Genomic DNA, 57,671 nt, shown 5'->3' with positions numbered 1-57,671 from the left:
ATCTGTTGATCGATATCGTCCAAATGGGGGAGTTTCATTGAAGCAGACTCCTTTCGCAAGCTGATCTCGTGTTAATAAACATAACATAATCATTCGACATTGAATAGTCATTTTTTGATTTCGAACAGCAAGCTTGCCCCACTGATTTGACGCTTTACGTAATTAAATCGCTGCAATTCCGCGGATATGAATACGGTGAATCCAGATTCTTTCCATTTAGGAATGAAATAAATGTTATATGCATGTTAGATTAAAAGCCGTTTTTGAATGCCGTCCTTGTTTCCGCTGCCGCTTGCCGCCTCTTCGCTCGCGGCAGCGGCTATTTTTGTTTCCTTTATTTAGTGCTTGCCTCCGTCTGCAGACGGAGAAGGGAATCAACCGTCAGACTCTACCTCCATGCAGTTCGGCACGTTATAATGAGGACACGAAAGCAGATGACAACGGCAAGGAGATGTCGATCGCATGAAACAAACCCATATATGCCGAGTCCTCGGAGGACTGGCCATAACGGCAGTCGGCGGCTTGTTCATCCTGCACCAGATGGGATTGCTCGGCTTCCAGCATCTGGACATCGGAGGGTTCATCAGCCGGTATTGGCCGCTTGTTCCGCTCTTAATGGGGCTGTCCACGCTGTTCTCGGGAGGATCGCTCTGGGCCGGCGCGGCGATGGTGCTGTTCGGACTCGTGATGCTGGGGCGCAACATGGGATTTTCGTATTGGTCGTTCGGCGACGCGGCGCAGTTTCTGCTCCCGGTCGTGGCCATCGTGTTCGGACTGAGGATGGTTTTCTCGCGCGGCGGCCGGCGGCAGCGTCCTGAAGAACCGGAAGACGACGGGGAATGGACCTCGTATACTTCCTATCAAGGCCCCGTTCCCCCGGCTCCTCCGCTGCATCCGGACCCGCTGCATCCGGATTCGCTGCATCCGGATCCGCTGCATCCGGAAGCAGGACCCGGAAGGCCGGGAGATGGCGGAAAGGACGGGAAGAAAGGACAGTCGGCATACGGCGGCGCTCAGCCCTCGGCCGGCAATGCCGGAGGCAGATACGATGAGCGGGAATCCGCGTGGACGCCCGAGCCGGGCCAGCCGATGGACTGGAAGCGGGCCAAGCATGAATTCAAACAGGCGAGGCGCGAATACCGGAATGCGCACCGGCGCCATCACGGGCATGGACGCAGCAGGCACAATCATGGCCGAACGGAATGGTGGAACACCGATCCCAACGCCCAGACACGCTCCAACTTCATCGGGGATATCCATCTGGGCCATGATTACTGGGATCTCGTTCCGCTCAACATCTCCCATTTCATCGGAGACACCGTGCTGGATCTGACTCGCGCGAACATTCCGATGGGAGAGACGAAAATTACGATCAGCTCTTTCATCGGAGATGTGAAAGTATTCCTTCCCGCCGATTCGGATGTCGGCATCCAGGTCGTATCCAGCGCCTTCATCGGCGATTCCAAGGTGCTTGGACGCAAGGAAGGCGGGATGTTCCAGCATTCGGATACGCAGAGCCCGAGCTTCCGCGAATCGGAACGCAAGATCAAGCTGGTGTGCAGCACATTTATCGGAGATGTCCGGGTGACGAAGGTTGGGTGAGGTCGGGACATGGTCGTAAAGCTGCTTAGAAGCGGCAGGCTGGAGCTGATATCGTTCTTCGTGCTCAGCACGGTCGTGCCATGGTGTGTCATGTACTGGATCAAGCATGGATGGATGCACGAAGCGTCTCCCGGACAGCTGTGGCTGACGGGGACGCTTCTGTGCCTGATTGTGAGCATCGGCCTCGGATATTGGATCGGCAAGCGTCAGCAGAACCGCATCGACGCCGTGCATCTGGCGCTCAAGCAGGCTGCGAGCGGCAATCTGGCGGCTCGTCTGCCGGAGGGGGAAGGATATTCGCTGGCGGGAGCTTACCACGAGTTCAACCTCATGGCCGAAACGCTGGAAAGGAAGCTCCAGGTCATGCAGCGGCAGAACGAGATCCGCGTGCTGCAGCAGGCGGCTTCCAATGAAGAAGCCGTTCTGGAGGAGCGCAAGCGGCTGGCGCGGGACCTGCATGATACCGTCAGCCAGCAGCTGTTCGCCATTCATATGTCGGCCTCTTCCCTGCCCAAGCTGCTCGAGATCAGTCCCGAGCGGGCCGGCGAAGTCATGAAACAGCTCATCACGATGTCCTCCCACGCTCAGAAGCAGATGAGAGGTTTTATCGCGCAGCTGCGGCCGCTGGAGCTGGAGGGCCGCTCGCTCGAGGATGCGCTGGCGCGCTGGTTCCCGGATTACTGCAGGCAGAACGGGCTGCAAGGCGTCCTCGACTGGAGGGTGGAGGAAGAGGTTTCCGAGGCCAAGGAGCATCAGCTGTTCCTGATCGTCCAGGAAGCGATGGCCAACGTCGTGAAGCACGCGGGGGCCGGCAGCGTCACGCTGTCGTTGTCGGATACGCCGAGCAGCCTGACCTTGGTGCTGCAGGACGACGGCCAGGGCTTCCGGGCGGACCAGGTCCGCCCGGGCTCCTACGGCCTCTCGACGATGCAGGAGCGAGCGATGCAGCTGGGCGGCGATGCGGCCATTATCAGCAAGCCGGGAGGAGGCACGCGGATCCGCGTGTCGCTGCCGAAATACGGAACAGAGGAGCGGGGAGAACAATGACGGGAACCGAATGCTGCCGGATCATGATCGTGGACGACCATGACATGGTCCGTACGGGCTTGAGGACTTATTTGATGCTGGAGCCCAAATTCGAGGTGGTCGCGGAAGCGGGCAGCGGCGAGGAAGCGCTGCGCCTGCTGGACGGAATGGAGGAGCTTCCTCATCTCGTCCTGATGGACTTGATGATGCCGGGCATAGACGGCGTAGAGGCGACGCGCCGCATCACGGAGAATTTTCCATCCGTAAAAGTCGTGCTTCTGACCAGCTTCCTGGAGGATGAGAAAGTCGTCGCGGCCGTCGAGGCCGGAGCGGTCAGCTACGTGCTCAAGACCGTCAGCTCCGAGGAGCTCATCTATGCGCTCAGCGGCGCGCTGCGGGGCATGCCCGTCATGACGGCGGATGTCTCGCAGGCGCTCACCCGCGGGCTTCGCCAGCGCTCCGCGCAGATCGTCGACGAGGGATTGACGGAGCGGGAGAAGGAAGTGCTGCTTCTCGTCGCGGAAGGCCAGGCCAACAAGGAAATCGCCGAAGAGCTTCATATCAGCATCAAAACGGTTAAGACACATGTAAGCAACCTGCTGATGAAATGCGAGGTCGAGGACCGGACGCAGCTGGCGGTCTATGCCCATCGCAAAGGGTGGGTCAAATCCTGATCGGCCAGCGGTTGGATTCGGACGGAAGCACGGCATGCGGAAGGGTTCGGGACGAAAACGCGGCCGTCCGGCCGTTTTCCGGCACATAACGCCCGATCCGGCAGGGAATGCTGACCATATCGAAGCTGACAAGGAGAGATATCCATGATTGAGATCGCATCCCCATTGGAATCGACCGAGCATGACTTCGTACAGATCAAGCGCGTGCTGGATAAGCAGGGCTTCGTGCTGGGAGGCAATTGGGATTACGGCAACGGATCCTTCGACTTGAATCTGGACGAAAAGAACAAGGTATGGCTGCGCTTGCCGTTCGACGTGCTGCGCGGCAACGTGGACGACCAGACCGAGGACAACGACGCCTCTATCAAGCTGACCACTCCGTACGTGCTTCGCCATCTGTACCGGGAAGGCAACGATCCGGAAGCGAAGATGCGCACGGTAGGCGCGCTGTTCGACCAGTTCCAGGCTCCCGTCGACCCGGATGCCGACGTCGCCCCGGAATGGGTGGAGAAAGCCAGGCAGGTGCTTGGCGACACCGAGGAGCAGCTCAACGTTCCCCGCTGAATCTATCTTTTGGGCAAGGCCTTTGACCCGTTCCGGCGGAATCAAAGGTTTTTTATTTTGTCTTATGCCCTTTTTCAGTTTCTTTTAAGGTAGATTGTGCAAGATAGACACATAACCATTCCACGCTGGTTCCACGGACGTGCATGGCCGCGGGCAAGCCACTTCCGCAGGCAGTCCGGCGCCTCCCGCGGGGAGGATGAGGGAGCTCATTTCATAGAATCGAGGAGGAATTTTCGATGGAAGACAATCGCAATGGCAACGGCCGGTTCGACGGATTCTGGGACGAAGAGAACAAGAAAAACGAGGAGCGCGCAAAACAGGATTCGCCGGACAACTCCGGCGGCGAGCGCCAGGAAGGCTCCTCGTACTACTATTCTTACGGCCCCTTCCGCCAAGGACAGCCGGATCGGCAGGAACCGCGCCGGGAAGGGCAGCCTTCCGGGAGCTACGGCGCTTCCGAGGAGCGCCCGCAGGAGGGTCATTCGCGCGAGGTCGTCGTGACGCCTCCCCGCCAGCTGCGCCCGTTCGTACCGGCCGCCCATGCAGGCAAGGGCGAATGGCAGACCGGCGGCGGAAGCGGCGGCAAGCGGCGCGGAGGAGGCTTCCGCACCGCGGCGGTTTCCTTCCTCGCCGGCGTAATCGCTGTCGGCGGCCTGATGTGGGCGTCGGATGAGAACGACTGGTTCACGAAGGGACAGGCGCTGACCTCTTCGGGCGTCGTATCGGGCCAAGGAGACAACACGGCGGCTGCCAGCAAGGTTTCCACGGCGGCCGACACGACCCGTCCGATGAACATCTCGCAAATATCGGAAAAAGCTTCGCCGGCGGTCGTCCTGATCACGACCTACAGCAACGCCAGCAGCTCTTACGGCGGCGGCCTCGACAGCGATCCGTTCTTCCGCCAGTTCTTCGGCGACCAGTTCGGAGGAGGCGGCAGCAGCCGCGGCCAGCAGGGCGGAGAGCTGCAGGAGACGGGGCTCGGCTCCGGATTCTTCTTCGAGAAGGACGGCTATATTCTGACGAACCAGCACGTCATCGACGGCGCGCAGCAGATCAAGGTCAAGGTGCAGGGCACGACCAAGGAGCTGGAAGCGAAGCTGCTCGGAGCCCGCAAGGATCTCGATCTCGCCGTGCTCAAGGTAGAGCCGCAGGACGGCAAGGACTTCCCGACGCTGCCGCTCGGCGATTCCGAAGCCAGCAGCATCGGCGACTGGCTCGTCGCTATCGGCAACCCGAACGGCTTCGATCATTCCGTTACGGTAGGCGTGCTCAGCGCCCGCGAGCGTACGATCCAGGTCGCTTCGGAATCCGGCGGCACCGCTCGGAACTACCAGCATCTGCTGCAGACGGACGCCTCCATCAACCCCGGCAACTCCGGCGGTCCGCTGATCAACATGAACGGCGAAGTCATCGGCATCAATACCGCCATCAGCGCGGACTCGCAGGGCATCGGCTTCGCGATTCCGACGAGCACGATCAAGGAAGTCGTGGATCAGCTGAAGGCCGGCCAAAGCTCGGCTCCAAGCCCGTTCATCGGCGCGACGCTGGCTGACATCACGGACCAGATGAAGCAGGAGCTCGGCCTCAGCAGCACGGAAGGCTCCATCGTCCGGGAAACGACGTTCAATGCTCCGGCCTACAAGGCGGGCCTGCAGCAGTATGACGTCATCACCGGCATGGACGGAACGAAGTACAAAACGAAGGAAGATCTGATCGCGGTCATCCAGAAGAAAAAAGTCGGCGACAAGGTGACGATGAACGTCATCCGCAACGGCAAGAAGATGGACATCACGATCGAGATCGGCGACAAGAGCAAGTACAACGTCGAATAACCGTACGGCGAATGTCCGGTTGTTCCGGAGCGCAGGCGTAGTCACGCCTGCGCTCCTGTTATGTCCGCCCCGCCGGGGAAGCGGGACGGACCGGCTGCGGTTTTCAATTCGCCGCCGGCTGAGGTAGGATAGAATCAACGAGCAAGCGAGGGGAGCTGGGCCATGAGACCGCATATCGTGGTGGTAGACGATGACGAGAAGATTACATCCATGCTGCGCCGCAGCCTGGCGTTCGAGGGATACGAGGTCACGACGGCCGGCAACGGGCTGGAAGGGCTGAAGGCGCTGCTCGGAGCCGATCCGCAGCTGCTGATCCTTGATGTCATGATGCCGCAGGTGGACGGCTGGGAAGTATGCAGGCGCGTCAGGGAAGGCGGCAGCGCCGTGCCGATCCTGATGCTGACCGCCAAGGACGATATCCATGACCGCGTGAAGGGGCTCGATCTCGGCGCGGACGATTATCTGGTGAAGCCGTTCGCGCTCGAGGAGCTGCTCGCGCGGGTGCGCGCGCTGCTGCGCCGCAAGCCGGACAAGCTGGAGGAGCCGGGCAACCGGCTGTCCTTCGAAAATCTCATTCTCGACCTGGATTCCCGCGAAGCGATGCGCGGCGGACGCCGCATCGAGCTGACCGCCAAGGAATTCGACCTGCTCCACCTGTTCATGCAGAATCCGAAGCGAGTCCTTACCCGCGACTCCATCATGGACAAGATCTGGGGCTACGATTACAGCGGGGAGTCGAACGTGCTGGAAGTCTATATCGCCATGCTGCGGCAGAAAACCGAGGATGCCGGTACGGACAGCCGCCTGATCCAGACGGTACGGGGCACCGGTTACGTCCTCCGCGGAGGAGTGAGCTAGAAGTGTCCATCCGATTCAAGCTTACGCTTACCTACAGCGCGATTCTTGCCGTCATCCTCATCGTCATGGGGGGGACGGTTTATGCTTTCCAGAGCTATAAGGCCTATTCCGACGTGAAGAACAAGCTGGAAGCCCAAGGGAAGGATTTGAGCAACCAGATTCAGCAATACAGCATCTTGGATCCCGGGCAGCTGCGGGTGAAGCCTTCCTCTCTGCAGCAGGAAAAGTCCTACATCCAAATTGTTGATTACCGTGCGGGAACCTACAGGCTTTCTGCGGAAATGGAACAGTACCATCTTCTTTTTCCCTTTGAGAAGGATCCTGCGCTTGTTGCCGAAAAAGCCCGGTTCGCCAAAACCAATGTCAATGGCTATCCCTTTTACGTCTACCAGTGGCCGATTGTGGACATGAGCTCCAAGGTCGTGGGACTGCTGCAAGTGGGGTATCTTATTAATGTCCAGGACAATTCGCTGCAGCAGCTCCGCACGATTCTCGTCTTCACCTCGCTGATCGGCCTCGTCGTCGCTTTCACCGTCGGGATGCTGATGGCCCGCCAGTCGCTGCGCCCGATCGAGATCGTCATCCAGGCTGCGGAGCAGATCGAGAAGGGCTCCGACCTCAGCATGCGCATCGCCTGGAATGGTCCGAACGACGAGCTTGGCAAGCTGACCGATACGCTGAACGGGATGTTAGGACGCATGGAGCTGGCCTACAACGAGCTGGACGAAGCTTACGACGCGCAGCGCCGATTCGTCTCCGACGCCTCCCATGAGCTGCGTACGCCGCTGACGACGATCCGCGGCAATATCGATCTGCTCGAAAAAATCTGGAAGCCGGCTCTCGAAGACGGTACGAACCGCATCCCCGAGGTTTCCGAGCATGAAGCGATGCGCCAGGAAATGTCCCGCGAGGCGATGAGGGATATCGGGGACGAGGCGCGGCGGATGAGCCGGCTCGTCAACGATCTGCTCGCCCTGGCGCGGGCCGACGCGGGCTTCGTCATGGAGAAGAAGCCGGTGGAGCTGACTGCGGTCGTCGAGGATGTCGTGCGGCGCGCTTCCATGCTGCCGCGCACGGCAAGCTGGAAGCCGGGGGATCTTTCTTCCCTGGAGGGAGTCGGCGTCCTCGGCAACGAGGATTATTTGCGCCAGCTGCTCTTCATCTTCATCGAGAACGCGTTCAAGTACACGCCGGAAGGCAGCGTCATGCTGAGGGCCGTCGTCAGCGGCGCCCAGGCAGGCATCATTATCCAGGATACCGGCCTCGGCATGGAGCCCGAGCAGGTTCCCCATATCTTCGAGCGGTTCTACCGCGCAGACGAATCGCGCGGAATTACAAGCGGCACCGGGCTCGGACTGTCCATCGCGAAGTGGATCATCGACGAGCATGAAGGCTCCGTCGAGGTGCGGACGATTCCGGGAGCGGGAACGACGTTTACGGTTTGGCTGCCTATCGCCTTTTCTGTGCATGTCGAATAGAGTATAATGAATACAGTGCGGCCGTACCGGATAGTTCAAGCCGGCCGGGAAAGCAGGTATTTCGATGGAAGTGGTCAAGATTTCGCCGCGCGGCTATTGCTACGGCGTCGTGGATGCCATGGTGCTGGCTCTTCAGACGGCTCGCAACCTGGATCTGCCGCGTCCTATATACATTCTGGGCATGATCGTTCACAACGGCCATGTGACGGAGGCATTCAAGGAAGAAGGCATCATTACGCTCGACGGGGAGAACCGCTTGGAAATTCTCGAGCAGGTGGAGAAGGGGACGGTCATCTTCACCGCGCACGGAGTGTCGCCGGAGGTGCGGCGCCGCGCCAAGGAGAAGGGGCTGACGGTCGTCGATGCGACCTGTCCGGACGTGACGAAGACGCATGATCTCATCTCCGAGAAGACCGCAGAGGGCTACCATATCATCTATATCGGCAAAAAGGGCCATCCGGAGCCGGAAGGCGCGGTCGGGGTCGCTCCCGATTTCGTGCATCTCATCGAGAGAGAAGCGGACATCGAGGTGCTGGATGTACCCGGAGACCGGATTCTCATCACGAATCAGACGACGATGTCCCAGTGGGATATCCGGCATCTCATCGCGAAGCTGCTGGAGAAGTACCCTGCGGCCGAGATCCACAACGAGATTTGCCTGGCTACACAGGTTCGCCAGGAGGCGGTGGCCGATCAGGCCGGGCAGGCCGAGCTGACGATCGTCGTCGGCGATCCGCGGAGCAACAACTCCAACCGTCTTGCCCAGGTATCGGAGGAGATATCCGGGGTGCCGGCTTATCGGATCGCCGACTTGTCGGAGCTCAAGCTGGAATGGCTGCAAGGCAAGCAGCGCGTATCGGTGACATCCGGCGCTTCCACGCCGACGCCGCTTACGCGCGAGGTCGTCGATTTTCTGGAACGTTACGACGAGAAGGATGCTTCCACCTGGGAATTGAAGCGTACGGTCGACATGAAGAAGCTGCTTCCCAAGATCAAGACCAAGTCGGGCGCATAAAGAGGGTAGGAAGATGGCTGGCAATATAGCAAAATCCAAACCGAGGCCGATGTCTGCTCGGATCGGACGCTGGATCCGGTACAAATTCATACAGCTGCTGAGGGCTCCTGGCGGTCCGTCCTTCGTGGCGATGGGCTTCTCGATCGGCTTGTTCTGTGAAATGTTCACGCTGCCCACGTACGGGCTGGCATTTTTCCTGATCTTCCCTCTGATCTATATGCTGCGCGGCAGCCTCGCGGGGGCTCTGATCGGATTCGTCATCGGGAAGGTCATCTATCTGCCGTTCGCTTATCTCCACAACAAGGTCGGCGGATGGGTGCTCCCGACACATCTCGTGTTCGACATTCCGTTTGTCGGGGCGGAGGTCAACCGGTTCCTGCTTCTCAACTTCAAGCTGATTGTAGGCGGCGTCATCGACGGCATTTGGCTGGGCGCCCTGCTGTTCTTCCCCGTCCGTGCCCTGCTGCGGTATTATGCGGCGCGGCGCAAGGAGAAGCGCAGGCTGCGCCGGGTTCTCCCGCCGACCCGTACGGTATCGGAATGATTCATTACCCCATACGGCAGATTTCAAGCGTTTCTTCTATTACATAGAAGAAGCGCTTTTTTCTGTCCGCCCAGTTTCGTTCTATTTCTACGATCGGGAAGGTCGTTCATTTAAGGTTCATTTTGGCGACTTACAATGAGCCCATGACCCGATAGAGGAGTGGAGATAGAGATGAAGATCAGGGAGAGGGCAGGATCCGGCAGGCGGCTGGATCTGGTGCTGGCCGCCGCCATGCTGGCGTCCGCTTTTTTGAACCTGTACGGGATAGGGAAGGAAACCTACGCCAATACGTATTACACGACTGCGGTAGGCAGCATGCTGCAGAGCTGGCATAACTTCTTCTACGGCTCGCTGGACTCCGCCGGCTCGGTGACGGTGGACAAACCCCCGCTTGCCTTCTGGATCCAGACGGCGTTCGCGTATGTATTCGGCTTGCATGGCTGGAGCGTCATTTTGCCGCAAGCGCTGGCTGGAATCGGCTCGGTGCTGCTCGTCTACCTGCTCGTGAAGCCTTCCTTCGGACTCGCCGCCGCGCGCATCGCAGCCTTCGGGATGGCGCTCGCGCCGGTCGGCGTCGCGGTGGCGAGAACGAACAATATCGACGCGATGCTCGTCTTCACGCTCCTGCTGGCGGCTTGGTTTCTGCTGCGAGGAGTACGAGGGCAGCGGACGGGCAGCCTGCTGGCTTCCTTCGCCCTGATCGGAGCGGCATTCAACATGAAGATGCTCCAGGCGTACATGGTCCTGCCGGCTTTTTATCTGCTCTATCTGCTGGCGGTACGCTTCCCTTGGAAAAAGAAGCTGACGGTGCTGGCTGGAGCGACGGTTCTCATGCTGGCCGTATCCGTATCCTGGGCGGCAATCGTAGATTCCGTGCCGGCCGACAAGCGGCCCTATATAGGGAGCAGCACAGACAATTCGGTGCTGCAGCTCGCTTTCGGCTACAACGGCGTTTCGCGGCTGACGGGAGACCGCAGCCCCGGAGGCCAGGGCGGAGCCGGAGGATTCCCGGGAGCAATGGCTCCGGACGGCGCGCTGCCTGAAGGCAGCCAGGGCCAGGGTGGAATGCTGCCGGGAAATGAAGGCGGCGCCGGGCAGGACGGACAAGCGCCAAACGGAACCGGAGTGACCGGACAGGACGGCCCGCCTCAAAGCGATCGCAACGGCGCGGACGGACAAAGCCAGCGGGACGGCTCCGGCCGTTTCGAGCGGGCCGGAGGAGCGGCGGGCATTCCCGGAGGCTTCGGCGGCAATGGAGGCCGGGCTGGCGGCATGTTCGGCACCGGGGAGAAGGGGCCGCTCCGCTTGTTCCAGCAGGCTCTCTCCGGCCAAGCGAGCTGGCTGCTGCCGTTTGCCCTGATTGCGGCAGTCGCGCTGCTCTCTACATGGAGACGGAAATCCATGACGGAAAAGCACAAGGAAACGCTGTTCTGGCTGGCCTGGCTTATTCCCGTCGGCGGATTTTTCAGCATCGCCGGCTTCTTCCACTCCTATTACCTCATCATGCTCGCTCCTCCGGCAGCGGCTTTGTTCGGGGCGGGCTGGAGCGAGATGTGGGCGAAATACCGCCAAGGAAGAGGCTGGCAGATCTATCTGCTGCCGGGTGCCGTCGCGGCGACCTCGATGTTCCAATGGTACATCCTGCGTCCTTACGAGAGCACGATCGGCGTAGGCTGGTCGCTCGCCGTCGCGGGGCTTGGACTGCTCGCCGCGCTCATCCTCGCCGTCCTGAATTCGCGCGACAACAGCGCTGCGGTCCGATGGACCGCCGCCGCGGCTGCCGCGGTGCTGCTGATCGGTCCCGCCTACTGGTCGGCGACTCCGATCGTGTACGGCCAGAACTCGATGATCCCCGCAGCCGGCCCCGACGGCAAGAACAGCATGGGAGGCGGAAGGGGCGGATTTGCCGCAGCCGGGTCCAGGACCGGCGGGCAATGGGAAGCGATGAACGGAGGACAGGGCGGATGGCCGAATGCATCGGAGCGAGGCGGACGGCCGAATGCTTCCGGGCAGCCGGGAATGCAAGGAGGCTTGCAAGGCCAGCCCGGTTCGGCGGGAGACGGCGGGAGCGAGGGCTTCTCCGGCTTCCAAGGAGCCGGAGGAGGATTCCCGGGTCAAACCGGGGGCTTCCAGGGCATGCCGGGAGGAGCCGGCGGCAAGGGAGGAAGCGAGAGCTTGAACGAAGGGCTGCTCGCTTATTTGAAGCAAAACCAGACGACCGATTATTTGCTCGCCGTGTCCGATTACGGGACAGCCGCTCCTTATATCGTGGAGGCCAAGCAGAAGGTCGTCATCCTGCACGGCTTCCAGAACTCGGATCCGGTCTATGACTCCGCCAAGCTGGAGCAGCTGGTGAAGTCGGGCAAACTGAAGTATTTCCTCGTCGGAGGATCGGGCGGAGCAGGCGGCCGTGATGGCGGCAGCGACCTCAATGCCTGGATCGAAGAGCATGGCAAGGCCGTTGACGCAAGCGAGTACGGCGGTTCCCCGGCGGCAAGTCCGGAGGGAGAGACATCCGGCAGCGCCGGACCTGGACGCGGAAGCGCCGTTCTATACGAAGTGACTCTGGATTAGGGAGGCATGGAACATGAGCCAGGTTCAAGTATCGGTTGTCATCCCCGTGTACAACGAAGAAGAGGTGCTGCCGGAAACCTATCTTCGTCTGAAAAGCGTGATGGAGGGCATCGGCTGCCGCTACGAGCTGATCTTCGTCAACGACGGCAGCCGCGACCTTTCCGGGGCGATGATCGAGGATTGGTCCCGCAAGGATTCCGCCGTGCGGCTGCTTGATTTCTCGCGCAACTTCGGCCATCAGATCGCGATCACGGCCGGCATGGACCATGCCGCCGGAGAGGCGGTCGTCATCATCGATGCGGATCTGCAGGATCCGCCCGAGCTGATTGTCCCGATGCTGGAGAAGTGGCGGGAAGGCTACGACGTCGTGTATGCCAAGCGCGTCAGCAGAAGCGGAGAGACCGCGTTCAAAAAGTGGTCCGCCAGTCTGTTCTACCGTGTTCTGCGGGCATCGACGGATATATCGATTCCGGTCGACACCGGAGATTTCCGACTGATGGACCGCCAGGTGCTGGAGCAGATGAAGCGCCTGCACGAGAGCAGCCGCTTCGTCCGAGGGCTTGTCAGCTGGGTCGGCTTCCGCCAGACTGCGCTGGAGTACGAGCGCGACGAGAGATTCGCCGGGGAGACGAAATATCCGCTGAAGCGGATGGTGAAGCTGTGCCTGGACGGGATTACTTCCTTCTCGACCAAGCCGCTGAAGATTGCGGGTTACGCGGGAGCGCTGCTGTCGGCGACGGGATTCTTCTATCTGCTCGTCGTTCTATGGCAGGCGTTGTTCACCTCCGGCACGATGAAGGGCTGGGCGTCGATGATGGCGGTCATGCTCCTGTTCAACGGCTTCGTGCTTGCCATGCTTGGCGTTCTCGGCGAGTATGTGGGGCGGATCTATGAGGAGGCCAAGGGGCGGCCGCTCTATATTCTGCGGGAAGCAAGAGCTCGCCCGGTCTTCGGCGAAGGCGGCGGAGGAGCATCCGGACCCAGGAGGCCCGAAGCCTTCTCCCACCCGGGTGCGCCGGCTGTCGGAATGAGCCGGAGAAGCTCAACGGGCCGCTGACGGCCGCTCAAGAGCAGAGCTGCGCTTCTGCGCAAACATGAAGGATGAAAGCTGCGACACCGGCTCCATATCTTGAGTTCGTCCTATCTTCGATTCATGGGAATGATAGGAAATAGGCTGGCCGGTCGATATCGGCCGGCCTTTTTATGCATCAAAGCATCTCGGGGAGCATATCTTGTGGAAACGGACCTTGACGTAGGCGGAGCAACCTTGTATAGTTACTTTATTGAATAAAAGCATAAAAGCTTAAAAGCGAACAAGCGCGAAAGCGGAACGGAGCGTGTTTATTGTGATCGTCATTACCCAATCATCCATTAACGAAGAGCGCATACAGGAAATCGTATCCCATATCGAGCGTGCGGGCGTGCAGGCCCATGTCTCCCGCGGTATCGACCGGACCGTCATCGGCATTATCGGCAAGGCGGAGCCGGCCCTGGCGGAGCATCTGCGCCAGATGAAGGGCGTGGAGAATGTCATCAAGATCTCCAAGTCCTACAAGCTGGCCAGCCGCGACTTCCACCCCGACGATACGATCATCGACATCAAGGGAGTCAAGATCGGCGGCAGCAATCTTGTCATCATGGGCGGTCCTTGCGCCGTTGAGACTCCGGAGCAGATCGACGAGATCGCCCGTCTCGTCAAGGCGGCCGGCGGCCAAGTGCTGCGCGGCGGCGCCTTCAAGCCGCGAACCGGCCCGTACAGCTTCCAGGGCGTCGGCGTGGAAGGACTGGAGATGATGGCGGATGCGGGACGGCGCCACGGCCTCCTCACGATTACGGAAGTGATGACTCCTGAATACGTCGACATCTGCGCGGAGCATGCCGATATTCTGCAGGTCGGCACCCGCAACATGCAGAACTTCGATCTTCTGCGCAAGCTCGGCACGATCCGGACGCCGGTGCTGCTCAAGCGCGGCTTCAGCTCCACATACGATGAATTCCTCAACGCGGCGGAATACATCCTGGCAGGGGGCAATCCCAATGTGATGCTTTGCGAGCGGGGAATCCGCACGTTCGAGACATACACCCGCAATACGCTCGATCTGTCGGCGATTCCGGTGCTGCAAGGGCTCAGCCATCTGCCGGTCATCTCGGATCCGAGCCATGGAACGGGACGCCGCGAGCTGGTGGAGCCGATGGCCAAAGCTTCCGTCGCAGCCGGCGCCAACGGGCTCATCATTGAAATGCATACGGATCCCGACAATTCCATGACGGGAGACGGCGTCCAGTCGCTGTTCCCGGATCAATTCGCCCGCCTGCTCAAGGATTTGGAGAAGCTCGCGCCGATCGTCGGCAAGAATTTTGACACGAGCAAGGCGGAAGCGGAGCAATTTGCGGTCTGGCAGAAGTAGAAACGGCTTCCGGGAAGAGAGATAAAGAAAGCGCTTCCGCATAAATATTCACGACGCTGAATTTCGACAGCTCCTGCTAATATCGATATTGTTCGTAATACATCCGTAAACCCTTTTACGTCAAGGGATTACGGATGTTTGCGTTGAGAGCGTCCGCAGAATGTGAATATTGTATAAATGTTGTGAGTATTGCTTACACTTGTTCCAAAAATACCTGACATACCTATTGACGCTTTAAAGCAACGGTTTTATAATTACTTCAAGGTTTAGAGCCAAAGTTGAACAATCTCGGTCTTAACTAATGCTAACGTTCGGAAATGGAGGAAATTTTACATGTCAGTTCAAAGCGTATTGGACAAAATCAAAGAAAATAACATCCAGTTTGTCGATTTCCGGTTCGTGGATCTTTCCGGCCGTGCTCACCACATCACTCTTCCTGCGACGGAAGTTGACGGTGACACGTTCGTGAACGGCGTCGCATTTGACGGTTCCTCGATCCCTGGCTTCCGCGGCATCGAAGAATCTGACATGGTCATGATGCCGGATACCGGTTCGGTGTTCCTGGATCCATTCACCGATCACCCGACTTTGAACGTTATGTGCAATATCTTCACACCGGATGGCGAACGCTACGACCGCGACCCGCGGAGCATCGCCCAGAAGGCAGAGGAATTCCTCCAATCCTCCGGCGTCGGCACGACAGCATTTTTTGCCCCTGAGTCCGAGTTCTTCGTCTTTGACGACGTGCGTTACGAAAGCTCGATGAACTCTTCCTCCTACTTCGTCGATTCCGAAGAAGCGGCCTGGAACACGAACCGCAAGGAAGAGGGCGGCAACCTGGCGTTCAAAGTAGGCGTCAAAGGCGGCTACGTGCCGGTTGCCCCTGTCGATTCCCAGCAAGACCTCCGCAGCGAGATGGTCCGCCTGATGCAGGAAGCGGGACTCCGCGTCGAGCGCCATCACCATGAGGTGGCTACGGCCGGCCAAGCGGAGATCAACTTCCGCTTCGATACGCTGACCAAGACGGCCGACAATCTCCTGCTCTACAAATACATCGTGCACAACACAGCCCGCCAGTACGGCAAAGTGGCTACGTTCATGCCGAAACCGCTCTTCGGAGACAACGGCAGCGGCATGCACGTCCACCAATCGATCTTCAACGGCGATTCGCCGCTGTTCTACGAAAAAGGCGGCTACGGCAACCTGAGCGAAATGGCGCTGCATTACATCGGCGGCATTCTGCATCACGCTCCGGCGCTGATCGCGCTGACCAACCCGAGCACGAACTCCTTCAAACGCCTCGTTCCAGGCTATGAAGCGCCGGTCAACCTGGTATTCTCCAAGGGCAACCGTTCCGCTGCCGTCCGTATTCCGGTTGCAGCCGTTACGCCTAAGGGCTGCCGCATCGAGTTCCGTACGCCGGATTCCACGGCGAACCCGTACCTGTCCTTCGCGGCGATGCTGCTTGCAGGACTGGACGGCGTGAAGCGCAAAATCGATCCGACCGCACTCGGATTCGGTCCTTACGACAAGAACATCTACGAGTTGTCCGACGAAGACAAAAAAGAAATCCGCAGCGTTCCAGGATCCCTGGAAGAAGCTCTGGATGCGCTGGAAGCCGATTCCGGGTTCCTTACCGAAAACGGCGTCTTCAGCCAGGACTTCATCGACAACTATGTCGCCTTCAAGCGTCAGGAAGCCAAAGCTGTCGCTATCCGCGTCCATCCGCATGAGTACGGCCTCTATTTCGACTGCTAATCCGGACTTATCCCTTTCAAGATCAGAAGCTCCCTTATCGGGAGCTTCTTTTTTTGCTCAAAGACGAATGATCTTACATGCTTCATCATGCAGCGTTCGTGAAATTATCACTTGAACGAGAGAGGTAATCTTGTTAAGATAGCCATAACTTTATTGGAGTGTATCTTTCCAGCGACAGAGACAGGGGTGCAAGGAACATGACGAAGAGGGCTTACAATTTCAACGCAGGACCTGCGGCATTGCCGCTTGAAGTGCTTCAGCAGGCGCAGGAGGAATTTGTCGATTACAAGGGTGCCGGCATGTCCTTGATGGAAATGTCGCATCGAAGCAAGCTGTTCGAGGGCGTCAACGACGAGGCGGAGCAGCTGCTGCGGGAGCTTCTCCAAATTCCGGATTCCTACAGCGTCATGCTGCTTCAAGGCGGCGCAAGCACGCAGTTCGCGATGGTGCCGCTCAACTTCCTTCATCAGGGATTGGTCGGAGCGTACGTGAACAGCGGCAGCTGGGCCAAAAAAGCGATCAAGGAAGCGAAGCTGATCGGCGAGACGGCGATCGCCGCCACCTCGGAGGGCTCCAGGTTCACCCGCATGCCGAGTCTGGAAGAGATTGTCCTGCCTGACAACGCGGCTTATCTGCATCTGACTTCCAATGAAACGATCGAGGGCACCCAGCTTCCGTTTTTCCCAGATACGGGGGAGGTTCCGCTCATCGCTGACATGTCCAGCGACATCATGTCGAGACCGCTCGACATGAGCCGCTTCGGCATGATCTACGCCGGCGCCCAGAAAAACCTGGGGCCATCCGGCGCGACGATCGTCATCGCCCGCAACGATCTGATCGCCGGCAGTCCTGCGGCGCTGCCGACGATGTTCCGCTACGATACGCATGCCAAGTCCAAATCCCTCTACAACACACCGCCATCCTTCGCGGTCTATATGATCGGGCTTGTGCTCAAATGGCTCAAGGGCAAGGGCGGCCTGGCCGCCGTCGAGCAGACGAACAGGGACAAAGCCGCTCTCATCTACGATGCCATCGATCAGAGCGGCGGGTTCTACAGCGGCGTGGCCGACACCGGCAGCCGATCGCTGATGAACATCACGTTCCGCCTGCAGTCCGATGAGCTGGACAAGGAATTTGTCCGCCAGTCGGAGGCGGAAGGATTCGTCGGGCTTAAGGGCCACAGAGACGTCGGCGGCCTGCGCGCCTCCGCCTACAACGCCGTGCCGCTGGAGAGCTGCAAGGCGCTCGCCGAGTTCATGACGGAGTTCCAGAGGAAGAACGGCTGAGCAGAGCGGACATAGGAAGAGCCCTTGCCTCTTGAGGCAAGGGCTCTTGCGTTAACTAACGGCAGGCGGTGATGAAGGAAATTCATGAAGGAAATTCATGAAGGGCGAATTCAGGCCATTGCCGCTGTCTGGTCCTTGGGGGAAGGGCCGGTAAGCTTGTATCCAACATTGCGGACCGTCATAATATACTCGGGAGACCGGGCGCTTTGTTCGATCTTGTCCCGGAGATGGCTGATATGGACGTCGACGATCCGAGTATCGCCGAGGAAGTGGTAATCCCATACCCCCTGCAGGAGCTGCTGCCGGCTCAGCACCTTGCCGCGATGGCGGCAGAGGAAGACGAGCAGCTCGAACTCCTTGGGCGTAAGCTCAACCTGCTCGCCGTTCAGATGGACCTCGCGCTTGGCGAGATCAACCTGCAGCGGTCCGACTTCGTAGCTGACTTCGGCATGGATGCCGGGATAACCTTGCATTCGTCTGAAAATCGCGCCGATCCGGGAGACGAGCTCCTGGGGGCTGAACGGTTTGGTCATATAATCGTCCGCGCCGTTGTCCAATCCCGCGATGCGGTCGGATACATCCTGCATGGCGGTAAGCATGACGATCGGAACGGCATTGCCGCGCCGGCGCAATTCCCGGCATACCTCGATGCCGTCCATCTTGGGAAGCATCAGGTCGAGCACGATGAGGTCCGGGCGGAAAGGCTTCAGCATGTCGAATACAGCCATTCCGTCGTGGACGGACCGCACTTCATAACCTGCAAGGTTGAGATTGAATTCTAGCAGCATCGAGATGGATGGTTCATCGTCAACGACCAGCACTTTTTTCTTCGTCACCTTGTTCGGCTCCTTTTACCAGATCTTGACCCCAGTATACTGCCCGAGCTTCAGATAGGAATTAAGGCTGCGTAAAAGGAATGTAAAGTCCACCCAGAAGTTTGACCGAAAGGAAGTCGCAAACCATGTCTTATCATATCGTCCTGGTGGAGCCGGAGATTCCGGCCAACACCGGCAATATCGCCAGAACCTGCGCGGCCACCGGAGCGCATCTGCATCTTGTCCGCCCGCTCGGCTTCAATACCGACGACCGGACGCTCAAGAGAGCCGGCCTGGACTATTGGCATGCCGTCCAGGTCCATTATTACGATTCCTTTCAGGAAGTGAAGGATGCTTTTCCGGAAGGCAGGTTTTTCTACGCCAGCACCAAGGCATCCAAACGCTACGATCAGATGGACTATCGGGACGGAGACTTGCTCGTATTTGGAAAGGAAACCAAAGGGCTGCCTCCCGAGCTTGTCGCAGCCAACCTGGATACGGCGATCCGCATGCCGATGACAGGCAGCGTCCGTTCGCTCAATCTGTCCAATTCTGCGGCGATCGTCCTGTACGAGGCGCTCAGGCAATCGGACTTTCCCGGCATGGCTTGAATATTTGGCGTTCTGTCCAAAAGTTGGAGAATATTAAGCAACTATGAACAGAGGAAGGATTTGCTTCCTCCCATGGAGAATGGTAGGAGAAAAGGACATCCATACGCCCTGTTGCATGATTTGCAAGCCGAAGGGTTGGTTGTGACTAGATAATTCAGACATAAGGAGCGGATACAACCGATGAAACCGGCTGGAGTCGTACGAAAGGTCGACCAATTGGGCCGCATAGTGCTGCCCAAATCCCTGCGCAAGCGTTACCAGATGAACGAAGGAGATCCTGTGGAAATCCTCGTTCAAGGGGATCACATCATTTTGGAGCGATATCGTCCGCGCTGCGTCTTCTGCGGATCGATGGAGCAAGTGACTGATTTCAAGGAACGTTATTTGTGCTCGGAATGCATGGGCCAGATGCAGCATCTGCGCCGCTGATCGTGAAATGATGGCAGAGAAGCCCGATATCGGGGCCGATCTGGTGCAGGCAGCTTCGGAAGCAAGGCCATAAGGCCATGCTCCGGGGCTTTTTTTGTTTTTGCGGTCTAGCCGTTCGTTCATTGGGTGCCGGAGGAAGGATGAATAATGGTTGAAATTTCCTGAATATTCAGTATGATAGGGACATTCCGGCAGCCTGCTTACAGGCCGGAGCGACAGGAGGAAGGTCCAAATGCAAATGGAATATACGAGGCTGGGCAAGACCGGACTGGAAGTATCCCGGTTATGTCTGGGATGCATGAGTTATGGAATTCCGGATCGAGGCTCCCACCCATGGACGCTGGACGAGCAGGCAAGCCGGCCGTTCATCCGGAGAGCGCTTGAGCTCGGCATCAATTTTTTTGACACCGCCAACAGCTATTCCGACGGCACGAGCGAAGAGATCGTAGGCAGAGCCCTCAAGGATCTTGCGCGCCGAGACGATGTCGTGATCGCGACCAAAGTGTATTTCCCCACGCGACCAGGCCCGAATGGCGGCGGCTTGTCCCGCAAGGCGATCCTGTCGGAGATCGACAACAGCCTGCGCAGGCTGGGCACCGACTATGTCGACCTGTACCAGATTCACCGCTGGGATCCGGGAACCCCGATCGAAGAAACGATGGAAGCACTCCATGATGTCGTGAAAGCGGGGAAAGCGCGGTACATCGGCGCTTCATCCATGTATGCCTGGCAGTTCCTGCAAGCCCAGCATGCGGCGGAGCGGGGAGGATGGACGAAGTTCGTCAGCATGCAGAACCACCTGAACCTGCTCTACCGGGAAGAAGAACGCGAGATGCTGCCTCTGTGCGAGGAGCTTGGCGTCGGCGTCATCCCCTGGAGCCCGCTGGCCCGGGGACGCCTCACCCGCGGCTGGGACCAATCCAGCGATCGCTTTGAAAGCGACCTGCTCATTCCGCGGCTGTATGCCTCCTCGGAGAATTCGGACCGGGTCATCGTCGAGAGGGTCGGGCAAGTCGCGGCGTCGCGCAGCGTGCCGCGGGCGCAGGCTGCGCTGGCGTGGGTGCTCGGCAAATCCGCCGTGACGGCGCCGATCATCGGAGCGACCAAGCCGCATCATCTGGAGGACGCCGTCGCAGCGCTGCAGCTGAAGCTGACGCCGGAGGAGACGGCCCAGCTCGAGGAGCCTTACATTCCCCATCCCGTACTCGGCCACTGAACGGAAACGACGAATAAGCCCCGGCATGATAACATGCCGGGGCTTGTCTGACGATCAGCGTCATCGGATGGGATTATAGTCCCTTGGTTTTGTCGTCGTTGTAGGCGGCTGTGAACATGGCCGTCAGGAACAGCAGGGACACGACAAGAACCACGATGAATGGAACGGACATATGTAGCACCTCCGAACGAATTGATTTCATTATACCCAACCTGCTGGAAAAAGAAAACGGTTCTATTTGTGAACAACCTGTGTCAATCCTCTTTGCGGTATTGACCTGGAGAGCAGCCCGAATGCTTCTTGAATACCTTGCTGAAATATTTCTCGTCGGAGTATCCGACTTGGCTCGAGATCTCCGCAATCTTGAGGGAAGATCCCAGCAGCAGCCGGCCGGCCTTGTCCATCCGCAGCTTCTCCACATAATCGCTGAGCGTCTGCCCCGTTTCCTGGCGGAAGCGGCGGCTTACATGCTCGCGGCTGAGAAAGAAGCGGGAAGCCAGCGTCTGCAAGGACAAGTCTTCCTCCAAATGGCCGTCGATATACGAGATCATCTCGGCGATGATGCTGCGGTCCTGGCGGACTCTTTTGAGCAGGCTTTCCATCCAGTCCAGCAGCAGCAGCCGAAACTCCTTCTCCGTCTCGTCGAGCAGCAGCCGTCCGTCTTCGGCGAAACGGAACGGCAGGGGAGCTGTACGGGACTTGGCCTGCTCGTCTTCGGCATCTTCCGGCAGGAATTCCTTAAGCAGGCGGGTAGACACCATTTCGCTCTGCCGTTCCCATAGGGCGAGGTCTCCAGGCGCGACGATGCCGGAGCGGCGGACTTTGCCGAACCATTCCGTCAAGGCGGCGGTCGCTTCCGCGGGATTGCGGATCCGCAGAGCGAGGCGGAGCGGCTCCTCCAGATCGGTCAAATGCGGAGCGTTGGAAGGCTGCACGGTTCCCGCATGGGAAATCCTCACGCCGGCGGCAAGGAGATTGCGGCGCTGAAGCGTCTGTCTGGCGGATTGGACGGACAATCCGGTCTGCTCGGCTTCCGGCACGAGCCTGCCGATGCCCGCATACAAATCGGCCTTAAGCGTCATTCGCACGGCTTCGAGAAGCCTGGCCGTCCTGTCCGCGATGAAATCATGACCTTCCCAGAACAGGGCAATCACTTCATCGGCCGCATTGGGGGACCGGAAAGCATATCCGCACTGCCATTCGCTGCGCATCAGATCGTTGAATACGTTGATGATGGCGAATTCGAGCAGCTCCTTGTCGCCGCGAAACCGCTTGAGCAGCTTCTCCTGAACCGGAAACAGGCTGAAGACGGCCGTCTGGAAAGCCCCTTGCTGCGGAAAGCCCTGGAATTCGGAGCGGAGCTGCGCGGCAGCCGGCTCGGATTCGTTCGACACCGAGGCCAGCTTGCCGAACAAGTGGCTCCAGTAGACGGGCTTGTACTGGTTCATGGCGATTCCGCTCTCGACTTGGCGCTGCCTTTCCTTCGTTTCCTGGCACCAGGATCCGATCGCGCGCCTGGAAGCTTCCATCAGCTGATCTGGATCGATCGGCTTGAGAATATAGTCGATTCCGCCGTACTTCATCGTTTTGCGTACATAATCGAAGTCGTTGTAGCCGCTTATGGCGATGATCTTCGTCTGGGGATAATGGTCGCTCAGCCATTCCATGAAGCGCAGCCCGTTCGTGATGGGCATATGCACGTCCGTCAGGACAAGCGCGGGCATATGCTCGGCGACGAGCAGCTTGGCCGCTTCGCCGTTGTCGGCTTCAAGAATGAGGTCAACGCCAAGCTCCTTCCATTCCACAAGCAGCTTGACGGCTTCCCGGGCATGGGTTTCGTCGTCGACGATCAATATATTCATGATGATATTCTCTCCTGTCTCTATATAAAGGGGCAACGCGGAAGCCCGCTGTTCAATCCGCGGCCGGAATGACCAGCGCGACCATCAGCCCGCCAAGCGGCGCCGCTCCGGATTCGAGCTCCATGCGGGCTCTTCCGCCGGAGTGGAGCCTCAGCCTCGCAGCGACGTTGGCCAGTCCGATATGGCTGCCCGACTCGTCTCCGATCTCGCCGTCCCGGCTGATCCGCTGCCTGACGGAGGCCAGCTTGCCTTCATTCATTCCGGGACCGTTGTCGGCGATTTCGATGGTGATCCAGTTGTCCTTCAGCGTCGTGCTGATCGAGACATGGACCATGCCTCCGGCGGGATCGAAAGCATGCTTGAAAATATTCTCCACCACTGGCTGGATAATCATCCGCGGCACGGAAGCCTGCTGCGCGTCGGGATCGCCGGCAATCTCGTAGGTCAGCTTGTCGCCGAACCGGTGCCGCTGCAGCTCCAGGTAAGACCGGGTATGATCGATTTCCTGGGAAATAGAGACAAACTCCTCCGCCGTATTCATCGAGTAGCGCATCATTTTGCCGAGCTGCATGATCAGCTTGTACAGATCAGGGACTCCGCGCTGCAGCGCCGTCGTGCCGATCGATTGCAGGGCATTGTACAGGAAATGAGGATGAACCTGTGCCTGGAGCGCCTTGAGCTGATTCGTCTTGTTCGCCAGCTCGAGCCGATATTCGCGAAGGACGAGATTGTTGATCGTCTCCATCATCATCCGGAAGCGCCTGGCCAGCTGTCCGATCTCATCCGACTGGCGCAAATGGATATCGGTCTCGAGGCGGCCGGACTGGATCTGGTTGACGTAGCCCGTAAGCTGCTTGATCGGCCTGGTGATCCAGAAGGAAACGAACAGCGCCGTCAGCGTCACGAGAAGCAGGGAGCCGAGCAGCACCCATGTATTGGCCTGCGTAATCTGACGGGTCGCTCCATGCAGGACGGAAGGAGGGATGCGTTTGACGAGCACCCAATCATGATCGCCGGCTTCAAGCGATTCATAAATGAACACGCTTTTGGAGTGGGAGTCCTTCAGCTCCACGTTGCCGCTCTCCCCGGCGGAGGCCAGCTTCAGGATCGGTTCGGCCCATGGCTCCTTCAGCTTCAGGCCCTTGCCGTATTGGCCGGGGCCATAGATGATGGTTCCGTCGTGCGCGAGCAGGAACACCTCCTCGCCGCCGCCGGCGCTGTACAGCTGGGCGCAGATGGAATCGATGACTTCGGTTGTGATGTCCAGCGCAAGCGTTCCCATCTGCTTGCTGCTCGGAATTTGATAGACCGGGCGGATCAAGGTGATGACGGGCCGGGACAGGATGAGCGGCGTGGAGTTGATTCCGTAGCTGCTGCTCATATGAAGAGGCTTTATCGTGTAAGAGATGTCGGCAGGCAGCGTCGTTCCCGGCGCAGTTACGATCTGATCCGTCCTCTTGTACTGGCCCCGGGAGAAGAGATACCCGCGTTCCGCTCGGCCCGAGTGGAGGTAGACCTGATAAATCTCCTTGACCGACGAGGACATGAGCTGCAGGCTGACGAAGATCTGATTGTCGACCAGGTAATCGCTGCGTCCTGTTTCAAGCGTCCTGTACAGGGTAGTGTCCGAGTAAGGAGCGAGAGATGTTTGGAAAAAAGACTGAAAATAGTTGGCCAGATTCGTCTTGCCCTGATAAAGGAGGCTCGAGTTCTGCCGAACCGTGTCGTTGGCGACGAAATCCGCTGTCCGTGTATTGGTGATGATGAGCGATGCCAGCATCGGAACCGCGATCGCCAGCAGCAGGAAAACGGCCAGCTTGGTTCGGATGCTTCGCTTGATCCAGTAGAATTTCAAGCTCTCGATGCTCCTTTATGGGCCTATTTAACTACGCCCTTATCGTATTATAGCGGTCCCCAATGGCGGCATCAATATTTTACCCCTATTGCGTCATCATCCTCTGTGGGAGCCGTGAAAGCGAAAGCGTATACTTGAGGAAAATCGACAAGCTGTCCGGATAAGGGCGCTTGGCAGTGGAAAGACTTACTATGATTCCTTCTAGAGAAAGGGGAGAAACGGGATGAAAAGCAAAGGATGGTCGAGCCAGTGGCTGCAGCAGATCGTATTCACGGGCCCTGCGACACTTGCGTTCGCGATAATCGTCGCACTTCCCTTCTTCATGGGCATGTTTTACTCCATTACGGACTGGAATGGGGTAGGAGGCTATAATTTTGTCGGATTCGACAACTTCTCCAGGCTGTTCCATGACCAGACATTCATCAACTCCTTCAAGTTCACCGTGAAATTCACGATCGCAGCCGTCATCTTGTCGAACCTGGTCGGCTTCGTTCTGGCGCTGCTGCTGACGCAGCCGGTCAAGTCCCGCAACGTGCTTCGGACGATTTTCTTCATGCCGAACGTCATCGGCGGCCTGCTGCTCGGCTTCATCTGGCAGTTCATTTTTGTAAAAGGCTTTACGGCCGTAGGCGACAAAACGGGCTGGGCGTTCTTCAACCTGCCTTGGCTCGGCGACGAGCCGACCGCGTTCTGGGGCATCGTCATCGTGACGATCTGGAGCACGGCGGGCTACTTGATGGTCATCTACATTTCCGCGCTCATCAATGTGCCCCGCGATCTGATTGAAGCGGCTTCCATCGACGGAGCGACCGCCTGGCAGCGCCTGCGCCATATCACGGTGCCGCTGATCATGCCTGCCGTTACGATCGCGCTGTTCCTCGCGCTGTCGTGGTCGTTCAAGTCCTTCGACATCATCCTGTCGCTGACCAAGGGCGGACCGTACAACTCGACGCAATCCGTCGCGCTCAACATCTACAACGAGGCGTTCCAGAACAACAACTTCGGTTACGGCACGGCGAAGGCGCTCGTATTCTTCATCGTCGTCGCGCTGCTGACCTCGCTCCAGGTGTACCTGACTAAACGCCGGGAGGTGCAGGCTTAATGGAAACGTCCCGATACCGGACCAGCACGTTCGTGCTGGAAATTATCGCTCTCCTGGTCGCGCTGGTATTCCTGGTGCCGTTCTACTTCCTGGTAAGCAACTCGCTGAAGAAGTACGGCGATATCCTGCTCGACTCCGCTGCCTTGCCGAGTCCTGCGACGTTCGACAACTTCACGAGAGCATGGGAGATCATGAAATTCCCGGCTTCGTTCGCGAACTCGCTCGTCATTACGCTGACAAGCATCGTCGGACTAACGGTCATCTGCTCGATGGCCGCTTACCGGATGGTGCGCCGTCCGACGAAGTACAACAACTTCCTGTTCATGATCTTCGTCGCAGCGATGGTCATTCCGTTCCAATCGATCATGATTCCGCTCGTCAAGACGGCCAGCTGGTTCCACCTGACGAGAAGCCTTCCAGGCTTGTGGGTCTGCTACATGGGCTTCGGCTCATCGCTCACGATCTTCCTTTACCACGGCTTCGTGAAGTCGATTCCGGCGGAGATCGAGGAATCGGCGACCGTGGACGGCTGCTCGCCTTACGGGGTGTTCTGGAGAATCGTCTTCCCGCTCCTCAAGCCGATGACGGCGACGATCATCATCCTGAACAGCCTCTGGATCTGGAACGACTTCCTGCTGCCGAACCTGATTCTCGGCGAAGGCCAGCGGACGATTCCTCTGTCCACGTACAGCTTCTTCGGCCAATACACGAAGCAGTGGGATCTGGCTCTTGCCGGTCTGGTCATGGGCATCCTGCCGATCCTGATCTTCTTCCTGACGCTTCAGCGTCATATCATTTCCGGCATTACGGCCGGATCGGTAAAAGGCTGATCAACGAAAATTCCGGAAAGGAAGCTGGCGATCGCCTCCGTGCGTTCGTCAGCTTCTTTTCTATTTCGATTTATTTCTATGAATATATTGATTTGCCGATGAGGGATCAATATATTCCCCCTATATTCGCAATATGTTCTGTGGGAACGTTTGCGCAGTTTGATTTATACTTAAAAAGCTCCAATATAAGCGTTAAATGCAACCAGTTGGACATACTATCGTGGAGCACGATTTCAAGGGGGTAAAAAAGCAATGTTGAAAAAAGGATTGCTTACGGCCGTCTCTGCAGGCCTGGCTATTTCGATTCTGGCAGGCTGCAGCACGACGAACAACGGCGGCAACACGGAAGGAAACGCCAATGCCAATACCGGCTCCGGCGCTAGCGGAGAGCAAGTAACGCTGAATATTTTCCAATTCAAGGTTGAGATCGCCGATGCGATGAACCGCATGAAAGCCGATTACGAAAAAGAGCATCCGAACGTCAAGCTGAACCTCGAAACGATGGGCGGCGGAGCCGATTACGGCGCGGGCCTGAAAGCGAAATTCGCTTCCGGCCAAGAACCCGACATCTTCAATAACGGCGGCAACTCCGACCTGAACACGTGGGTCGACAAGCTGGAGGATCTCTCGGACCAGCCTTGGCAGGGCGATGTCGTCGAGACGGCGAAGGAAGCCATTACCCGCGACGGCAAAAACTACGGCCTTCCGATGGGCATCGAAGGCTACGGCTTCATCTACAACAAGGATCTGTTCGCCAAAGCCGGCATCACGGAGCCTCCGGCTACGATGACGCAGCTCAAAGCAGCAGTGGAAAAGCTTAAAGCCGCCGGCATCACGCCTTTCTCCAACGGCTATCAGGAATGGTGGGTTCTCGGCAACCATACGTTCAACGTAGGTCTGGCCGATCAGGAGGATCCAGCCGCGTTCGTGAAGACGATGAACGAAGGCAAAGGCGGAATCGAAGGCAACAAGGTGTTCCAGAACTGGTTCAACCTGCTCGACCTGACGATTCAGAACAGCAACAAAAACCCGCTCACAACCGACTACAATACGCAAGTAACGCTGTTCGCCAGCGGCAAAGCAGCGATGATGCAGCAAGGCAACTGGACGCAGGTGCAAATCGACGGCATTACGCCGAACATGAACATCGGCCTGCTGCCGATGCCTATCGACGACAGCGAGAAGAGCGGCAACATTTTCGTCGGCGTGCCTAACTACTGGGTCGTGAACAAGAACTCCAAGAACAAGGAAGCCGCCAAGGAATTCCTGAACTGGCTGGCTACGTCCGAGACCGGCAAGAAATACACGGTCAACGAGTTCAAGTTCATCCCGGCTCTGAAAAACGTTGAAGTGACCGACGAATCGATTCTCGGACCGATTGCGACGGACATCATGAAGTACAGCAAGGAAGGCAAGACGAACGGCTGGTACTTCAACCAAATGCCGGAAGGCGTGCCTCAGGAGGTCGGCGCGGAAATGCAGGCCTATGTGGCAGGCAAATCCGACAAGGCGCAGCTGCTGAAAAACATCCAGAAGAAATGGAACGACATGATCAAGAAGTAAGCGGCTTGATCCAGCAGAGTGAGCTTCCCCGGCAGCCAGCGGCTGCCGGGGTTTTTCATGGCCTGGCGGCAGGGCTGGCGGAGACGGGCTGCCGCCTCGTGCGCAAACGTGTGCGTGCAGAGGGATCAAGACGGCCGCAGGAGGAGGGCGTTTCTTTCGTTCGACAAAGGTAACCGATCTATCTTTACTCTTGTTTCGACAGCCGATTTCGACAAAAAGGTGTAGAATATTGACAGTCCTCCCGGAAGTCAATATTCTACACCTTTTTGTTCAACATTTTCTGTGGTAACGCTTGCATGTCAAAGGGTATACTTCATTTGCAAGAACAAGTAAACACTTCAATTGTAAAAAGAGGGTCAACATACCAAGGAGGAATTTCCTATGAAAAAGGGATTGCTTACCGTCATGTCCGCGGGTCTCGCGCTTAGCGTAATGGCTGGTTGCAGCACATCGGGCGGCAACAGCGGCAGCTCCGCAGACCAGAACACGAGCCCTGCGACAAACGCGGCTTCCAATACGAATGCAAGCGGCGGCGACAGCGGCAAAAAAGTGACGCTGAATATTTTTCAATTCAAGGTCGAAATCGCCGACGCGATGAACCGGCTCAAGGCCGATTACGAGAAAGAGCATCCCAACGTCACGCTCAATGTCGAGACAATGGGCGGAGGCGCAGACTACAGCGCAGGCCTGAAGGCGAAGTTCGCCGCCGGCCAGGAGCCCGACATTTTCAACAACGCGGGCAACTCGGAGCTGACGACATGGATCGACAAGCTGGAGGATCTGTCCGACCAGCCTTGGGCGGGCGATATCATCGATTCGGCCAAGGATCAGATTTCCCGGGACGGCAAGCTGTACGGAATGCCGGTCGGCGTAGAAGGCTACGGCTTCATTTACAACAAGGACCTGTTCGCAAAAGCAGGCATCACGACTCCGCCGAAGACGCTCTCCGAGCTCGAAGAAGCGTGCAAAAAGCTGGAAGCTGCAGGAATCACGCCGTTCTCCGACGGCTACCAGGAGTGGTGGGTGCTGGGCAACCATCTGTTCAACGTAGGCTTGGCCAACCAGGATGACCCTACGGCATTCGTCAATAGCGTGAACGAAGGCAAAGGCGGACTTGTCGGCAACCCTGTGTTCCAAAACTGGTTCAAACTGTTCGACCTCACATTGAAATACAGCAACAAAAACCCGCTGACGACGGACTACAACACGCAAGTGACACTGTTCGCAAGCGGCAAGACGGCCATGATGCAGCAAGGCAACTGGACGCAGGTGCAAATCGACGGCATTACGCCGAACATGAACATCGGCCTGCTGCCGATGCCTATCGACGACAGCGAGAAGAGCGGCAACATTTTCGTCGGCGTGCCTAACAACTGGGCTATCAACAAAAACTCCAAAAATAAAGAGGCCGCGAAGGAATTCCTGAACTGGCTGGCAACGTCCGAGACGGGCAAGAAATATATCGTGAACGAATTCAAATTCATTCCGGCTCTGAAATCCATCGAAGTCACCGACAGCAAAGTGCTCGGCGCCATCGCCAACGACATCGTTGCCTACAACAAAGAAGGCAAGTCCTCCGGCTGGTTCTTCAGCCAAATGCCTGAAGGCTTCCCGCAGGAAGTCGGTTCCGAAATGCAGGCTTATGTCGCCAAGAAAGTCGACCAAAATCAGCTGATGCAAAACATTCAAGACAAGTGGAACAGCATGAACAAGAAGTAAGACCGTTCTGAAAAGCGCCTCTGGAGCATATATGCTTCAGGGGCGCTTTTTTGCATGGAAGCGTAAGCAGACGTTGGACGGACTGTCTGGGCCTCTAGCGGATCGAGATGGCGAAAGCTCGAGTAGGGGCATGAGGCGCAGGAGCGCATCGATTTTCTTGCTCGGCATGAATGCGAACATAGATATAGGCCGGCATCTCTGCCGTCCGCCAGGAGGGATGGCCATGTCTGGACAGGAAATCATGCTGAACTTGAGCGAACCAGGCGCCGAGCGGTTTCATTTGTTCGGCAGGGAGGAGGTCGAGCAGGCGATGAAGCGGGCGCTGGAGCCTCGGCGCGGGAACGAGCGGCTGCCGGAGACGCTGCGGAAGCTGGCCGGCAAGTCGATCCCGGATTCCTGGGAGTGCCTTTCCGTGCCGACGCCGCTTGCGGCGCTGGATCTGCTGCTCAGAGACAAGCAGTGGACGGGAGATGCGGCGGGAGCGGTGCCAGCCGAGCCGAAGGCGCTGGAGCTGATGCGGCTGCATGGTCTGGATGCGGAGAGCTTCGGCGATGTCGGAAGCGTCAGGGACAAGAGCGTCTTACGGCTGGAAGCGGTGCGCATGCTCTATTGGGAGCAAGCCGGGTGGGAGACGTCTGAAGGCGCTGAGGCCCGGGACGCAGCGGCTGCCTTGACCGTGCCGGGCGGCTGCCGGGTCGCTGTCGTCCGGCTGCCCGACTGCCGGTGGGGAGCGGCCCAAGGAGAGGCTTGGACGGATAGCGCGGAAGCTTTGCGGCTGCTCGGAGCCGACGGACCGAAGCTTGCAATTGGAGCCGGACCGGATCGAACCGAGATTGCCGCGATCGGCTCGCTCACGACTGGAATGCCGAATTTGGAGACGGCGTGGATCGCAGCCGAGCCGCAGATCATCCGCCGTCTGGCGGGATTGCAGCGGGCTGCGGGGACGGCCGGCTTGTTGGGCGGCCGCATCATGGAGGAGCTGCTGGAGATCGGCTCGCTGTCCGATCGCATCGATGAGGCTGCTGCCGGTTGGGATGAGGCGCTGCAGCGTCTGGAGGCGATGCTCCGCACGACGATGCCGCCATCGGTCGGCTGGCGAAGGGCTGCGCGAGCCGGCGAGCTGTCGCTGCTGCTGCCGGAAGGGCTAGGGCTTGCGGCGCTGGCGAAAGTGGCCCGCCTGAAAGGAATCGGCTTTTCCGGCGGCAGCATTCAGGGCCGCGGGCGGCCGCGCGCCGTCGTAACGATCAGCTGCGAAGCAGGATCGGGCGGAGCCCGGCTGGAGCATGGAGTCACGCTGCTCGGGGAGACGATCGGCGAGTTCCAGGCCAGGTCGTAGTCGCAGTAGTTTGGATGCCAAGGCTGACTGGGCTGCAACGGCTGCGCAGCAGTGCAAGGGAGGTGCGGATGGTTGGCGGCATGGTGCGGTGCGAGGGAAGGTAACGGATGGTTGGCGGCATGGTGCGGTGCGAGGGAAGGTAACGGATGGTTGGCGGCATGGTGCGGTGCGAGGGAAGGTAACGGATGGTGGTCGGCATGGTACGGTGCGAGAGAAGATAACAGATGGTTGGCGGCGTGGTGCGGTGCGAGGGAAGGTAACGGATGGTGGTCGGGACGCCTCGCGAGGGCGGGATATATGGATAGTTGTAGGGCAGAGATATGCGAATAGTTGGCGGCGTGGGGCGGTCCGAGAGAAGGTAACGATGGTTGGCGGCGTGGGGCGGTGCGAGAGAAGGCAACGGATGGTTGGCGGCGTGGGGCGGTCCGAGAGAAGGCAACGGATGGTTGGCGGCGTGGGGCGGTCCGAGAGAAGGTAACGATATTTGGCGGCGTGGGGCGGTGCGAGAGAAGGTAACAGATGGTTGGCGGCGTGGGGCGGTGCGAGAGAAGGTAACAGATGGTTGGCGGCGTGGGGCGGTGCGAGAGAAGGTAACAGATGGTTGGCGGCGTGGCGTGGTGCGAGGGAAGGTGCGGGTAATTGGCGGGTGGTGCGTTGCGGGGATATTGATAGCTAGCGGGCAGAGATGTGCGGATGGTTGGCGGTCCGATGTAGAGTAGGGAGTCCAATGGTTGGTACGGCCAAGCGCCGGGGTGGCTTTTGCAGCAGGCCGACAAGCTGTCTGTCTCCCTGCCCCATATTGGAGCGGTGTGCACTGTTTACTGCTGCCGCGAGGAGCTGCTCCCGACAATCACACAGTATTGGAGCAGCTATCGGACATAGGATCCGTTAGTTGGAGCCATATGCCTTCACTTGAGGATTATCGGACATAGGATCCGTTATTTGTGCCGGCTCTATCTTGAACTCGATAAAAATTAGAAAATAGCGGATCGTATGTCCGATAGAGCAGTGATTTCGGTCTTTTTGGGAAAATAGCGGAACGTATGTCCAATAGAGCAGAAATCGCGAGCTTTTTGGGGAAATAGCGGAACGTATGTCCGATCGGATGCGAGATGTCGGGCTAAGAAAAACAGCCGAGGCCCAGAACAGCAGCCAGCGGCGGATGTCCGAATGAAGCACCCGCATGGTGCCCATTCGGACACCAGCTGCCGTTTGGACACCAAACGAAAAAAAACACGGGCTCATCGCTTAGGCCCATGTTTTTTTCGTTCGGTTTTCTCCTCCGAGAGCCGGGCTTCCTGCCCGTGCTGAACCAAGCCCGCCGCCTGCTCCCGCCAGGCGGCGATGACAACGGCATGCTGCTCCAGCGCGGCTTCGCCTGCCGGCAGCAGCTGGTAGACGCCGCGCTCGATCTTGGCGAACCAGCCATAGTAGTTGCTGCGCAGCAGCTCGCCGGCGCGGGCGACGCCGGTCAGGTCGCGCAGCCGGGCCGGAGACAGCGGGCCGCCGGCCTTGAGGCCCCATGCCAGGCGCAGCGCCTTCTCCCGGTAGGCGGTCATCATGACGCGCCCGGACGCGCGCCCGCTGCCGCCGACGTTGTAGTCGCCGCTGCGCTCCCGGAATTCCTGCAGCAGCCGCTTCTCCCGCGATGGCCTGCGCCCGCGCATGGGAGCGTCGCCAGGCTCGCAGAGCATTTCCAGCACCGGAGCCTTCGTCTTGTAGAAGGTGACGGTGAGCAGCCCCATGCCGAGCATGCGGCACAGCTCGGCCAGCTCTCCGAAGCGCTGGTTCACCGCGCCGCGCTTCGAGCGGTTGCGCTCGACCGCGAGCACGACGCCGTCGGCGATCCGCATCCGCTGCAGGCCCTGCAGCAGCAGCGCCAGCGTGAACGTCTTCTTGAGCTCCACGATCAGCGTCTCGCCGCCGTCCGGGCGGATTGCGACGAGGTCGCAGTGAAGCACCTCGCCTTTGACCTCGTAGCCGAGTTTTTCATAGTAAGCCTTGACGGGGCCATAGAGCTCCGCTTCTTCCCGAACCGCCATCGTACACGCCTCCTTTCCGAGCTGTTCCGGAACAAGGGCGCCGCCCGCTGCTGCGCCATGCCAAAAGCCGCCGGCGCACGCCTGTTCCCATCGTCCGTTCATTATAGGAGATGCGCGGAGCAATGGCAATTCCTTTAAAGCGGCGAAATTTTCGGTCAAGTTATGAGAGGGGTCCGCATAGGCTTTAATACTTCGAATAGCTGCTATTCGGAAGCGGAAGCAGAGAGAAGCCTGGGCGAAGAGGGACTCAAGGGAAGCTTTAGCGGAAGCGATGGGAGGAGGCGCAGCATGGATATTTTCAAACGGATTGCGGAGTACAAGTCGGAGAGCGACCGCCTGGCCTGGTCAGGCACATTCAAAGAGTACATCGACCTGCTCAGGAGCGATCCGTCACCGGCGATGACGGCGCATTCGCGGGTGTATGAGATGATCAAGTCGCATGGCATCGAGGAGAAAAACGGCCAGAAAACCTATAAGTTCTTCCAGCAGGAAATCTTCGGCCTGGACCGCGCCGTTGAAAAGCTGATGGAGGAGTATTTCCACTCCGCCGCGAGAAGGCTGGATGTGCGCAAGCGGATTCTGCTGCTGATGGGACCGGTCAGCGGCGGCAAGTCGACCATCGTCACGATGCTGAAAAAAGGGCTGGAGAAGTTTTCGCGCACCGAGCAGGGAGCGGTATTCGCGATCAAGGGCTGCCCGATGCACGAGGATCCGCTGCATCTCATTCCCCACGACCTGCGTCCCGAGCTCGAGAAGGAGATCGGCGTCCGGATCGAAGGCAATCTGTGCCCTTCCTGCCAGCTCCGGCTGAAGACGGAGTTCGAGGACGACATCGAAAACGTGCTCGTCGAGAGGGTGTTCCTGTCCGAAGACAACCGGGTCGGCATCGGCACGTTCAGCCCTTCGGACCCCAAGTCGCAGGATATCGCGGATCTGACGGGCAGCATCGACTTTTCGACGATCACCGAATACGGCTCGGAATCGGATCCGCGGGCCTACCGCTTCGACGGCGAGCTGAACAAGGCGAACCGCGGCCTGATGGAGTTTCAGGAGATGCTCAAATGCGATGAAAAGTTTCTCTGGAACCTGCTGTCGCTGACGCAGGAGGGCCAGTTCAAGGCAGGCAGGTTCGCCTTGATCAGCGCGGATGAATTGATCGTCGCCCATACGAACGAATCCGAGTACAAGGCTTTCATATCCAACAAAAAAAACGAGGCGCTGCAGTCGCGCATGATCGTCATGCCGATTCCGTACAACCTCAAGGTGTCGGATGAGGAGAAGATCTACGCCAAGCTGATCGCCCAGAGCGATCTGCGCCATGTCCATATCGCCCCTCACGCGCTCCGTACAGCGGCCATCTTCTCCATCCTGACCCGGCTCAAGGAATCCAAGAAGCAGGGCATGGATCTCGTGAAGAAAATGCGGATGTACGACGGGGAGGAGGTCGAAGGGTACAAGGATGCCGATCTCAAGGAAATGCAGAATGAATTTCTGGAGGAAGGCATGTCGGGCATCGACCCCCGTTATGTCATCAACCGCATCTCCAGCGCCCTCATCAAGGGTGAAATGGACCATATCAACGCGCTCGACGTGCTGCGGGCGCTCAAGGACGGGCTCGACCAGCATCCTTCCATCACCAAGGATGAGCGCGAGCGTTACTTAAACTTCATCTCGGTAGCGCGCAAGGAATACGACGGCCTGGCCAAAAACGAGGTGCAAAAGGCGTTCGTCTATTCCTTCGAGGAGTCGGCCCGCACGCTGTTTGAAAATTATCTCGACAACATCGAGGCCTACTGCAACTGGTCCAAAATCAAGGATCCCCTCACGGGAGAGGCGATGGACCCCGATGAGCGGCTGATGCGCTCCATCGAGGAGCAGATCGGCGTATCCGAAAATGCGAAAAAGGCTTTCCGCGAAGAAATTCTGATCCGCATCTCCTCCTACTCCCGCAAGGCGCGCAAATTCGACTATACGAGCCACGAGCGGCTGCGCGAAGCGGTGGAGAAGAAGCTGTTCGCCGATCTGAAGGATATCGTGAAAATCACGACATCCACGAAGACGCCGGATGAGAATCAGCTCAAGCGGATGAACGAGGTGACCAAGCGGCTCGTCGACGAGCATGGCTACACGCCGGCGAGCGCCAACGAGCTGCTGCGTTATGTCGGCAGCCTGCTCAACCGCTGAAGCAGCCCGGCAGCGCCAACGAGCGCTGCGTTATGTCGGCAGCCTGCTCAACCGCTGAAGCAGCCCGGGCAGCCCAACGAGCGCTGCGTTATGTCGGCAGCCTGCTCAATCGCTGAAGCAGCCCGGGCAGCGCCAACGAGCTGCTGCGTTATGCAGGCAGCCTGCGGGCTTTAAGCTGCGCATGCAAGAGCCGTTTCCAGGTCCAGCGGACCCGGAGACGGCTTTTTTTCGTGCGGAGCCAGCTCCATGCGGGAGCAGGGGCGGTTCCGGAGACGGCTTTTATCCTCATGATGCGCATTGGACCTGAAGAGGAAGCCGCCGCCGGCCGCGGCTAGCCCCTTTGCCCCGCTCATTGGTCTTGAAGACGGTCTCCCCGCATAAACTTCCATGATTCGAGCGCAAACGCGCTTGGTTAAGATATGTTAGCTATATTGACATCTATTGGCAGGATCTTGTATGATCGGGGTAAAAAACTCCAGCCATATCTTCATTCGACCGTTACGGCCGGCATCCCGTCCCCGCTGAAGCCCGTACCGGAGGGAGGTCTACGCCCATGTCCAAGGCAGAGCCGCATCGCGCGGCTGCTTACGAATCCCGTTCTTTCTATGATGAAATGTACGATGAGCGGGGCGTTGTCCGGCCCCACTACGAGCATGTGCACCGCCATTTCTCCGCCATGAACAAGCCGGAGCAGGAGCGCCGCCGCCAAGCGGTCGGAGACCGGATGCTCCATGAAGGCATCACGTTCACCCTCTATGCGCCGGGAACTGCCGATCCGCTGGAACGGACGATTCCGTTCGACTGCATCCCGCGCATCATCCCGCCGGACGAATGGCATCATCTGGAGCTGGGACTGCAGCAGCGGGTCAAGGCTCTCAATCTGTTCCTCCAGGATATCTATCATGGGCAGCGCATCATCCGGGACGGACTCATCCCGAGGCGCATGATCGTCGGCAACCGCTACTTCCGTCCCGAGATGGCCGGCCTGCATGTTCCCGGCGGCGTCTATGTGACCGCCTCGGGCATCGACCTCATCCGCGACGAGCAAGGTTATTACGTGCTGGAGGACAATCTGCGCAGCCCTTCCGGATTTTCCTATATGTTCAAAGGCAGGACCCTGATGAACGAGCTGTTCCACGAGCTGTACCTGTCCAGCTCGGCGGCGGACACCGACCGCAGCCTCAATATGTTCCTGCGCAGCCTGAGATCGCTGGCGCCTTCGGGGCGAAAGGATCCGCTCATCGTCCTCCTCACCCCGGGCTCCTACAACTCCGCCTATTACGAGCATACCTTCCTCGCTCAGCAGCTCGGGATCCATCTCGTGGAAGGGCGCGACCTCGTCTGCAAGGACCAGAAAATCTATCTCAGGGATCTGCGGGGCCTCCGCCAGGTGGATGTCATCTACCGGCGCATCGACGATGAGTTCCTTGATCCGCTCGCCTTTCAGCCGGACTCCATGCTGGGTGTGCCTGGACTGATGAACGCCTATCGGGCCGGCAATGTCGCCATCGCCAACGCTCCCGGAACAGGCGTGGCCGACGACAAGGCCGTGTACGCCTATGTCCCGGAGATGATCCGCTATTATATGGGGCAGGAGCCGATTCTGGGCAATGTGCCGACCTATATCCTTTCGCGAAAGGAGGAGAGGGACTATGTGCTCGAGCATCTCGAAGAGCTGGTCGTGAAGGAGACCTCGCTATCCGGCGGATACGGGATGCTGATCGGGCCGCAGGCTTCCCCGGCGGAGCTGGACGTCTTCCGGGATTCCATCCGCCGCCATCCGGAGCGGTACATCGCCCAGCGGACGATGAAGCTGTCGACCGCTCCCGTCATGAGCGCCCAGGGGATGGCGCCCCGCCACATCGACCTGCGGGGCTTCGTGCTCAGCAGCGGCTCGGGAGAGACCCATGTCGTGCCCGGCGGCTTGACCCGGGTGGCGCTGCAGGAAGGCTCGCTCGTCGTCAACTCCTCCCAAGGCGGAGGGGTTAAGGATACTTGGGTGCTCCGGAAGCCATGAGCGGCAATCCGGAAACAATAGAGTTCGGAAAGGATGATGCGGCATGCTGAACCGCAATGCGGAGGCGCTGTTCTGGATCGGACGTTATATGGAGCGCACGGAAAATCACGCCCGTCTCGTCGATGTGCTGTATCATCTCCAGGGCAGTCCGGAGAACAAGGGCGGGGATGAGCTGAGGGCGGAGGTCGAATCGGCCGGCAAGTGGGCGCTCGTCGTCAGCTCCATCGGCAGCCGGGAAGCTTATGAGGAGCGTTACGCGGCTTACCGGGAGGAAAATGTGCTTCAATACGTCACGATGGACCGGGACAACTCCAATTCCATCCTGAGCTGCGTCAGCAGCGCCAGGGCCAACCTGCGGACGCTGCGGGAGAAGATGCCGGGCGAGCTGTGGGACACCGTGAACGGCATGTACTTGTGGCTGCGGGAGCGGCAGGAGGCGGGCTGGAGAGAGGAGGCGCCGCATCTCTTTTTCCGCCGGATGAAGGATTGGGCGAGCCTGTTCCAAGGGTACAGCCATTCCGTCATGCCGCGCGAGAACGAGTGGCGATTCATGGAATGCGGACGCCATCTGGAGCGGATGGAAAATACGCTGCGCATCCTGCAGGCTGTGCGGGGCTGGGTGCCCGGCGGAGGCTGGAACGGCCCGGAAGCCTATCCATACCTGCAGGCGGTGCTGCGTTCCATCAGCGGCTACGACGCCTTCCGCCGCTACCATGCGGACGGGTTCGGCGTGGAGAGCATCGTGGAGTTCGTCATGCTCAACCCGGCTTTTCCCCGCTCCGTCCATTACGCCCTGCATAAGATGGATGAGCATCTGTGCAGCCTGGAGCTTCAGGACAAGCAGCTTCGGATTTTGCATGGGCGGATCGCTCGAAGCTCGGGCCGGGCGAAAGCCGATCTGGCCTGCCTGGAGCGGGAGGATCTGCTGCTCGACGGCGAAGGGCGGATTCCGGCCCATCTGCTCGAACAATGCAGGCAGCTGGGCTCCGCCATGGAATCGGCGTTTTTTCGGATCGGGGAGGCCAGCGCGTGAAGCTTCATATTTCCCACATTACCCGCTACCGCTATGCCGATCCGGTTACGGACAGTGTCAATGAAATCAGGCTTACGCCGGCTACCGACGAGCGCCAGTCCTGCCATCAGCACAGCATTTCGGTCGAGCCCAACGCGCCGATGTTCGCCTATGAGGACTATTTCGGCAATAAAGTGCACGCCTTCACCGTCAACGCGCCCCATACGATGCTGACGGTGAGGACGGCCACGGTCGTGACGACGAAGGAGCCGCCCGCGGCCGGAGCGGCGGCCGCCATGCCGTCGGAGAAGGAATGGGCTTGGCTGCAAGGAGACGAAGCGCTGGACCGATTCGCGGAGTACCTGCTGCCGACGGGATACACCGAGCTGTCCCCGGCCATCTCGGCCTTCACCGATGCCCGCGGTCCGCAGGATATCGGAGTGCTGGGCTGGCTGGAGAGATTGTCCGCCGACATCCAGGCGGAATTCATCTATGATCCCGAGGCGACCAACGTATATACGAAGGCTGCCGACCTGCTGGAGTTCCGGCGCGGCGTCTGCCAGGATTTCGCCCATCTGATGCTGGCCTGCTGCAGGCTCAAAGGCATACCGGCCCGTTATGTGAGCGGCTATCATTTCGTCGGGGATCTGAGAGGCGGCAACGCCGACTTCGAGCAGGCTTCGCATGCATGGGTCGAAGCTTATGTTCCGTCGGCGGGATGGCGCGGCTTCGACCCGACCAACGCCTCTCCGATCGGGGAGCGTTACGTCAAGCTGGGACATGGCCTCGATTACCGGGACATCGTTCCCTTCAAGGGCGTGTATATCGGCAGCGGCGCGCAGGAGCTGGACGTGCATGTCGATGTCAGCCGCCTGGAGGACTGAAGCCGCACGGACAAGCATGTCTCGCCGAAACGGGTCGGGCAGCAAAGAGGGATCGCCACTCGGTGTTGCTGCCTCCCGGCGGGATTCTGGCCTCGACCGGGAGGCGCTGTGGAGTCGCCAAAGATTTCCCCTTCCGGCGAGCCGATCGCGGCAGCCGGGAGCCCCTATTCATTCAGCCGCTCCCCGCAGCTTCGATTTTGGAGCGGGCCCATAGGACGCCATAGAGCAGCAGAGGCAGATAGATCAGGAAGATCGAGGCGAAGGGACTCCAGTTTTTGGCGAGAAAATCCTGGATGAACACGGTGTTGGGATAGGACATCTGGGCGAGGACGACCATCCCCAGCCCGAGAGGGATGACGAAGGAGGCCTGCTGCTTGATGCCGAACACCTGGGCGAAGCCCATGACGGCCGCATCGAACGTCAGGACAATCTTGATCAGGATGGACAAGACCCAGATCAGAATCATGACCGCCTCGATCCGCTCCAGGAAATGGCCGATGCTGATGTTCTTGGCCAAGGTGTAGGCGGGAAAGAGCTGGTTGGACGTCACCGCATAACCGAGCACGCCGATGCTGCTGACAGTCGTCAGAACCAGGACGGCGCCTCCTACGAGAGCTCCGCCCACATACGCTTTTGTCTTGCTGCCCGATTTCCGGATGTGGGGGTAGAGCATCGTCAGCACGACCATCTCCTGCAGTCCATACAAGGAAACCCCGCCTTTGATGGAGGGCATCAGTCCGTACTCCAGGACGGGCTCGAAATTATGGAAATCCATTTTGGGAATGGTAGATAGAAACAAGAGGGCGAACAAGAGCATCAGCCACGGGAAAAAGATTTCGGCCGCGCGGGAATAGGCGCTTTTTCCGAGGCGGACGGCGTACACGACGATGCCGACGAACAGCAGCTGCAAAATCTCGATCGGCGTTTCCGGCAAGTTCTGCGTCGTCATGAAGTATCCCAGGTCCCCTACCATGAGGGAGGCGAGCAGGTAGAAGAAAGCCGCAAACGCCAAGCCGAGCAGGGCGCCCGTCCATTTGCCGAGCGCGCTCCGGCACATCTGGACCAGCGATTCGTCCTTGCGCAGCCTCCCCAGCGCCGCATAGAGCGCGACCGTCGCCAGATTGATGCCGACGCCGATCATGGATGCCAGCCATGCGTCCTGCTTCGCGTCCAGCGCCAGGCCGGCGGGGGCGATCAGAATGGAAGTTCCGATCATGAAAAAGACGGTCAGAATGGTGAACGCGCGTACGGATATCGTTTGCTCTTGCGGCATCGTCTCATTCCTCTCAGGTGAACAGGGAGTAAAAGGCTTTGGAATAGCCGGATATGACCGCTGCGATTCCGGCCAGCGGATTGGGCGGGACGGGCATGAGAATGCATGCCAGGCTGCCCGCCGTAGCCGCGGCCAATACGGCCGCAACTCCTGCGGCTTCCTTCTTCTTCCCTTTTTTCCACAAGGCGGGAAGATCTAGCAGCCCCGTCAGCAGCCACGCTCCTGCAACTCCAATCCACAGCCACATTTCTCCATCCTCCTACTTCTTGATTTCGTCCTCCATGGACTTGATCGTCGTGCCGATCCGGCGGATCGTGCTGACGGACTTTACTTTCACCTTCGCCGTCTCGAACTCCCGATTCCAGTCCTTGATTTTGTGCCATTCCTTCGGATTTTGCCGGTGTAGAGCGTCCCCGAAGCCGAACACGTCGACCTTCAGCTGCTTCTGCAGCTTGCGGATCGTTTTATTCATCATGGCCTCCAGCTTCTCGTCGGCCGCTTTGGTCAGCGCGGACAAGGTGGAAGGGTCGGTTATGTCCAGCCTACAGCCGATGTCCGCGATGTCCTGCTGCGTGTGCAGCACGACCTCGAACTCGTCCGGGGCAAGGGAGCGGATCTTTGCTTTGGAGCGCAGCACCTGATAGGAGACGAGTCCTTTGCTTCCCGGGCAAGGGGCGGTCAGAGTGGTCATGTACGTGGAATTCTGGATGAAGTTGAGCACGCGGGCATCGTTCTCGTCCATCCATCCGGCCATCCGATCGTATTTGAAGGCGGCCATGCCGTCGTATTTCAGCACGACAGCCGGATTTATATTCTGAGCGCTCGAAATTTTTTCTCCGGCTTGAGGCTTGCCGATGAGCTCGATCGTCGTCAGGGCCGGACCTTTGCCTTCCTTGGACAAATCCTGGATCAACCGGTCCAGCGTGACCTTTCCCGTAGCCGACCAGGTATTGTCGGACGTTTCCAGCTTCGTAAACAAGCTGTTCGATGGAATCGGATCGATCGGGCTGTACATGTCCAGAATTTCCGACGCCGAGGCGTTTTTGGCCACGATGAGAAAGAAGTCGGTCCGCAGCTCCCGGTTGCGGGAAATGAAGTCGAGCGGCTTGCTGATGCCGCCGCGGGCGATTTCCTCCCCGAGGATGAGAATCCGCAGATGGGAAAGGTACAGATCTCTCGCCGCCTTGACCGTCATCCGCGCCAGAGCGTCCGGAATGGTGAGCCCGCTGGCCTGATAGGTGACGACGGGGCTGAAGCTTCCGCCGCCGTTTTTTTTCTGGGTCACCTGCCCCGGATTCACGATTTGGGCCGATACCTGGTAGCGGCCGTTCTTCTTGTCGATGCCCATGCCGACGACGATGCTGATATCGTTGAGCTCATGGCGGCTCCAGCAGCCGGCGAGAGGCAGGAGAAGCAGCAGGCAGAGCAAGGCAGGCGCAAGCCTGGAGATACGCGGCTTCCGCATCATTTCTGCCTCCTCAGCTTTTTCGGGTGGAGGCTGCGGGGCCTGTTTTTCATCCGCGGAATCGCAATCCGGAACAGCGTGTCCTTTTGATCGCCCATGATGAAAGGAGCCATCGGGGACATGTAGGGCACTCCGAAGGAGCGGAGGCTGCATAGATGCAGCACGATGGCGATAATGCCGAGGAAGACGCCGTACAGTCCGAACGATGCGGCCAGCAGCATCAGCCCGAAGCGGATGATGCGGGCGGCGATGCCCATGTTGAAGGCGGGCAGGACAAAGTTGGCGATCGCGGTGATCGACACGACGATGACCATCGCCGCGCTGACAAGTCCGGCATCGACGGCGGCCTGGCCGACGACGAGCGTGCCGACGATGGAGATCGACTGTCCGATCGTCTTGGGCATGCGCACGCTCGCTTCCCGCAGAATCTCGAAGGTCACTTCCATGATGAGCGCTTCGATGAACGCCGGGAAGGGCACCCCTTCCCTTTGGCTGGCCAGGTTGTACAGCAGCGTCGTCGGCAGCATTTCCTGATGGAACGTCGAGATCGCGATGTAGAACGATGGAGTCAGCGTCGCCAGGAAAAAAGCCGCGAACCGGAGCAGGCGGATCAGCGTGCTGAAATCCGCCCGCTGATAGTAATCCTCGCTGGACTGAAAAAACTGGGTGAAGAGAGCCGGGACGAGCAGCACGAAGGGGGTGCCGTCCACCATGATCGCCACCCGGCCTTCCAGCAGCGCGGCGGCGACCACATCGGGCCTCTCCGTATTGAAGACGGTAGGGAACGGAGTGAAGGTTTTATCCTGGATGTATTCCTCGATGTAGTTGCTTTCCAGAACGCCGTCGATGTCGATCTGAGCAAGCCTTTCCCTGACCTGGTCCAGAACGGCGGGAGCGACAAGGTCTTTCACGTAAGCGACAGCCACCGTCGTCTTGGTGACGGTGCCGAGCGTCGTCGATTCGAACCACAGGGTCGGATTGGCGATTTTCCGCCTCAGCATCGCCGTATTCCAGCCGAGCACCTCCGTGAAGCCCTCGCGCGGGCCGCGTACGACGGACTGAACGTTCGGCTCCTCGACGGAGCGGGCCTTCACTTCCTTCGTCGCAACCGACAGGGCGGAGGAGGAGCCCTCCAGCATGAGGATGCTGTGGCCGTCCAGGAGCTTGTCGTACAGCTCGTCGAACGTATGGAGCATTTTGACGGAGCCTTCCGTGATGACCCGGGTTTTGTAATAAAGGATCCATTCCTCTACGGTCGAGCAGTCGGAATGGCTGCCGCCGCGCGAGAACAGCGACTGCATCATGAAGGTGGAATTGGACATCCCCTCGATGTACCAGACGGCGCCTTCAACGGAAGTGCCGTTGCTTAGGCTGGCCTGGAAGTCCCGATGGATCAGGTCGGGGCTGCTGCCGAATGCGGCATGGATGATTCCGGCGTTGATATTCAGGGCGGAGCTGAGCGCACCGGAGGTCCCTGCAAGCGTCTGATTCGTCATCCCGTCACCTGATTTCCTATATGGATTGGTACAGGTAGGATGAGCAATATTCCGGTTCCGTATCCTTAAATTAACATTTGGCAGTGAAAAAAAGGGCAGCATCCCTCCGGCCGGAGCCGAACGGGATGCTGCCCTTTGCTGTTTTTCTCCTGAACGGAGCCGAGCGCGCTTGCTGCCCGGCAACCGCGGTAAGGAAACCGGCGATTCTACCGATGTCAATCAGAACGGCGACCTGTGCGCCGCGCACCGAGCGCCGTCATGCCGAGCGCCGTCATGCCGAGCGCCGAGCGCCGCCATGCCGGTCAGTCGGCCGAACGGCGCTGCACGGAATCGGCCTCGATCAGAGAAACGTAGATCCGCTCATGCTCGACTTCTTCGCCGCCTATGATTCGGAGCAGCTGCTCCGAAGCCATCGCTCCCCAGCGGTACTTGGAGTAGTCGATGGTGGCGAGGCGCGGCTCGAGATACTGGGTCAGGTCGATGTTGTCGAAGCCGACGAGCGAGATTTCCTCGCCGATCCGGACGCCCTTGCTGGCAGCGTAGTTGTACAGGCCGATGGCCATTTCGTCGTTGAGGCAGAACACGCCCGCCGGGCCTTCGTTCCGCTCCAGAATGATGCGTCCGGCTTCCTCGCCGGAGCCTTTGTTGAAGTCGCCTTCGATGATGACGGCTTCCAGCTCCGGATGGCGGTCGAGCGTCTGCCGGACGGCGATCATCCTCTGGCGCGAGTCGAAGGTGTCGGCCGGCCCCGACACGACGTACAGCTTGCGGTGCCCCGTGCCGATGAGATAGTCCATGGCGAGATTCGCGCCGGCCTTGTTGTCGAGCAGCACCTGGTTCACGGCGGGATGATTGAGCTCCCGGTCGAGCACGACCAGCTTGTGCCCGCGGTCGGCATAATCGAGCAGCTCCTCGTCCGAGAAGGTGGAGTCGAGAATGATGGCTCCGTCGATCATCCGCTCCGGCAGCAGGCGATGCGACTGCATGCCGCTGCAGACGATCAGGTCATAGCCCTTGCGGTTGAGCACTTCCTTCATTCCTTGCAGCAGATCGCCGTAGAATGCGCCCGTGAAGTCGGTCAGGAACGCCCCGATGATCCGGGATTCCTGCTTCTTGAGCTGGCGGGCCGCCGCATTGGGAATATAGTTCAGCTCCTTGGCGATGGCCAGAATCTTGGCGCTGGTTTCGGATGTGACCTTCGGACTGCCGTTCAGCGCATAAGAGACCGTCGAAATCGACACTCCGGCCTGCTTGGCGATATCCTTGATGCTGACCACCGAGATTCCTCCTGGAGAAGGTTTTTTTTTCAACTATACCACAACTTTCCTATTCGTAAGCGTTCACTATCGGCACGCCTCAGGCTTCGATGACAATCTCGTTCACGGCCTCGGCGTCGGACAGCCACAGCCGCTCCAGCTCCGTAAGCGGCAGCTCCGCCCCGGTGCTGCGGTAGGACCCTGCAATACGGCCGAATGGCGCTTCCTCGCCATTGACGGCGACGCGCCGGATTTCTCCGCCGCTGCGGGAAAGAGAGTAGAGAATTCGCACGGAGCGGCCTGCGACCGCAAAGCGGAAGCTCATGCCGTCCAGCTCGGCAGGAAGAACGGGATCCAGCTGCAGGACGTCTGCCGCCACGCGGATGCCGAGCACATTCGAGATGAGCTGGTTCATATAGATTCCCGGCCCGCTGGAGTAGATGCGCCAGCCGCCCTTGACGGCGGCGGTTCCCTGCCGCAGCTCCTCGAAGCGTGCGGCGGCCTCGTACCGGGTCGCGAAGCGTCCGTCCGAGCTGCTGAAGTAGGCGTTGCTCTGACGAAGCTCCGCATTTGGAACCGAATGGGCGATTCCGATCGGGTTGACGACCTGCAGCGCCTGCCAGGCTTCGTCAGGCTTGCCCAGCTTGGCCATCGCCTCGATGAAGCGGATATGGGCGTGGACGTACTGAAGGCCGATCTCGCGGCCGAAGTTGGCCGCCTGCTCCGCCCGCTTGAAGCGGGTGCTTACCCCGCCCTCATAAGCGGCGGGCCGGTTCATCAGGCGCACGCCGTCGGGGAAGCTCAGCTCCCGCTTGATCAGCGCGTAATGCGCTTCCGCCTGCTCCGGGGTGATCAGGCCGGCAATCATGCTGCGCGTCATCGGCAGGAGGCGGTACTGGATGCCGGTGCGCTCATCCGTCGGGTGCAGCCACTTGTCGGGATGCCTGGCGTCCTCCATGTAGAGGAATCCGGGGATGACCTCGTCCGGATTCATGTACCGGTGGAAGTCCTCGCGGATGGCCCCCGCCAGCTTCAGCAGTTCCGCCCCGAAGGCGGCATGCTGTGAGGAGCGTGCTCCGCCGTCAGCCGCGGCCAGCAAGCCCCCGAGCTGCCGGACGGCCTGATAGGTCAGCGCGACGGTCCAGCTGCTGACCATATAGGCGCGCAGCTCCGCGCTCGCCGGCTGCAGCGTATCGTCCCAGTCGCCGTCTCCGTAGGAGGAGAGCGACGTGCCGTGCAGGAAGCGGGAGCGGATGTAGTCCATCTGCTTGAGGACGTGATCGTACAGGGAATGCTTTTGCCTCGTAGGCTCGAACGTGTCCTCATCGGTATAGGGAAGCTCGGTATCCAAAATAGAGAGGTCTCCGGTCGCGGCCATATAGTCGCCGATCAGCTTCAGCGGCCAGACGATGATGTCGCCGTGGCTTTCCTCCTGCTGGACGCGGTAATAGCGGTCGAACATGAACCATTGCGGCCAGCCTCCGCTTGCCTCGTACTGATGGGCGTAGACGGTTCGGATAATATCCTTCACGGCCTCGTAATGCTGCACCGCCAGGAAGTATTCCGCCGGTCCCTGGCAGACGTCCCGCGTTCCCCAGGCGGCGCCTCCATATTGCTCCAGCCCGTGCGGAACGGCGAAATGAACCCGCATGTTGTGCGTGTACCACCAGGCCAGCATGTCGAGGCGCCGCACGGAGGCGACGTCCTGCGGATGCTCCAGCCGGAAGTGGTTCATAAGCTTCGCCATGCCGGCGCGGTAGCCGTTTTTTTCGGATTCGAAGACCAGAGGCTCGGCAGGGTCCGGCTCGGAGCCTCTCCAGCCGTCCAGCCGGCCTCCGATGCGGAGGCTCCAGGCTGCCGAAGGGGACGTCTCCAGCACGAGCAGAGGGGCAGCGCTCGGAGCGAGGCCGGGCATGAGCCTCCGCTCATCCTTGAGGACCATTTCGGTGCCCTGTGCGTTGATGCGGTAGGAGAGCTCCGGGTAAGCTTCCCGGATCGGCGATCCCTCGGAAGCGGAGACGATGAGGCTGCCGTCCTGCTGCCGGAGCTCGTACGGAAGCTCGTAGTCGCGGTCGCTCATCGTGATCTGCGCCGTGACCAGATAACGGCGGGGCAGATGGCTGGCGGATTTGATCTCCAGCACGGCATCCGGCGCGGAAGAGCTTGTGAAGCTCGTGATTTCCAGCGTGTCGTCATCGAGAACATAGAGCCAGCGGGCATAGTTGAAGCCGATCTCGAACAGGCTAGGCATGGCAAGCAGGCGGTATTGTCCGTCGACCTCGGCGTACAGGCGCAAGCCGGAAGCATGAGCGGCGTTGAGAGCGCTGCGGGCATGGCCAATCAGCTTGTTGAAGGAAGTGTTCCCGACGACCAGCTGGGAGTGGAACACTCCGTACATGTAAGCGGTCGAGGTGAGCATCTCGGCTGCTGCCCGGTCCGGAGCTCCGCTCATCAGGATATGGCCATGCGGCCGCTCCATGGAGAGCTCCTTGGCCTTCAGCACGACATGCTCGTAATCCGGGGTGAAGAAGGACAGCAGCTCGCCACGTGAGTATTCCTCCTCCAGCCGGACCGGGTACCGCTGCGCCAGCTCGGCTGGCGCCAGCGGCCGGGAGGGAAGCGGATCGCCGAGGTCGGCGGAGCGGAGCGGCACCGGCACGGCAGGGCCGTCTGCCGCGGGCAGGCGGCTGGCCTCCCGCCATGCTTCCTCCAGCCGATCGGAATAGGCCGCTTCCGTGACGGCTTCCGGATGATGCTCCAGGAACAGCCCGTAGAAGACGGCCTCGGCGCCATTCGCCGGATCGAGCGTCTTCGACTGCAATGCGGTGTAGGCGAATTCGTATTGGTAGACCTCGGAGGGCAGCCGCTCCAGGCTCAGCGCCTCGGGCCGGTGGCTGTCCTTGAAGGAGAGGCCGAAAAATTGGAAGCCGTCGGTCGAGTACGATTCGGCTCCCGTGAGGCAGCCCTGCTGCACGTAAGGGAACAATCCGCCTTGCGGCTGATTCTGACGGGAGCAGACCCTCCAGCCGTAACGCTCGTCGCGGTAGGCCGAATGGTCGATGTACTGCGAGCAGTAGGCTTCATTGCTGCGGACTGCCGCCGGAGCGGCGAGGCCGATATCCTGGCCGTAAATGACATCGGTCTGCAGGGAAACGCCGGCGGAGTCGAGCTTGACCTCCCAGAACCAGCTGTCGCTGGAGGACATCAGGAAGGAGACTTCGTACGCGACTTCTTCCGCGGTGCCGCTCCAGGTGATTCGCTGGCCTTGGCGGCTGACGGCGCTCGCCGAGGAGACGCCCAGCAGAGGATGGATGGAGAAGCCGCCCGGACGGCGGATCCGCAGGAACAGATTGTTGAGCGATCCGTCCAGGGGGCTGGACAAGAGCTGGTTGAGCATCATTCCGCCGCCAAGCGCCTCGTACAGGTCGCCGGAAGGATGGAAGGAGAAGGATAAAGACCCGGATTCCAGTCTCCACAAGGCTGGCTGAACGTTTGTTTGCGGGGTAGGCATAGGGTGTTTCCTCCTTTCGATAGACAAGAAACGCCTGCATATCTGGAAAAAAGATAATAAAAACGTTTCGACAACACGTAATCCGAGTATAAACAAAGGTGGGAAATGAAGTCAAACCTTTATTTGAAATCGATGTAAGCGGATTCTAAGAGGAGGAAGTGCCACATTCGGCTATATATGAAGGGAAAAATCTTCAACAAAAAAGCCTTGAATGCGATTTCAAGTTGATCTATAATTCAATTCGAAACGTTTCAATCGAGCAAAGGGCAACTTAACCAGGGGAGGAAATACAAATGAAAACGAAAACTGCAAGCGCCGCCATCGCGGCCGTCATGCTCGCAGGAACCGCTTTGGCGGGATGCTCTTCGGGCGGCAGCGACTCCGCTGACGGAGGCAAGGTCACTCTCTCCGTCTGGGCGATGGGAGACAGCAGCAAGCCGATGGAGCAGATGGCAGCCGCCTACGCCAAAGAGAATCCGAACGTTACGGTCAAGGTTCAGGCAATTCCTTGGGGGAGCGCCCACGACAAGCTGCTGACTGCGGTCGCTTCGAAGAAAGGTCCCGACGTGCTGCAGATGGGCACGACCTGGATGCCGGAGTTCGCCGCGGCTGGAGCGCTGGCCGATCTGACGGCCGACCTCGGCAGCTACCCCGAGCTTGCAGCGGACCATTTCTTCAAGGGCACCGTCACCTCCACCCAGTTCGACGGCAAAACCGTCGGCGTGCCCTGGCTGGCTGAAACGAGAGTTCTGTTCTACCGTACCGACGTGCTGAAATCCGTCGGCTACGATCAGGCTCCGAAAACCTGGGATGAGCTGCTTGACGCCTCCAAGAAGCTGACCGAGCGAGGCAAGGACAAGTACGGCATCGGACTCGATCCGAAGGAGCCGACGCTCAGCTTCATGTTCGCCCGCCAGAACGGCGCCAAGCTGATCGAGGACAACAAAGCGCAATTCGACCAGCCGCAATACCGCGACACGGTCGCTTATCTGGACAGCTTCTTCAAGAACGGATACGCGCCGATCGATCTCGGCCTCGATACGTCCCAGACGTTCGGCGGCGACGGCATGGTGCCGATGTTCATCAGCGGACCTTGGATGATCAAGACGATCAAGGACCAGATTCCGGAGATCGACGGCAAATGGGCGACGGCCGTTCTTCCTTCCAAGGAGAACAACATGAGCTCGCTCGGCGGCTCCAACCTGACCGTCTTCAACTTCACCGACCACAAGGCGGAAGCGATGAAGTTCATCTCCTTCCTGAGCAAGCCGGAAAACCAGCTGGAATGGATGAAGCAGACCGGCGAGCTGCCGGCCAACATGAAGGCATGGGAGGATCCGCAGCTGAGCGGGGATGCCAATATGAGCGTTGTCGGCGAGCAGCTCAAAAACGCCGAGCCGATGCCGCTGGTCAAAGCCTGGGACAACATCTCCCAGAACTTCGTGAAAACCTTCGAGCAGATCTACCGCGCGAACGGAAATATCGATGCCCAGCTCAAAGACTTCAACGCGCAATCCCAGCAGCTGCTGGACAAATAAATCGCTGACGGCCAGGGGCCGGCTGCCGGAATCTCCGGCAGCCGGCTGATCTGCACTCTGCCCTCCGTCAGACCCGTAAAGGAAGTGAGATGGATGAAAGGACCTTCAAGGGCTGCGCCGTACGTCTTCATCGGACCGACCCTCATCCTGCTAGCCGTGTTCTCCCTGCTGCCCATTCTTGTCGCGGTCTACATCAGCTTGACCGACATGGACTTGGCGGGGCTGGCCAACTACTCCAGCATCAAGTTCGTCGGCCTGCAGAATTACGCCGATGTGCTGGGCGATCCCGTCTTCCTGCTGGCGCTGCGCAACACGCTGTTCTACGTCGTCATCGGCGTGCCGCTCGTCATTGCCTGCTCGCTCGGAGCCGCCCTGCTGATCAACTTCGGGCGCTCGCGCGCGTTCAAGGTATTCCGGGTCGTCTATTACCTGCCGTCCGTGACGAACGTCGTGGCCGTGGCCGTCGTCTGGAGCTATCTGTACAATCCGGGCATCGGCCTCTTCAATTACGTCCTGACGTCGCTCGGATTCGACAAGGTGGCTTGGCTGACCGATCCGACGATCGCCAAGCTGTCGCTCATCCTGCTGGCGCTGTGGCGCAGCATCGGCCTCAACATGATCATCTTCATCGCGGCGCTGCAGGGTATCGACCGCTCGTACTACGAGGCGGCGCAGCTGGACGGCGCCAGCAACTGGCAGCAGCTGACCCGGATCACGATTCCGATGATGCGCTTCGCCATCTTCTTCGTCAGCGTGACGACGATGATCGGCTGGCTGCAGTTTTTCGAAGAGCCTTTCGTCATGACCCAGGGCGGGCCGCTCAACGGCACCGTATCCGCGTCTCTGTTCATTTACCAGAACGGCTTCCAGTTCAGCAACTTCGGCTATGCCGCCGCCGGATCGTTCGTGCTCTTCTTCATCATTATTGCCGTCACCCTGCTCCAGCTGAGACTCCAGCGGAAGCAAGCCGAGGAATAGGAGGCTTACCGTCATGTCCTTGACACCAAAACAAGCGCAATCGGCAGCCCCGACCGGCCGCTCGCGGGATAAGCTGCAGCAGTGGGCCGCCGGCATCGTGCTGACCGTATTCGGCGTCGCGATGATTTTGCCGTTCATCTGGATGCTGCTCTCCTCCTTCAAGACGGAAGGGGAAATCAAGCGCATCCCGCCGACTCTGTGGCCGGAATCCTTCACGTTCGAGAACTTCGGCAAGCTGTTCACCGAGATGGACTTCGGCACCTACCTGACCAATACGCTGCTCATCACGCTGTTCTCCTTCGTCGGGCTGCTGCTGAACGCGATGGCCGGCTTCGGCTTCGCCAAGTACAGCTTCAAGGGCCGGGAGAAAATGTTCCTGCTCGTGCTCGCCACGATGATGATTCCGGGCCAGGTGACGATGATTCCGGTCTACCTGATCCTGAACAGCGTGAGCCTCACCAACACGATGCTTGGCATCGTGCTGCCGGGCTTCACGAGCGCCTTCGGCATCTTCCTGTTCCGCCAGTTCATGTCGACGCTGCCGGATGAGATCATGGAGGCGACGCGCCTCGACGGGGCGAGCGAATACCGGCTGTTCGCCCAGATCGTCCTGCCGATGTCCAAGCCGATTCTGGCCGTGCAGGCGATCCTCACGTTCATCGGGGGCTGGAACAGCTTCCTGTGGCCGCTCATCATCGCCAACGACGAGAAGTTATATACTCTTTCGGTCGGCCTGTCGCTGCTGAAGGGCCAGCATGGCACCAACTTCGCTCTGCAGATGGCGGGAGCGGCATTCATGGTCGTTCCGATCATGATCATCTTCGTCTTCTTCCAGAAGCACATCATCGAGAATTACAATATTTCGGGCATGAAATAAAGTCCGGAAGGTTAAAGGCCTCATGGCCTAAAGCTGCATGGCTTAAAGTCTGCATGGCCTAAAGCCGGAAAAGCAAGAGCCTCCTTCCCGAGCGGGAAGGAGGCTCTTGCTCTTTGGCATGGCTAGCTGGAGGCTGGGAAGCCCATGGAGATGACGGCTCCGCCGCTTGCCTGGTTGCCAGCCCGGATGGACCCGCCGCAGCGCTCCACAATGGCGCGGGAGATGGCGAGGCCGAGGCCGGTGTCGCCGTCCTTGCCTTTGACGAAGCGGTGGAACAGCTGGGGAAGCAGCGACTCGGGAAAGCCGGTGCCGTCGTCCGCGACCGTGAGCTGGATGCCTTTGGAGTGGGACTTGACCTGGATCGTAATGACGCTTCGAGCATGCCGAGCCGCATTGGCGACGATATTGAGCAGCGCCTGCAGCAGCTTGTCCTTGTCCGCCTCGACCGTCAGCGCTCCGGCCGCATCCGGCTCGGCTTCCACGACAAGCTGGAGCCCTTTCTTCATCAGCATCGGGTTCATCCGCTCCCTCGCCTCATCGACCAGCTCCCGCAAAGGCACCGGAGAGGAGCGGAATATATCCTCCTCGCTGTCGAGCTTGGCGAGCAGCGTCATCTCGGAGACGAGCTTCTTGAGCCGTCCGCTCTCGCTGAGAATGATGTCGAGGCCGCGCCGGGAGCTCTCGCCTTCGAACACGCCGTCGCGGATGCCCTCGGCATATCCGGCGATCGACATGAGCGGAGTCTTGAGTTCATGGGACGCGTTCTGGAAAAATTGCTTCTGCACGCGGTTGTAGCGGTCCAGTTCCCCGGCGAGCTCATGGACGGTGCGGGCGACGGAGCCGATCTCTCCGCCGGCTCGGATCAGCCGGACTTCGGCGAACTGGCGCTGCTTGACCTTCCTCAGCTCCTCCCGCAGCTCCATGAGGGGACGAATGAGCTTTTTCGTTATGAACAGGCTGAGCAGCAGGACGAGGACGCCTCCGCCGGCGAGCACAAAGAGCAGGCGTCCGAACAGAGCCTGCTCCAGCGCCTTCACCTTGCTCATCGGCGCGAGCAGAGTGAGCGTGCCCTGCGGAACCTCGTTGACCTGCACCATGTAGCGGCTGTCCGCGCCTGTCCACAGCTCCTTCAGCGTCGCAGCGGCTGGCACGGCTTGCGCAGATTGCGAGGAGAGCCGGACTCCCTGCAGCTCGGCCGGCACGGCGGCCACGCCGGAGGGTAGGGCGACGCTGTCGGTCACGATGTTGCCGCTTGGATCGGTCACGATCGCCTGCACGTCGGCCGCTGCCAGAACCGTTGCCCGAGACTGCAGCTTATAGGTTTTTGTGCCCGTCCCGCTGCTCCGGAAACTGTCCTTGGCGGTGTCGATCAGCGGGCTCTTCCCGATGCTCCCGATCGTCAAATCGGGCTTCATCGCATCCGTCGTAGGGACGGCGGCCATCCCGGCGCTGCTGAATGAAGCCTGTGCTTGCTTGACCTCCAGGGAAGAGGCGATGCTCGCCCCCATCGTCCGCAGCTCTTGTTGCTGCGAGCCGATGAAATGGTCGAGTAGTACGAAATGGATCAGGAGCGCGGCCGTCCCGAGCACGACGATCAGCACCGCTCCGAAAGCGAGGTTAATTTGATGGAGCAGCTTCATGGCAGGCTCCCCCTTCCTCGGCGCGCAGCCGGTAGCCATGTCCCCAGACCGCCTCGACGGGCAGTCCGGCAATCTTTTTGCGAAGTCTCTTGAGCAGATGATCCACCGCCCGGTCGCTGCCGAAATAATCGTCGCCCCATACTTGCACGAGCAGCTCTTCTCTCGTGTAAGCGCGGTTCGGGCGCTCGGCGAACAGCTGGAGCAGCGCATATTCCTTGGAGGTCAGGTCGACCTCCTCGCTATGCCAGAACACCCTCCTTTCCTCGGGCAAGAGCAGCAGCGGCCCCGCATCGATGCGGACGGCGGATGCCGGCGCTTCCTCCATGCCTTGCAGCCGGCGGAGCCGCTGCAGCTGGCGCTTGACGCGGGCGACGAGCTCGCGCGGGCTGAACGGCTTGACGAGGTAATCGTCGCTGCCGAGCTCGAGTCCGAGAATTTTGTCGACCTCGCTGTCCTTGGCGGAGATCATGATGATCGGCACTTCGGCCGTGTCACGGATGCGGCGGCACAGCTCGTAGCCGTCCATGCCGGGCAGCATGAGATCGAGCACCCACATATGAGGGGGATCGCCTTCAAGCAGCTCCAAGGCGGCCTCGCCCGAGCCGAGCCCGATCGTACGGTAATTTTCCTTGCGCAGATAAGCTTCGACTAATTCGCGTATATGGGGATCGTCATCCACGACGGCAATGGTATAATCCAGCACGGTAACCCTCCTGAACGGGTGGAATTCTGTCCCTATTATAACAACCCGTTCCGGCGGATTGCCCCGTGCCATCGTTTTTCCACAAATTCACCAATCGGCTGCCACACCCTCGGCGTAAAGTGGGAACCGTACCAGCCATCCCATATCCCAAGGAGTGTTCCATCATGAAACCAAACCAAATCGCCAGCCGTGTCGCCCTGTCCGCCGTCCTGCTAGCCGCCGTGGCCAGCCCGGTCGCGGCCAATGCCGCGATCAGCCCGACGCTGACCAAGCAGTATGCCGCTTCTCTGGAAAAGGAAGGCGCTGGCAGCATGCCTGCAACGGCCGGCAAGGCAGCCGTCCTGTCGGCAACGGAAAGCACCGCAGCATCCACGTCGGACAAAGCCGTCGCCACCATGAAGGCGATCAAGCTGGCCGATCCGCTGGAGCTTGCCCGCCAGTATGCCCCGGAAACGGCGGATGCCTGGAAGGAGACGCTGGACAAGTACGATTCCGCGATGAAGAAGCTGGCCAAGAGCGGAGCCGCAGCCGTCAAGGCCGGCTCCGTGACGCTGAAGTCCGGCGGGGAGCTCAAGTCCGGTGAAGCCGGCGCGGCAGCGGTCATCGTTCCGGCAGGCGGCGGAGAATTCCAAACGACGAAGGACGGCGTCTCCTTCACGATCCAGACCAAGCCGGCGGTCCTGTCGCCGGCCGGCACGGCGACCTTCAAGCATGAAAACCTGGAATCCGGCGAGCCTAGCGGCAAGGAGGGCAGAAGCGCCGTCATCGCCGTGCCGGCCCTCAAAGCCGAAAAAGATGTCGCCGGTTCGACGGGAGAGACCTCCCCGGTACAAGATATGGTGAGCAGCGTGACTTCATCGGCTCCAGCCGAATCCGGGTTCTTCAATGCCCGGATCGAGCTGGACAAGGCCGCCGAATCCAGGGATGCCGCGGCGATCAAGGAAGCGCTCGCCAAGCTGCTCCCTCTCTACGAGAAGCAGATCGAGAAGCTGGAAAGTCTGAGCGTGCAAAAGTAAGGGATCGAATACAGCAAAGAGAGAGCCGCAGGAGTAGACAAGGAAATGCGAGGCCGAAAAATCGCAATGAGGATTGATGGCGACCGGATTCCGCAAGGATGGGACATGTTGGATGTCCGTCCTTGCGGTTTTTTTGGCTTGGACGGCCTGTATTCGCCTGGGTCAGTCAGGAGGGGGCTGCTGTGCCGCGGGATTTGGAGCCGAGCTTCGCCAGCAGAGTTCGGAGCTCCTAGCAGGTCACTTCACTTCTATGTAGAACCGGCGTCGATGTCTCGATCTTGCCGGCAGAATGTTCATGTTCAGTCCTTTCATGTCCTTCCCTTTTTGACGGCTGTTCGATCATTCCATGAAAATAATGCGCCAGCTGCTCTGCGTTCATCGGTCGTCCGATCAAATATCCTTGGACAAAATCGCATGCATGAAGCTTGCAGAATTCAAGCTGCTCCTGCGTTTCGACTCCCTCGGCCACTACGCTCAGGTTCAAGCGATGCAAGAGACCGATCAGAGATTCGAACAATACGGCGTCATTGGCCGAATCGTTCAGGGCTTGCACGAATTCCTTGTCCAGCTTGATCCTATCGAGGGGATAACGGATCAAATAATTCAAGGACGAGTACCCGCTGCCGAAGTCGTCCATCGCGAGCCGGATGCCCATGTCCTTCAGCTCCCGGAGTTTCTGGATGCAGGTGTCGCTGTGGATCATGGCGATCCTCTCGGTAATCTCGAGCTCCAGCGACTGCGGGGACAGGGTCGTAAGGCGCAGCGCATTGCTGACGGCCGATGCAAACAGAGGCTCCTTCAATTGGACCGGGGAAATATTGACGGCAATGCGCAAATCATGCAAGCCCGCTCTCTGCCAAAATCTGCCCATGCGGCATGCCTCGAGGAGCACCCATTCGCCGATCGGCACGATGAGATCCGTACGCTCGAGAATGGGGATGAACGTATCGGGCGGTATGCTTCCGTATTCCGGATGGTCCCAGCGCAGCAGCGCTTCCAGGCCGATTATTTTTCCTGAGGCCACCTCGGCTTGCGGCTGGTAGACAAGCTGGAAGTCCCGCCTGCTCCAGGAGGCGCGGAGCTCCTGCTCCAGCCGCATTTCGCTGAGCAGCTCAAGCTTGTTTTCCTTGATATACGCTCGAACACGGTTTTTGCCCTCGCGTTTGGCTCGGTACATGGCGACATCCGAATGCTGGAAAATCTCGGTGACGGATTGGCAGTCATCGGGATAACTGGCGATCCCGGCGCTGAAGGTCAGGTTCAACGCCTGCAGATAGGGGTAGCCGGACAGTTTGGAAATCAGATTCTGAGCCCATTTCTCCGTTTGATTTTTTTTGGAATCGAGGAGGACGACGATGAATTCGTCTCCGCCAAGTCTGGCGCACAGCTGCGAGTTTTCCGGAAGCTCCTCGCGCAGCCTCTCGGCGATTTCCTTGAGGCATTCATCCCCAGCGTCGTGGCCGAAGGTATCGTTGATATAGCTGAAATCGTCGACATCGATGAATACGCAGGAGATCGACGGCTGAGGAGTGCGGCTCTCGTCGACGAAACGTTCCAGCTCCAATTGGATGGCCGTACGGTTGTAAAGGTTGGTCAAAGGATCGCGGAAAGCCATCTGCTCCAGTCTTTTGCGCTTTTTATGCAGGCGATGGGCAAGGGCGCTGATCGCGACCGCAAAAGCCAGCAGGACAATCATGGCTTCAAAAATTCGAAGCAGCTGGGTCGTACGGAGATCTCCGTCCGTGAAATCATTCCAAGTAATCAACACCTCGCAGAGGAGGCCGATGAAGGTAAAGGATATCCCGCCCTTATAACCGAATTCATAGGAAAAGATAAAGATCGGAATCAAGAAGACCAGCCAGACCATCTGGGAGCCAGGCGCAGGAATCAGCCATTCTCCCAGGGTAATTACGGCTAGGCATAGAAAGAGACTCCCCCATAGGTAAGAATGAAAAGGGCGATGAACAAACGGCATTTACGTACCTCCTCTGGGTGTATGGCTCGGCGCAGTCTGGGTTTTATGCATGTACAGATCCAGCAGCCTGTCCAACTCCGTGCTGTATTGAATGACTAGCGGATGCAGAAAAGTAGGATGGAGCTGATAGGCCTCCAGCAGACGGTCTCTTGTCGTTTCAATCAATTCAATCAAAGCTTCTTCATCTAAATCCATGCAACGCCACCTGCCTTAAAAGACGGAATAATGAGTCTGTCTAAAATGCCGAGCGACGAGTTATGATAAGTTCGTACAATGCATGTTGTGCGAAGCAAAAATGGAAGTTGGTGGAAACCCGAGCATGATTACGATACCGGGCCAAGATCCGCATTTATCGCTTTTAACGAAGAGAAGAAACGCCGAAGAGCTTACCGATGAGCAACTGATTGCCATTTTTTTAGAAACTTGCAGCAGCTCGCGTTTTACTCATAGAAACTATAAAAAAGCGATTGAGATGTTCAGAGCCTATACTTCGTACGCTCCGCTTCGCGACGTGACCTGGAGGGAAATCGAAGCCTTCAAGCTGCGATTAATGAAGGAAATCAATGCGGAAACAGGCCGGCCTTACGAACCCGCTACGGTCGCAGGCATCCTGTCCGCGCTGCGTTCTTTGTTCCGATGGTGCTGTCACCCCCAGATCGGAATGATGAAAGACAACCCTACGGCAAACACTAAAAATCCAAAGGTTCAAATTACAAGCGCCCAGCATTATTTGACTAAACGAGAGCTGTCCATCCTGTTTCGGCAGCTAAAAAAGCAAGGAATTCGGAACTACGCGCTGGGTTTATCGCTTGCCATGCTTGGTCTGAGGGTATCCGAGCTTGTCGCC

General features: G+C 59.1%; 46 protein-coding genes (1 of these 46 cut by a window edge). 31 read left to right on the top strand and 15 right to left on the bottom strand.

What is annotated here, in order from left to right; all coding sequences use genetic code 11:
* Positions 1-38, bottom strand: the 5' portion of a protein-coding gene (locus VE23_RS10310) for an Lrp/AsnC family transcriptional regulator (protein ID WP_048748710.1). Its footprint begins 421 nt before the window's first position; the window shows 38 of its 459 coding nt (coding positions 1-38); the start codon lies at positions 36-38; its stop codon lies off the left edge, out of view.
* Positions 39-462: 424 nt separating this feature from the next.
* Here VE23_RS10310 and liaF point away from each other — a divergent pair, with 424 nt between their 5' ends.
* The 14 genes from liaF to serC all read left to right on the top strand — a co-directional run bounded on the left by liaF (position 463) and on the right by serC (position 17,619).
* Positions 463-1,602 carry a cell wall-active antibiotics response protein LiaF gene (liaF, locus tag VE23_RS26990; RefSeq protein WP_049867934.1) on the top strand — a complete coding sequence of 380 codons (1,140 nt, stop codon included), beginning with the start codon at positions 463-465 and terminating at the stop codon, positions 1,600-1,602.
* Positions 1,603-1,611: 9 nt separating this feature from the next.
* Positions 1,612-2,649 carry a sensor histidine kinase gene (locus tag VE23_RS10300; protein ID WP_049867932.1) on the top strand — a complete coding sequence of 346 codons (1,038 nt, stop codon included), beginning with the start codon at positions 1,612-1,614 and terminating at the stop codon, positions 2,647-2,649.
* Positions 2,646-3,302, top strand: coding sequence for a response regulator (locus VE23_RS10295; RefSeq protein WP_048748712.1), 657 nt, complete (start codon positions 2,646-2,648; stop codon positions 3,300-3,302). Before VE23_RS10300 ends, VE23_RS10295 begins: the two co-directional genes overlap by 4 nt.
* Before the next feature lie 144 nt (positions 3,303-3,446).
* The gene (locus VE23_RS10290) at positions 3,447-3,866 is read left to right on the top strand and encodes a YugN family protein (RefSeq protein WP_048748713.1); all 420 of its coding nucleotides are present in this window, start codon (positions 3,447-3,449) and stop codon (positions 3,864-3,866) included.
* A gap of 236 nt (positions 3,867-4,102) precedes the next feature.
* Positions 4,103-5,698 carry a S1C family serine protease gene (locus VE23_RS10285; RefSeq protein ID WP_049867930.1) on the top strand — a complete coding sequence of 532 codons (1,596 nt, stop codon included), beginning with the start codon at positions 4,103-4,105 and terminating at the stop codon, positions 5,696-5,698.
* 162 nt (positions 5,699-5,860) lie between these two features.
* Entirely contained in the window at positions 5,861-6,556 is a 696-nt protein-coding gene (locus VE23_RS10280) for a response regulator transcription factor (protein WP_048748714.1), read from the top strand.
* Positions 6,557-6,558: 2 nt separating this feature from the next.
* Positions 6,559-8,034 (top strand): sensor histidine kinase, encoded by a 1,476-nt coding sequence (locus VE23_RS10275; protein ID WP_048748715.1) that lies wholly within the window; start codon positions 6,559-6,561, stop codon positions 8,032-8,034.
* 64 nt (positions 8,035-8,098) lie between these two features.
* Positions 8,099-9,049, top strand: coding sequence for a 4-hydroxy-3-methylbut-2-enyl diphosphate reductase (locus VE23_RS10270; protein WP_048748716.1), 951 nt, complete (start codon positions 8,099-8,101; stop codon positions 9,047-9,049).
* Positions 9,050-9,062: 13 nt separating this feature from the next.
* Positions 9,063-9,593, top strand: coding sequence for a DUF2062 domain-containing protein (locus tag VE23_RS10265; RefSeq protein ID WP_021879082.1), 531 nt, complete (start codon positions 9,063-9,065; stop codon positions 9,591-9,593).
* Between the two features lie 171 nt (positions 9,594-9,764).
* Positions 9,765-12,167 carry an ArnT family glycosyltransferase gene (locus tag VE23_RS10260; protein ID WP_049867928.1) on the top strand — a complete coding sequence of 801 codons (2,403 nt, stop codon included), beginning with the start codon at positions 9,765-9,767 and terminating at the stop codon, positions 12,165-12,167.
* Between the two features lie 13 nt (positions 12,168-12,180).
* Entirely contained in the window at positions 12,181-13,224 is a 1,044-nt protein-coding gene (locus tag VE23_RS10255) for a glycosyltransferase family 2 protein (RefSeq protein WP_084781389.1), read from the top strand.
* A 289-nt stretch (positions 13,225-13,513) separates the two neighbouring features.
* Positions 13,514-14,575 carry a 3-deoxy-7-phosphoheptulonate synthase gene (aroF, locus tag VE23_RS10250; protein ID WP_048748718.1) on the top strand — a complete coding sequence of 354 codons (1,062 nt, stop codon included), beginning with the start codon at positions 13,514-13,516 and terminating at the stop codon, positions 14,573-14,575.
* Positions 14,576-14,908: 333 nt separating this feature from the next.
* Positions 14,909-16,333 carry a type I glutamate--ammonia ligase gene (glnA, locus tag VE23_RS10245; protein WP_048748719.1) on the top strand — a complete coding sequence of 475 codons (1,425 nt, stop codon included), beginning with the start codon at positions 14,909-14,911 and terminating at the stop codon, positions 16,331-16,333.
* Positions 16,334-16,530: 197 nt separating this feature from the next.
* A complete protein-coding gene (gene serC, locus VE23_RS10240) occupies positions 16,531-17,619 on the top strand; it encodes a 3-phosphoserine/phosphohydroxythreonine transaminase (RefSeq protein ID WP_049867927.1) in 1,089 nt (362 codons plus the stop codon).
* 110 nt (positions 17,620-17,729) lie between these two features.
* Here the strand turns inward: serC and VE23_RS10235 are convergent, their stop codons facing one another.
* On the bottom strand, positions 17,730-18,455 hold the full coding sequence (locus VE23_RS10235) for a response regulator transcription factor (RefSeq protein WP_021879075.1): 726 nt from the start codon (positions 18,453-18,455) through the stop codon (positions 17,730-17,732).
* A gap of 125 nt (positions 18,456-18,580) precedes the next feature.
* On the opposite strand from VE23_RS10235, the gene trmL reads away from it, so the two are divergent.
* The 3 genes from trmL to VE23_RS10220 all read left to right on the top strand — a co-directional run bounded on the left by trmL (position 18,581) and on the right by VE23_RS10220 (position 20,690).
* Complete coding sequence (gene trmL, locus VE23_RS10230) at positions 18,581-19,045, top strand: tRNA (uridine(34)/cytosine(34)/5-carboxymethylaminomethyluridine(34)-2'-O)-methyltransferase TrmL (protein ID WP_048748721.1); 465 nt, start codon at positions 18,581-18,583, stop codon at positions 19,043-19,045.
* 180 nt (positions 19,046-19,225) lie between these two features.
* Complete coding sequence (locus tag VE23_RS25790) at positions 19,226-19,474, top strand: AbrB/MazE/SpoVT family DNA-binding domain-containing protein (RefSeq protein WP_048748722.1); 249 nt, start codon at positions 19,226-19,228, stop codon at positions 19,472-19,474.
* Positions 19,475-19,712: 238 nt separating this feature from the next.
* Positions 19,713-20,690: an aldo/keto reductase gene (locus VE23_RS10220; RefSeq protein WP_049869689.1), complete on the top strand. Its 978-nt coding sequence runs from the start codon at positions 19,713-19,715 to the stop codon at positions 20,688-20,690.
* A 254-nt stretch (positions 20,691-20,944) separates the two neighbouring features.
* Here the strand turns inward: VE23_RS10220 and VE23_RS10215 are convergent, their stop codons facing one another.
* Together VE23_RS10215 and VE23_RS10210 are read right to left on the bottom strand one after the other, a co-directional pair.
* A complete protein-coding gene (locus VE23_RS10215) occupies positions 20,945-22,552 on the bottom strand; it encodes a helix-turn-helix domain-containing protein (protein ID WP_048748723.1) in 1,608 nt (535 codons plus the stop codon).
* Positions 22,553-22,604: 52 nt separating this feature from the next.
* Positions 22,605-24,407 carry a cache domain-containing sensor histidine kinase gene (locus VE23_RS10210; protein WP_049867925.1) on the bottom strand — a complete coding sequence of 601 codons (1,803 nt, stop codon included), beginning with the start codon at positions 24,405-24,407 and terminating at the stop codon, positions 22,605-22,607.
* Positions 24,408-24,630: 223 nt separating this feature from the next.
* On the opposite strand from VE23_RS10210, the gene VE23_RS10205 reads away from it, so the two are divergent.
* The 5 genes from VE23_RS10205 to VE23_RS10185 all read left to right on the top strand — a co-directional run bounded on the left by VE23_RS10205 (position 24,631) and on the right by VE23_RS10185 (position 30,957).
* On the top strand, positions 24,631-25,509 hold the full coding sequence (locus VE23_RS10205) for a carbohydrate ABC transporter permease (protein WP_021879069.1): 879 nt from the start codon (positions 24,631-24,633) through the stop codon (positions 25,507-25,509).
* On the top strand, positions 25,509-26,339 hold the full coding sequence (locus VE23_RS10200; RefSeq protein ID WP_021879068.1) for a carbohydrate ABC transporter permease: 831 nt from the start codon (positions 25,509-25,511) through the stop codon (positions 26,337-26,339). The genes VE23_RS10205 and VE23_RS10200 overlap by 1 nt, the downstream gene beginning before the upstream one ends.
* A 252-nt stretch (positions 26,340-26,591) precedes the next feature.
* Positions 26,592-27,902, top strand: coding sequence for an ABC transporter substrate-binding protein (locus tag VE23_RS10195; protein ID WP_021879067.1), 1,311 nt, complete (start codon positions 26,592-26,594; stop codon positions 27,900-27,902).
* A gap of 381 nt (positions 27,903-28,283) precedes the next feature.
* Positions 28,284-29,621 carry an ABC transporter substrate-binding protein gene (locus tag VE23_RS10190; RefSeq protein WP_021879066.1) on the top strand — a complete coding sequence of 446 codons (1,338 nt, stop codon included), beginning with the start codon at positions 28,284-28,286 and terminating at the stop codon, positions 29,619-29,621.
* Positions 29,622-29,844: 223 nt separating this feature from the next.
* On the top strand, positions 29,845-30,957 hold the full coding sequence (locus VE23_RS10185; RefSeq protein ID WP_048748725.1) for a hypothetical protein: 1,113 nt from the start codon (positions 29,845-29,847) through the stop codon (positions 30,955-30,957).
* 1,241 nt (positions 30,958-32,198) lie between these two features.
* Here the strand turns inward: VE23_RS10185 and VE23_RS10180 are convergent.
* The gene (locus VE23_RS10180; RefSeq protein ID WP_069202455.1) at positions 32,199-32,999 is read right to left on the bottom strand and encodes a DUF2161 family putative PD-(D/E)XK-type phosphodiesterase; all 801 of its coding nucleotides are present in this window, start codon (positions 32,997-32,999) and stop codon (positions 32,199-32,201) included.
* Positions 33,000-33,287: 288 nt separating this feature from the next.
* Between VE23_RS10180 and VE23_RS10175 the strand changes: the two genes are divergently transcribed.
* From VE23_RS10175 to VE23_RS10155, 4 genes are all read left to right on the top strand, one after another.
* Positions 33,288-35,183, top strand: a complete 1,896-nt coding sequence (locus tag VE23_RS10175; protein WP_049867924.1) for a PrkA family serine protein kinase — start codon at positions 33,288-33,290, stop codon at positions 35,181-35,183.
* Between the two features lie 553 nt (positions 35,184-35,736).
* Positions 35,737-37,200 (top strand): circularly permuted type 2 ATP-grasp protein, encoded by a 1,464-nt coding sequence (locus VE23_RS10165; protein ID WP_049867922.1) that lies wholly within the window; start codon positions 35,737-35,739, stop codon positions 37,198-37,200.
* 43 nt (positions 37,201-37,243) lie between these two features.
* A complete protein-coding gene (locus VE23_RS10160) occupies positions 37,244-38,233 on the top strand; it encodes an alpha-E domain-containing protein (RefSeq protein ID WP_049867921.1) in 990 nt (329 codons plus the stop codon).
* Positions 38,230-39,096, top strand: a complete 867-nt coding sequence (locus VE23_RS10155; RefSeq protein WP_048747514.1) for a transglutaminase family protein — start codon at positions 38,230-38,232, stop codon at positions 39,094-39,096. Before VE23_RS10160 ends, VE23_RS10155 begins: the two co-directional genes overlap by 4 nt.
* Positions 39,097-39,268: 172 nt before the next feature.
* Here VE23_RS10155 and VE23_RS10150 read toward each other — a convergent pair whose 3' ends face one another.
* The 6 genes from VE23_RS10150 to VE23_RS10125 all read right to left on the bottom strand — a co-directional run bounded on the left by VE23_RS10150 (position 39,269) and on the right by VE23_RS10125 (position 48,097).
* Positions 39,269-40,369, bottom strand: a complete 1,101-nt coding sequence (locus VE23_RS10150; RefSeq protein ID WP_049867920.1) for a GerAB/ArcD/ProY family transporter — start codon at positions 40,367-40,369, stop codon at positions 39,269-39,271.
* Between the two features lie 13 nt (positions 40,370-40,382).
* Entirely contained in the window at positions 40,383-40,616 is a 234-nt protein-coding gene (locus tag VE23_RS10145) for a hypothetical protein (RefSeq protein ID WP_049867919.1), read from the bottom strand.
* Between the two features lie 12 nt (positions 40,617-40,628).
* Positions 40,629-41,837, bottom strand: a complete 1,209-nt coding sequence (locus VE23_RS10140) for a Ger(x)C family spore germination protein (RefSeq protein WP_021880079.1) — start codon at positions 41,835-41,837, stop codon at positions 40,629-40,631.
* On the bottom strand, positions 41,834-43,330 hold the full coding sequence (locus VE23_RS10135) for a spore germination protein (RefSeq protein ID WP_048747506.1): 1,497 nt from the start codon (positions 43,328-43,330) through the stop codon (positions 41,834-41,836). Before VE23_RS10135 ends, VE23_RS10140 begins: the two co-directional genes overlap by 4 nt.
* A gap of 302 nt (positions 43,331-43,632) precedes the next feature.
* The gene (locus tag VE23_RS10130; RefSeq protein WP_048747504.1) at positions 43,633-44,607 is read right to left on the bottom strand and encodes a LacI family DNA-binding transcriptional regulator; all 975 of its coding nucleotides are present in this window, start codon (positions 44,605-44,607) and stop codon (positions 43,633-43,635) included.
* A 79-nt stretch (positions 44,608-44,686) separates the two neighbouring features.
* On the bottom strand, positions 44,687-48,097 hold the full coding sequence (locus tag VE23_RS10125; protein ID WP_049867917.1) for a GH36-type glycosyl hydrolase domain-containing protein: 3,411 nt from the start codon (positions 48,095-48,097) through the stop codon (positions 44,687-44,689).
* A gap of 293 nt (positions 48,098-48,390) precedes the next feature.
* On the opposite strand from VE23_RS10125, the gene VE23_RS10120 reads away from it, so the two are divergent.
* From VE23_RS10120 to VE23_RS10110, 3 genes are all read left to right on the top strand, one after another.
* Entirely contained in the window at positions 48,391-49,635 is a 1,245-nt protein-coding gene (locus tag VE23_RS10120; protein ID WP_048749899.1) for a sugar ABC transporter substrate-binding protein, read from the top strand.
* Positions 49,636-49,728: 93 nt separating this feature from the next.
* On the top strand, positions 49,729-50,613 hold the full coding sequence (locus VE23_RS10115) for a carbohydrate ABC transporter permease (RefSeq protein ID WP_048749898.1): 885 nt from the start codon (positions 49,729-49,731) through the stop codon (positions 50,611-50,613).
* Positions 50,614-50,626: 13 nt separating this feature from the next.
* Positions 50,627-51,490 carry a carbohydrate ABC transporter permease gene (locus tag VE23_RS10110; protein ID WP_021881013.1) on the top strand — a complete coding sequence of 288 codons (864 nt, stop codon included), beginning with the start codon at positions 50,627-50,629 and terminating at the stop codon, positions 51,488-51,490.
* A 122-nt stretch (positions 51,491-51,612) separates the two neighbouring features.
* Here the strand turns inward: VE23_RS10110 and VE23_RS10105 are convergent, their stop codons facing one another.
* Entirely contained in the window at positions 51,613-53,130 is a 1,518-nt protein-coding gene (locus tag VE23_RS10105; RefSeq protein WP_048749896.1) for a sensor histidine kinase, read from the bottom strand.
* Complete coding sequence (locus VE23_RS10100; protein ID WP_049869688.1) at positions 53,108-53,830, bottom strand: response regulator transcription factor; 723 nt, start codon at positions 53,828-53,830, stop codon at positions 53,108-53,110. The genes VE23_RS10105 and VE23_RS10100 overlap by 23 nt, the downstream gene beginning before the upstream one ends.
* A 167-nt stretch (positions 53,831-53,997) precedes the next feature.
* Here VE23_RS10100 and VE23_RS10095 point away from each other — a divergent pair, with 167 nt between their 5' ends.
* The gene (locus tag VE23_RS10095) at positions 53,998-54,849 is read left to right on the top strand and encodes a hypothetical protein (protein WP_049867916.1); all 852 of its coding nucleotides are present in this window, start codon (positions 53,998-54,000) and stop codon (positions 54,847-54,849) included.
* A 229-nt stretch (positions 54,850-55,078) separates the two neighbouring features.
* Here VE23_RS10095 and VE23_RS10090 read toward each other — a convergent pair whose 3' ends face one another.
* Both VE23_RS10090 and VE23_RS10085 read right to left on the bottom strand, forming a co-directional pair.
* Complete coding sequence (locus VE23_RS10090) at positions 55,079-56,824, bottom strand: putative bifunctional diguanylate cyclase/phosphodiesterase (RefSeq protein ID WP_021881016.1); 1,746 nt, start codon at positions 56,822-56,824, stop codon at positions 55,079-55,081.
* The gene (locus tag VE23_RS10085) at positions 56,825-57,019 is read right to left on the bottom strand and encodes an aspartyl-phosphate phosphatase Spo0E family protein (protein ID WP_021881017.1); all 195 of its coding nucleotides are present in this window, start codon (positions 57,017-57,019) and stop codon (positions 56,825-56,827) included.
* A gap of 124 nt (positions 57,020-57,143) precedes the next feature.
* Between VE23_RS10085 and VE23_RS10080 the strand changes: the two genes are divergently transcribed.
* Positions 57,144-57,671, top strand: a 528-nt coding sequence (locus VE23_RS10080; RefSeq protein WP_198156153.1) for a tyrosine-type recombinase/integrase, incomplete at its 3' end; no start/stop codon positions are given.

Source organism: Paenibacillus sp. D9, from assembly GCF_001188365.1.
In the GTDB taxonomy this organism is placed as follows: domain Bacteria; phylum Bacillota; class Bacilli; order Paenibacillales; family Paenibacillaceae; genus Paenibacillus_O; species Paenibacillus_O humicus.
The sequence above is the reverse complement of the archived record's forward strand: the minus strand, read 5'-3'. Positions and strand labels throughout refer to the sequence as shown.

Coding starts and splice junctions, on each gene's coding strand:
- liaF (WP_049867934.1), top strand. CDS start 463: ATGAAACAAACCCATATATGCCGAGTCCTCGGAGGACTGGCCATAACG.
- VE23_RS10300 (WP_049867932.1), top strand. CDS start 1,612: ATGGTCGTAAAGCTGCTTAGAAGCGGCAGGCTGGAGCTGATATCGTTC.
- VE23_RS10295 (WP_048748712.1), top strand. CDS start 2,646: ATGACGGGAACCGAATGCTGCCGGATCATGATCGTGGACGACCATGAC.
- VE23_RS10290 (WP_048748713.1), top strand. CDS start 3,447: ATGATTGAGATCGCATCCCCATTGGAATCGACCGAGCATGACTTCGTA.
- VE23_RS10285 (WP_049867930.1), top strand. CDS start 4,103: ATGGAAGACAATCGCAATGGCAACGGCCGGTTCGACGGATTCTGGGAC.
- VE23_RS10280 (WP_048748714.1), top strand. CDS start 5,861: ATGAGACCGCATATCGTGGTGGTAGACGATGACGAGAAGATTACATCC.
- VE23_RS10270 (WP_048748716.1), top strand. CDS start 8,099: ATGGAAGTGGTCAAGATTTCGCCGCGCGGCTATTGCTACGGCGTCGTG.
- VE23_RS10265 (WP_021879082.1), top strand. CDS start 9,063: ATGGCTGGCAATATAGCAAAATCCAAACCGAGGCCGATGTCTGCTCGG.
- VE23_RS10260 (WP_049867928.1), top strand. CDS start 9,765: ATGAAGATCAGGGAGAGGGCAGGATCCGGCAGGCGGCTGGATCTGGTG.
- VE23_RS10255 (WP_084781389.1), top strand. CDS start 12,181: ATGAGCCAGGTTCAAGTATCGGTTGTCATCCCCGTGTACAACGAAGAA.
- glnA (WP_048748719.1), top strand. CDS start 14,909: ATGTCAGTTCAAAGCGTATTGGACAAAATCAAAGAAAATAACATCCAG.
- serC (WP_049867927.1), top strand. CDS start 16,531: ATGACGAAGAGGGCTTACAATTTCAACGCAGGACCTGCGGCATTGCCG.
- trmL (WP_048748721.1), top strand. CDS start 18,581: ATGTCTTATCATATCGTCCTGGTGGAGCCGGAGATTCCGGCCAACACC.
- VE23_RS25790 (WP_048748722.1), top strand. CDS start 19,226: ATGAAACCGGCTGGAGTCGTACGAAAGGTCGACCAATTGGGCCGCATA.
- VE23_RS10220 (WP_049869689.1), top strand. CDS start 19,713: ATGGAATATACGAGGCTGGGCAAGACCGGACTGGAAGTATCCCGGTTA.
- VE23_RS10215 (WP_048748723.1), bottom strand. CDS start 22,552: ATGAATATATTGATCGTCGACGACGAAACCCATGCCCGGGAAGCCGTC.
- VE23_RS10205 (WP_021879069.1), top strand. CDS start 24,631: ATGAAAAGCAAAGGATGGTCGAGCCAGTGGCTGCAGCAGATCGTATTC.
- VE23_RS10200 (WP_021879068.1), top strand. CDS start 25,509: ATGGAAACGTCCCGATACCGGACCAGCACGTTCGTGCTGGAAATTATC.
- VE23_RS10195 (WP_021879067.1), top strand. CDS start 26,592: ATGTTGAAAAAAGGATTGCTTACGGCCGTCTCTGCAGGCCTGGCTATT.
- VE23_RS10190 (WP_021879066.1), top strand. CDS start 28,284: ATGAAAAAGGGATTGCTTACCGTCATGTCCGCGGGTCTCGCGCTTAGC.
- VE23_RS10185 (WP_048748725.1), top strand. CDS start 29,845: ATGTCTGGACAGGAAATCATGCTGAACTTGAGCGAACCAGGCGCCGAG.
- VE23_RS10180 (WP_069202455.1), bottom strand. CDS start 32,999: ATGGCGGTTCGGGAAGAAGCGGAGCTCTATGGCCCCGTCAAGGCTTAC.
- VE23_RS10175 (WP_049867924.1), top strand. CDS start 33,288: ATGGATATTTTCAAACGGATTGCGGAGTACAAGTCGGAGAGCGACCGC.
- VE23_RS10165 (WP_049867922.1), top strand. CDS start 35,737: ATGTCCAAGGCAGAGCCGCATCGCGCGGCTGCTTACGAATCCCGTTCT.
- VE23_RS10160 (WP_049867921.1), top strand. CDS start 37,244: ATGCTGAACCGCAATGCGGAGGCGCTGTTCTGGATCGGACGTTATATG.
- VE23_RS10150 (WP_049867920.1), bottom strand. CDS start 40,369: ATGCCGCAAGAGCAAACGATATCCGTACGCGCGTTCACCATTCTGACC.
- VE23_RS10145 (WP_049867919.1), bottom strand. CDS start 40,616: ATGTGGCTGTGGATTGGAGTTGCAGGAGCGTGGCTGCTGACGGGGCTG.
- VE23_RS10140 (WP_021880079.1), bottom strand. CDS start 41,837: ATGATGCGGAAGCCGCGTATCTCCAGGCTTGCGCCTGCCTTGCTCTGC.
- VE23_RS10135 (WP_048747506.1), bottom strand. CDS start 43,330: ATGACGAATCAGACGCTTGCAGGGACCTCCGGTGCGCTCAGCTCCGCC.
- VE23_RS10125 (WP_049867917.1), bottom strand. CDS start 48,097: ATGCCTACCCCGCAAACAAACGTTCAGCCAGCCTTGTGGAGACTGGAA.
- VE23_RS10120 (WP_048749899.1), top strand. CDS start 48,391: ATGAAAACGAAAACTGCAAGCGCCGCCATCGCGGCCGTCATGCTCGCA.
- VE23_RS10115 (WP_048749898.1), top strand. CDS start 49,729: ATGAAAGGACCTTCAAGGGCTGCGCCGTACGTCTTCATCGGACCGACC.
- VE23_RS10110 (WP_021881013.1), top strand. CDS start 50,627: ATGTCCTTGACACCAAAACAAGCGCAATCGGCAGCCCCGACCGGCCGC.
- VE23_RS10105 (WP_048749896.1), bottom strand. CDS start 53,130: ATGAAGCTGCTCCATCAAATTAACCTCGCTTTCGGAGCGGTGCTGATC.
- VE23_RS10095 (WP_049867916.1), top strand. CDS start 53,998: ATGAAACCAAACCAAATCGCCAGCCGTGTCGCCCTGTCCGCCGTCCTG.
- VE23_RS10090 (WP_021881016.1), bottom strand. CDS start 56,824: ATGCCGTTTGTTCATCGCCCTTTTCATTCTTACCTATGGGGGAGTCTC.
- VE23_RS10085 (WP_021881017.1), bottom strand. CDS start 57,019: ATGGATTTAGATGAAGAAGCTTTGATTGAATTGATTGAAACGACAAGA.